Raw genomic sequence first — 45,251 nt, 5'->3', positions numbered from 1 at the left:
TAAAAAAATTATAGTAGAATATTCACGTCTCCTTTTTAAGGACTCAAAGGAGTAAACCTGTTTTGTTTCGTTTTAACATTACAAAGGAACTTTTATCTCCTTTTTTTAAGCCACAACGACTGCATTGCCATTGCAATGGGATTGCAACGGATGTTTAATAACTTGATTATTAACACGTTATATCTGTAATGAATTTTTTATATATTTGATTGAGAAAAAAATTCAATCATGAGCATACAAGTACTGAGAGATAATGTTTATAAGAAATCCGAAGCGATATTAGTGGGCTATGATCAGATTGAGGATGCAGATTTTTCATCAATTCACAATAAAATTGTGGAAGCGTTTGGAACTGAACTCAAAACAGTATTTAATTCGTTCTTGTTAGAAATTGCAAATGAAACTCTTACTGATACTGAGAAGAGGAATATAATTAAGCGTTACAAGGACGGTTTTTCTTCAAGTTATTTTAAAAAAATATTTAAAGATGATCCTCAATTTCTCTACTCGGATAATTATAAAAAAGAGAGCATAAACAAATGCATGGTTAAAGATTTTCGTACTACCAGAAGTTTTTTGTTTGAAAGTAACAATGACCTGACTCCCAAATCATTTGATTTTTATTGTGTGTTTTTAGGTAAGCCGGGTTGGAATAGTTGGTTGGAGGACTTTAGCAGAGCCCCTTACAAACTCATAGTCAAGCCTAATCCTGAAGATAATAATTCTACGGTAATAATACATGAGGTAACAAACCCTAACAAAGAACTCAATGCCATACCTAAAATTGAAATTGAGAAATATGTTTTAAGAATAGGAATTATAGAAGAAATTTTTGATTTGATTCATAAGCAGGGAAAGAGAAAATTTTCAGTTACAGGAATATCTGGAGAGGGAAAAACTTTTTTAGTTAAACATTTTGTACAGCATTATTATGATTCATACAATCATATCATTTGGCTTGACTGTTCAAAAGGATTGCTTCATGCTTTTACTCATAGGAAAGGAATCGGACTTTTAAATAATTTGGGATTGGCAGATAAGCACCGATCTTTTGAAAAAGAAGAAATACAGGCCGAAGACCTCTTGCATTATATCACGAGTCGGTTACGAAATATAAACGGAACTAATTTGTTGGTGTTAGACAACGCCGATGAATCGGTCTATGATTATGAAGATGAAATCCACCTCAATGAAAATTGGAATATTATTGTTACTTCACAGGAAGTTCTGGATGAGTTTTATGATTTCCGTGTACCTGCTTTTTACAAGGAAGCTACGGAACTATTTTATAAGCATTATCATGGAAAAGAAGATACTGATATGCTTCTGCCATTACTATCAGCTATTGAATATCATACGTTAACAATAGAACTGCTGGCAAAAACAGCCCAGCAAATGAATTTAAGCATTATTGGGCTTGTCAGACGGTTTAGAGAAAAAGGAATTAATATAGTAGAAAAAACAAAGGTTAATACCAAACACAATAAAGAAAGAGGATTATCTATAGACAATGTTGAGAAGTATTTGGAAATTGTTTTTGAAACCTCGGAATTAAGCGATGAAGAATGTAAAATACTTCTGAATATTGCTTTATTACAAGAAGAATCAATTCCTATAGATTTGTTTCAGGAAGTTTACCTTAATAATTCGTATGAAGAAAAAACAATAGATATTTTTATTCATCATATTAACATCCTTACTGACAAAGGTTGGATTCAGAAAGATGATGGAGGAATACGGCTGCATGGTCTAGTAAAAAGTATTATTCTCAAAAGATATGTGAATAGACATGATTTTTTTTATTCAACAATTCAATATTTAGAAGGGCAGACAAAAAATGATTTAAAGAAGTTAGATTACCTTGTGTTATCTGAATCTATTCTGGAAAATATTACTGGAGACGATATAGATGTAACCAACTTAGAAAAAGCTATTTCCTCAAGATATATTAGTCTTGGATTATATGAAAAAGCGAAAAAAAACGAAATCAGCTATTTAAACAAATTAGAAAAATTAGAAAAAACACCAGAGATTAGTATTGAAATAATGACAACATTATATAATTTACTGACAATTTCTAAAGCCAAGAAAAACTCTGGAGATGTTATGTCCTATAGTATTAGCCTTTATTCAGCTTCAGTTCGTAATAGCTCTGAGCGGCTTTTTTCAATGACGGATTTTCTTGATTCTTTCTTTAGGGAAAATAAAATTGAAAATATATTGGAATTTGAAAATAAAACGGATGTAATAATTTATCTCATTGCAAACGATATGTTATTGTTTTCACGTTCAAATATTATTGCAATGCGTGGAACAGCAGGCGGACATCTAAATAAAAAAATTGGAGAGTTAGAAGAAATAATTAGAAGCAGACAAGAAATATTAGATATTTTAGAAGAAAACATTCCTGAAAGGATGATTCTTTCGTTAAGAGTTTATAGAAATTTATTATTGAATAATGCAATACTTTTTAGTGAAATTGCATCCTATTATATTACCTTGAAAGAATATGATAAAGCTAAAGAGTTTATTGGAAAAGAGTTGGAAATTAAGAATAGAATATTTAAAGAAGACGACCCCTCTTTCTCATTTGCCTATCATCAGCTTACCTTAATCTATCTTAAGAGTGAAGATCTAGAAAAAGCAAATTTTTATTTAGAAAAGAACAGAGAGATTTGCATCACATTACCAACAAACCATCCTAGTATTAGTTTATTCAAAAATGATTCTTCTGCACTTAACAAAATAGAATACAAAAAAGGGCTATCAGAAAAATTAGAAACAATTATACAATCTAAATTCGATATTCTGTATAAGAAAAATAAAAACGCCACACTGCTGACGAAATATTATAGTACTTTATATTCCATATATTTTGAATACAAAATATATGGAAAAGCAAATGAATATGTTATCAAAGGACTAAATATTCTATCAAATTCAAAAAAGATTGATTATTATCAATTGGTTGATTTAAATATAAAATCGGGATTGTGTTATTTCTACTTGAAAGGTTTTAATAGGGCTTTGAAATCATATGATAAAGCCAAGGCTTTATACATCGAAAATAATTTAAATAATGATGATCTAAATAAAAAATTAGACGATTTTAAAGAGCTCCTTACAAAATTTGCTGTTCGTTCAAACCACATTCCCATAATTGAGAATTTAATAAAAGCAGAATTACATACACTGGAAAATAAATATATTCTCGCTTATTCAGATTTATCTTCAAAAAATAATTTTTCAGAAATAATAAATAAAATCCTGTTGGTTTTATATGAATACAATCGCCAATTTTTGAAAAATTTTATTAAAGAAAATGAAAGTAATAGTAAAGAAGATTTTTTCTTTTTCAAAGTATATCATGAATACTCCAACAGTATAATTAAAAATAACACCAGTAATAATAGTGTTATTACGTATATGGCTGAAATACGATATAAAGTATTAGAAGATTTTTATCAAGCAATTGTCCATCTATTTTTAAAGTATGAAAAATGGAGATTTGTTATTGAATATTGCAATAGAAAATTATTTCTGAATCAAAAATATTTTGAAGAATCAAAAACCTCAAAATCTATTTTTCATACAATAGGTTATTGTTACTATAAGCTAAAAGATTATGATTTAGCTTTGGAAGCAATTCATAAGGCGGTTAATATCTACAGCAATCTTGCAGAAGATATTAACAATAATAATGAAACAATGGAACAAATAAAAATATACCTAAAAGATGCATTAAATTTGGAAAAAGATATAAAAGAGGAATTGAAAAATTATAGAAAATAACATTGTTCCTATAAAGTTTTTTCAGTAGCTAAAATACTATTGACTTTTACTAATAAATAATTAAAGTGGGATATTTCGTTAAAAACGAAGTGGTTACACTGACCGCCTCAGCGTCAGGAAAACAAAATCCCACTAAAAATGAAAATTAAAGTAAAAAGCGTTGAAGTTGCCAAAGCAATTCAAACGATTACCCAATTGGGAGCGATAGCAATGCTTCCTAAAAGAGAATCTGAAACCGAGGAGCTAACTCCTGAGGAAATGAAAAGCATTGAGATCATCGTGCCTTTGGTCAATGAAGACAATAAGCACGAAGATGGATTTACCAACATTATTTTGGGTGAGATTGACACTCAAGAATCTCACGGATCTTGGCTATTCTGCGATGGAAAGAATCTTCCGGTTATCGTAGAACCTGAATTGTTCAAGAGTATTATGGTGTTGCGTCTGTTTGCAGAAAATATGGACATCATTACTTCTGAAGAAGAATAGTAAAACTGAATTGGTGTGTTTTGACACATCAATTTTTGAAAACAAAAAATCTCCAACAAAAATTTTAAAACCCCTTGCAATTTTTAAAATTTCAGATATACACACCCATAAAAACGATTAAGATTTTCATTAACTTTGTACAAATCAATCACATGAACGAAAAAAAAGCACTTGAAAAATTACAGTCAATGGCGGAGGATTCCAAAGATAGCCTCAAAAGATTTTTGGCGAAGGAAATCCTGACCTATGACGAACCATTGGATTTCTTTGCTTTGGCGAATAAATTTGGAATGGATACCATTTACCATTACGATTACGAGGATTTAAGCGAGCAGGAAATAGAAGAATTTTACAACACCTACTCTAAAGAAATCCTTCAAATACAGCAGGAAAGTAAAGTTGAACTTCAAACCGACAGAGACCGCTCTTTGTTTGCCCTTGAAAAAACCGCCGAAAAAATCAGTAAAGATTTGGACTTGGAGCTGTAAAATTTTCGGGATCAACCAATAAAAGAATCTTGTGTTTTGGATTTTTTTAATCAAATAGCAGTAAAAGAAAGGAGAGCTTTAACGGCTCTCCTTTCTTTTAAAACAGGTTTACACTTCCCCCATCAAACAATTCCCATCTATCAAAAACATTCTCTCTAACTTCCCCGATGGTTTTGAAGAGAAAATGAAGTCTGGCTTCTTTAAAACGTCCGTCCTCATTCAGTCTTTTCATCACATTGAGCTTGCTGTTTTCTGTTTCAAACACGCAAAGAATACGAGAGCCGTGATTCAGCCCGAACATTTTACTCGGTTGTCCTACGGATAAAGCTTTCAGATGATGCAGAAGAGATTTGTGAACTCTGTGGGTGTCATTTCCGTTAAAAACTTCTACAGCATACAGTTCCTTTCTTTTGGGAGTTTGAATCATGCACAAGGCATCGGCAATCAGATGCTCATTCCTTGAAATGGTAATCGTCGATTCTGCTTTATAGCCTCTTTTCTTTGCCGAAGTACCTTTATCAAAATAGGCTAAAAAAATGAGCAACTCCCAATGATGATCGGAAGACTGCTCTTGTAGGGCGATATGGACATCGACAGTAGTTATTCTATGCACATAATCTTGTTGAAATAAAACGCCTTTTCCTTTTGGAAATCTTACATGATCATCAAAATGAAGGCGCTCTTTAATCAAACTTGCTCAGTAGCTTGTCAAATGATGGACGCTCTCCAGTCTTCAAAATCTAGGACTTGTGCCAAACGTAACGGAGCCAATCAATGATTTGTTCCAACTCCTGAGTTCCGAAATCTGTTTGTTGAGATTTGCCCTATCCGTCATTATTCCCAGACGAAGCATTTGTCATGAGGTTAAAAATTTATATCTCGCCAATTGGGTAAGAATTTTCTCTTGGGTTGGAGAAATGGTTCTGAAAAATAGTCTTTTGGTAATCATAGTTTCTTTGGGTAAAAAAAAATAAAGAGACGAAAATCCGTCTTGTATTTTTATAACAAGAACCAATTATAATTTAAACTCGGGTTTGCAATTCGTGGTGGACTCTCACTGGTTTTGGGACGAACTTGGTTTTTTGCTTACATGAAGCGTATCAGAAACAGAATCTTTTGTCGAGAAATCATCACTTACATTTTCCTTATCGTTAGTTTGCTTCGTTTGGTATGAATCAGAAGATATTGTTCTATAGAGTGTTGAATCATCCAATAGTATCTTTTTGATTTCCTTATAGCTCATCAAATATTTTTCCTTGCCCTGAGCTTGTCGAAGGGTTGATTTTTTAATCAGAAAATCCGGACTTCTCATCCTTTTGGCGGGATAATGATCGTATTTGAGATAAAACCAAAACGGGAAAAGACTTTGCAGTTGCTGTATGGGAACGCCCAAATCTCCAGCCTGTGCCTTGAGTGCTGAGATTCCATTGATTCACACCAGTTTTACGGCAGTATTATTGAGGACAGTTTCTTTTAACGATACTGGAAGTTGGTTCACGCTTTGGGTTCACACAATGAAATGAAGTTTAAATTTTCTCATTTCCGAAAACACCGTTTCCATACTTTCAGAAGCAAAATTGTGGAACTCATCCACAAATACATAGGTAGGTTTTCTGGTATATTGGGGTTCATACGTTCTTTGCAGGGCAATACTCACGAGTGTTGCCGAGATAAATCTTCCGAGCACCTTACTCGTATCGTTTCCTAATTTTCCTTTGCTGAGATTAAAAATAATCACTTTTCATTGTTTCATTAAACTTTTCAGATTGAATTGGCTTTTGCCGTTCATCATATGGTAAAAACTGTAATTGTTCTGCAGATGCTGTAATCTGGTATAGATTGCCAGTTTGGTGGGTGCATACTTTTTCTTGAGGAATGCGGTTTCAAAAAACTGGCGATACACCGAGAACGAAGATTTTTTCCCAAGTTCCACCCAATGCTCATTTTGGGTATCATCCATAAAGACTTGTAAATCCTGCAATCCACATTCTCCTTGTTCCAGTAATACCGAAAGACAGGGTTTTAAAATGGTTTCCATTTGGAGCGACAATCCTGCTTCTGCAATCAATTCCGAAAAGGTTTTGGCAAATTGTTGGGAAAGTAAGTCAATCATTGTCGGATCAGAAACCTTCTGTCGGAATGGGTTGATACAAGGGATTTTTCCTTTCTCCCGATGTGGATCGATGTAGACAATGCGTTCAGGTTTTAATTTATTCAAACGAAATTTTAGAATCTCTTCTGCTAAATCTCCGTGAGGATCTAGTAGGATTAAGCTGTACTGCTGTTTTCGATGCGACTGGTATTGCAGTGTATAAAACAATGATTTGAGGTACACTGATTTTCATGAACCTGTCCTACCTGTGATAAGAAGGTGTCTTCTTAACGATTCCACTGGAATTGGCAGAACAGGTTTGGGACTAAAAAATAAAATTTCAGGGACATTTTTAAATGATGGTACATTTTTTTGAGTTTCATTTTTCAATTTTTTATGGAATAAAGCGGAGGTGGTACATATCTTTTATTTTAAAAATTGCAAGTCCTTTTCAAAAACAGTCTAAAAATGTCAATATACTGACCCGTACCGTTATAACTACCTTTATGACTACCTTTTTGGCTACCTCTAAAGAAGGTGCGAAAAGCCCCATTATTGCAAGGAAATACGCTCGTTTTCGTTTGCAATAATACCCTCATTTCTCCTATTTCTATACTGTATTTTCTTTATCTCTAAAATAAAAAAGTGTAAAGTCAATATTGACCACATTCCCTTGCATCCGGAACAAAAATCCATAGAAGCACCATCGCCGGCAAGACCTACCAGAACATCAAAAATAAAAATGTAAAGAATTAAGAAGTGTAACAATGTATCAGTTTAACAATTTAACAATCAATCGAAAAGAAACTAAAAACCATCAACCAACAACAATCAACAGACAACCAATTATTAATCCTTTAAAATCTTAAAACAAAATGGAAAACAAAAACGAAATCAACAAAACCGTCAGCTTGGATTTGACGACTATCGACTCTAACATCTTCGCTATTATGGGAGCTTTCTCCAGACAGGCAAGACGTGAGAAGTGGACGCAACAGGAAATTGATGCCGTCCTCGAAGAAGCCAAAAGCGGAGACTACGATCATGCGATTGCTACCATCTGCGATTATTGTGACCCTGAAGACGACTTTAACTCTGAAAATGAAGAAGACTAATGGGAACAAGAAACTTAACCGTGGTGGTACACAACCAAGAAGTGAAAGTCGCCCAGTATGGGCAGTATGACGGATTTCCCGATTCATTGGGAATTAAGCTGTTAAAATTCTTTAGCAATCCTAAGAACACCGAAAACCTGAAAGAAATTCTACCCAAAGTTCGCCTTTGGAACGAAAAAGACCAAAAGCTACAGGACGAATTTCTGGAATCGATCGGTTGTACCAACGGAATACTTAACGACAAGCAGAAGGAAGAATTTAAAAAGAAGTATCCTTTCCGCTATCGTGAACGCTACGGAAAATTAACCGAAGGGCAAATCTTGGAAGTATTATTAGAGTTTCATCATCTTGATGAAATCGCAACCACCGATGCGTATGATTTTGCTTCCGACAGTTTGTTCTGTGAATGGGCGTATGTAATTGACTATGATAAAAATGCTTTTGAAGTCTACAAAGGTCTTAACACCTCGGGAATTTCAGAAGAAGACCGTTTCTTTCCTCTCTATGATGGAGAAAACGATTATTATCCTGTCAAAATCTTGGCTTCATTTCCTTTGGATCAACTTCCCGATGAAAACGAATTTTTGCTTCAATGCTCAAAGTAGTAAGCAGTAAGCAATATGCAGTAGGCTTTAAGCCCTAACTTCTAATGTCTAATCTCTAAAATCTTTAAAAAAAAATGAACAAAAACAAAAACCGCCTTTTGGTGCAGTGCTTTATGAAAATGCTTCAGCAAAGAATCGAAAGAGACAAAGTGGAAACTCTAAGTCCTGTATTCGGTAACATTCTAAGTAAGGAAGAACTTCAACACATTTTGAAGTGGCTGTACTTGGATAAAGTGCCTGAACACTACGATTTGAAAACGATGAGCAGACAAGATATATTGGAAGCCATCGGAGACGATATTCATATTCTGTCGTATTCCATCGAAAAATGGAAGAAAGAACTGAAAGAGAAAATCACGCCACAGAAAGTCTATGACGTTCTTTGTCAGCTCCAACTCGAAACCCATTATCTGATGACCAAAATATTGGCGGATTGGGATGAGTATGACCACAGCAATTTCAAGGCACTTTGCCGAAAGGCGGGAACTCCCGAACCGCTTTATGCCGTATTTGAATCTTCTGTGCTAGAAGAGGACAAATATATTTCTGTTCCTCTTTCCAAATATTATGCTACCGAGTGGGAAGCTGCATCTAAAAAATCGCTTCTCATTTCGGAAGAACAGTTTGAAGAACATCAGCTCCAGATCCTAAGCCTGTAATCTTTTATCCAATTATTTTATAAAACAAAAATGAAACAATCATATTTAGAATTTTACGACAATCTGGATAAAGCCAGAGACAGGGCTTTATGGCTGGAGTTTGAGTACAGAAATATTCCCAAACACTTTATGGTGTTTGACGGACCAGAAAATAATTTCGCTGTTGCCGATTTACAGACGGCAGAAGAAATGGACATCCACAGTCATCATTATTCCCTTCCCGAAACCTACGAACACCTTTCGTATGAGGAACTGAAGGAAATATCCCGTGATTCACAAATGCTCTCACATTGGGAAGATTTGCTCGGCAAGTTTTCTGTAATGGAAGGAGAATTATTGCGTTTTGTCCTGCAATATAAAGTTCCGCTCGAAAAAATCATCCGTCACGAGTTGGCAAACCGTGGTTTTGACCAAAATGGACAATGGATTGGCTTTAATGAAGCGGAAAAGTATTGGACGAAATAAATCAATGTAACAGTTTAGCAATGAGCCAATTTACCAATGCTGAATTTGTTGTATTGTACAATTCATCAAACATCATCAATCAATTATCATTTATTATGGAAATCGACCCTAAAAAAGTTCCAGTAATGAAGAACTATTGCAAAACCTGTCCATTTAAACCCAATTCAAAAGGAAAACGGCAGGATGAAAAACTAGCCAATGAAGTGGTTGCAAGAACGCTTTTTCAAGCCCACCAAATCTGCCATGGAACGGAAGGCGAAAACAGAGAGCCAACCCACCGCTGCAAAGGTGCTTTTGATCATAACCTCGAAATCTACAAAAGATTAGGTTGGGATGATTTGGTGGAATAATGAATTAAAATTCAAAAACGTAAAACAAAATGGAAAATAAAAAATTCGTAAAGCAAATCATGATTCTTGATGCCGAGATGCACCAAAATTATCTTGAAACTTTTGTGGAAGAACCTTTGAATTTTCAGGACTTTGTCAATTTTGAACTCGGAAATCTCTTTGATGAAGATCGGAAGATCGAGCAGATTATTCCGAATGAAAACGCAACCCAATTTGTCATCATTTATTCTATAAAGCTATGATGATAAAAGGAAACTATGTGTTTATCTATGTTCACTTTGTTATTCTCCAAAAGGCTCCGAAATTGGGAATGGATTACATTGTATGTGATCCAAAACCTTTTTATAAGACCTACAGAATGGCAAGAAACACCAGAAGAGCACTTATCGAAAACGGAAGTCTTTCCGAAGAAAACTCCAAAGTTGGCGGATTTCAAATCCTTGCGATTAACCTTAATTAAATTGCGTTAAGCATTAAGCAGTAGGCTTTAAGCTCTATTGTCTAATATCTAACCTCTAATATCTAAATTTATGAACGAAAACAAAACGGCATTGTTGAAAATATTTTCAACGGTGCTCAAAGACAGAGTTAAATCTGAACCTCAGTATCAATCCATCAGTACGGAAATGGTCAAACATTTTTCCCGAAAAGAATTGATCGAAATTATTACCCACAACTTCGAGGGCGAAGTTCCATCGGAATTCAACCTCGTAGAAATGGAAAATAATGAGCTCCTGCAGCTTATTGGAGATGATTTTAAAATTATTTCTTATGTGATGAGCAGGTGGAGCAAAGAAGTATCACAACTTCCAACGCTTCAAGAATGGATGCATTCTAAAGTCCATTCGTCTCCTGAAAAGGAAACGGAAGAAAATTCTGAATTAAAATCAGAAAACAAAGAAACAGAAACATTGGAGCATACTCCAATATCGGAAAAGGTTTCGGAACATCCAGATTCTATCTCTACAAAAGGAACTGACAAAAAAGTTTCGGAATCTCCGAAGCATTCGGATGTATCATCTGAAGACAAGAAACTGGAAGAAAAACCATCTTCCAAAAAATCTGAAAAGGCAAAGAATACTTAGCCTTTAACTATTAATATCTAACAATTAACCATTATCAATGGCTTGTTTTGACAGGCCATTTTCATTCGAAAAGTGAGATTCTTACATATTTTTATTTTGTAATTGCCTTAAAACAAAATGACAAAAGCAAACGAAGCCAGCCAAAACAAGCCTAAAGTACTGCTTAAAACTCCAATTAGTTATTATGGTGGTAAGCAGAATATGCTCAAACACATTATCCCATTAGTTCCTGAACATAAAATTTACATAGAACCGTTTTTCGGTGGCGGTTCACTATTTCGGGCGAAAGAACCCGCCAAATGTGAAGTGATTAACGATGTAAATATGAATCTGGTTAACTTTTATCAGGTATTGAAAAATAAAGGAAAACAACTCGAAACCAAAATAAAAGATACGCTCCACAGCAGGGAAACCTACAAAAAAGCCATGCTGATTTACGATTGTCCTCGATTATTTGCCGATGATCCTGTAATTAGAGCATGGGCAATGTACGTAGTAACCAATCAAGGCTTCCTGCATCGTGTCTGATCGTGGGGCTTCGACAAAGAAAAAAGATCCTCCCAAGTATTTAAAAATAAGGTGGATTTATTTGGAGCTAATCTAATTGATAGAATCCGCTATACGCAGATCGAGCAAAATGAAGCCTACAAAGTCATCCAGAGCAGAGACTCCGAAAATGCGTTTATCTATTGTGACCCTCCCTACATTAACACCAACTGTGCTCATTATTCCAAAATGTATTCTGAAGATGATTTTAAACGTGATTTAGAAGTTCTCGCAAACATCAAATGAAAATTTTTACTCTCCAATTATCCTTGAGAAATTCTCAATGCCTACATCAAAAAATACAACCGATATGTAAAAACATTTGACAAACCTTTGTCAGCCAGTCACAACAATAATGCGGGAAAATCAAGAAGGAAAACAGAGGTATTGGTGGCGAATTATCCGATTTAATAATGCAGCAATGTATCAATTTACCAATGTAGCAATGAATTGTACGGATGCAAAACTTCCAGCATCCAACTTCCAACTTCCCGCTTATGACCATTTAATTCCCTAAAACAAAAATGAAATGAACACTTCAAAACCCAAATATAATCATCCAAGAAAAAATACCACATTCCGTAAAATCAAACCAAGAATGAAACAGAGAGTCTTTAAAAATGAAGAAATACCCATTCATAAAATCAGAAAAGATTACGAAAAATTTAAAGTACAACCGAAAGCTCCAAGATTATCCACCTCCCCATAATCTGAAAGTCTTTTGAACTTTTGTTGGCGGCGGTGGCTCAACGATGGGATACAAACTCGCAGGATTCCATCATTTGTGAGGAGTAGAAATTGATCCCAAAATGGCGAAAATTTATCAAAACAATCACAAACCTACATATTTTTACCTCGAAGACATCAGAGATTTTAATCTTCGTACCAATCTTCCCGAAGAATTATACAACTTGGATATTCTGGACGGTTCTCCGCCTTGCAGTGCATTTTCAATGTCCGGTAAACGTGAAGAAACCCGATGAAAACAAAAAATGTTCAAAGAAGGGCAGAAAAAACAAGTCTTGGACGAATTGGTTCTAGTATTCTGCGATACTGTAGAAAAATTAAAACCAAAAGTGGTTATTATGGAAAATGTTCCGTGACTGATTGCGGGTAGAGCCAAGAAGTATGCAATTGAAGTATTTGAAAGGTTGGAAAATTTGTGATACGAAGTTCAGATTTTCAGACTCAATTCAGCAACGATGGGAGTTCCACAAGCCCGTGAACGCATCTTCTTTATTGCGAGGAGAAAGGATTTGGAACTTCCTGACTTGCAATTGGATTTTAGCGAACCTCCTGTGTATTTCGGAGAAATTGCCGATAAAAATTCAACAACACATCCTCATCTCCGACCTTCTATCGTAAAAAGGCGACCTTTTGTAGAATACGGCGACCAGAACATCAAGTTTGCGGATGCGAAATACAGAAATATCAATACTTTTAATGCATTCTTCAGTACGTATATTTTGTATGATAACATTGTTGCACCCACTTTGACTTCAAGCGGTGCGAATGTCTATTACAACGAAGTCCGCAATCTCAATGACACCGAATACATCCGCATCAGCAGTTTCCCCACCGATTTTGATTTCTGCAACACCTCCGTCCGTTTTGTTTGCGGAATGAGTGTTCCGCCATTAATGACAGCAAGGATTGCGGAGGAAATCAGAAAACAATGGTTTTGATAATGTACCAATATAACAATGTATCAATTTACCAATAGAGCAATATATCAATGAATTATATTGATGTACAAAGTAAAATGTAACAATTTCTAAATCTCTTAATTCTTAAATTTTTTAATTGATTAAAACAAAAAATAAAATGGATATGGAAAAAGAAATAATAAAAGTCAGAAAGATTCTCTGAAAAGAATTTGATGAGATTATTCCGGACGAAACCGTCAAACTGATGGTGTATTCCTTTAAAATGATGGCAAAAATCATCATCAGAAATCTTGAAAACGGTCATCATCCCATAAAATAAACGAAGAGTGGCTAAATCACTCTTTTTTCGTATTGATTATTACATGAAAATCATTATCATTTTACCGAACCAAAGATTTATATTATGTTTTATCATATTTTCTTATACCATGAGCAAAACAAAAAAGTTAAAAAAAACAGCTTCAACTTCCTGATTTTTTGTTACCCCAAAAACCGACGAAGAAAGATTTTGAACCAACAAACTCAAGGCAGTGATTTATGTAAGAGTATCCAGCGAAGGACAGGTCACCCAATGACACGGACTGGAATCACAGGAAACCATATGCAGAGAACGATGCCAAAGGCAACAGTGACTGGAAATTGAGGTTGTAAAAGTTTTCAGGGAAGAAGGAGTAAGCGGAAAGCTCATGGATCGTAAAGCGATGAATGAAGTCATTAAATTTTTAGAAATAGAAAATAAAAAGTATACCAAGATCCATTACTTCGTAGTGACCGATGCTGACCGTATCGCAAGACCCGATGATATTGCCGAAGCCTTTACAATGGAACAGAATATTGAAAGTTTAGGGGTCAAAATTGTAACAGTCAACAATAAAAGAGATACCGAAACCGATGAAGGAAAATTTCTTCATACTATTCAATATGCCATTGCAGGACTGGAACGCAGAAAAATACTAAGAAGAACCATGAATGGAAGACTCAGCAGTATGAAGAATGGATCACGACCTTTTCCAAAACCACCTTTGGGATACTTGAGAGAAAAACAATCTGGCAACAAATGATATTATGATGTTATTGATGAAATCAACTGACCTATTATTAGGGAAGGACTCGAATTGTACGCTTACAATCCTTTGTTCGGGCAAGCCCAATTGCATAGGTATTTAGCAGAAAAAGGTATTCAAGGTATCAAATCAAAAAAAATGCAGCATTTTTCGGTCATCGAACAAATGTTCAAAGAACACAGGTTGTATTTTTATGCAGGGTATATCTATTATCCCGACCGGGGAATCGATGAGCCTTTGAAAGGGAAACATGAAGGACTTATTTCACTCGATGTAGTAGAAAAAATACTGGAAAAAGAAGCCACCAAAATAAAAAGAGCAAGAGGATCCAGTATTAATCTTCATCAGGAAACCCATTTGCTTCATGGCATGGTTACCTGTAGCGGATGTGGAAAAAAACTGGGGTGTTATGCCAGCAGGGGAAACGGAGGAATATATTGCTACTATACGTGTAACAACAAATATTGCGAGGAAAGAATGAGCGTACCTAAAGAATTGATGGAAAAGCAGTTTGAAGAATATATCGACACCATGAAGTTACCAAAGCAGGTCTTCGATACCTTCAAATCTTACATTATAGAAGAGCGAAACGAAAATAAGAAATCGAAAATCACTGGTCTTCCCCAAATGCAGGGGCAACTTTTGTCCATAAAATCCAAGATGGAAAAGATAGAGGAAAAAATTCTTTCCATTGCCAACGAATGACTGACCAAAAAAATGGAAGCCGAATGGTCGTTACTGGAAACCTTACAGGAAGACCTTATTAGAAAGATTAATCATCAGAAAGAAGATGAAGACAGTATCGGAGAAACCTTATCCCAGATTGAATGTATTATCACGGATCCTGTCGGAATGCGAAAAAATAGCAATTATGAGATAAGACAGTTACTCTTTATGGTTCGGTTTGGTGGTGTTTTATATTATAAAAAAAATTCGAGTTACCGAACCAACGAAACCACAGGTCTGCATTACCTTTTCCAACTAAAATCAGGGGGTAATTCTACAATGGCAACACAAGGAGGTACAAAATGAAACCCGATAATCTTCTCAGAAGATGAGTTTGAGACGATCATTTCCGTGCTGTTGGCTCAAAGTAAATACATCCAGGCAATACATAATGTCTGCAAAATACGCGGATGGAAACTTTCACAATTTAAGCAATCTTAAAAATTGGAGAACTTTATTTTTATTATATGGTTTTGATTAGTTGTAAGCAAGAGATTTTAAAGAGTATAGGAATGAAACAAAAAGGAGAGCCATTAAAGCTCTCCATATTTTGATCTGTATTTCTGATTTTCCTTTTCGGATTTGTCGAGTAATTTTTCCATCAAAGCAATTTTATCTTCGTACAACTTTTTAATAAGATCAATTTCCTCAGTACTTGCTTCAATTATTATACTATTACTATTTCCACTTTTATCTCCTTCAATATTTCCAACACTATTAAAATACTTCTGACTATCGAAAGCGAGAATATCTTCGGGTTTCACTTCCAAAGCCTCAGCAATTTGAGCCAATTTTTCATCCGAAATTTTAGTTTCCCGTTCTATTTTACTGTATGCAGATTGGGAAATATCCAATTTTTCTGCCACAAATTCCTGTGTTAGATTTTTCAGCTCTCTGATGTTTTTTATTTTGTGTCCGAGTATCATAGTAATAAATTAGAACTGTTTTGGAATAAATTAGAAGTAAACAAAGGTAATAAAATCAGTGAGATGTATCGACTTTTGTACATAAAAATTTTGTGTGAACAAAGCAAAAATTCAAATTTATGATACAGAATAATTTTTTACGTTGCACCAAGCAAGCATTACTTATTGGTTTCCTCTTTATGTTCGGAAACTTTTTATTTTCTCAAAATCAAGCAGATCTGGACACCTCTTATCACAACGGCTTTCTCTCTGGAGATTGTTCCGTAGTTACTTCGGCAGTACAAACCGATGGTAAACTATTGGTAGGCGGAAACTTTACCAATTACAACGGAGCTATAGCCAATGGAATAGCCAGACTGAATGCTGATGGAACATTGGATGCTACATTTGTTCCCAACAACAATTCTGGTTGGAATTATGGAGCAGTATATACTATTGCTGTACAAGCCAATGGTAAAATTTTAATTGGTGTAAAAGGAGGAATTTGGAGAATGAATATCGATGGAACACCCGACACCACATTCGGAAGCAACGGATCTGGATTTGCTTCTTTTGCTACATCTACTACAAGCTATGTTTCCAGTATAGGAATCCAATCTGATGGAAAAATTGTTTTTGGTACGGCTTCAGGATATTTTGCTGATGCCGCTACCGTAAAAAGACTCAACAGCAATGGAACAATGGACACTTCTTTCCCTACTATTGACACCAGTTCGTGGGTACAATCCATCGTCATACAACCCAATGATAAAATTATTGTTGGGGGAACATTTAATTCATTTACCTATTCTCCAACACCTCCTAACTATACATATAATCATAACGGAATTATCCGCCTTAACGCAGACGGAACTCCCGACAACTCAAATATACTGCCCGATGTGGGAAGCGTTAATTCTATTTCTTTGCAAACAGATGGAAAAATAATAGTGGCAGGAAATGTAGGAACAACAACTCCCACTCAAAATATACTGAGAATCAATACCAATGGAAGTGTTGATACTTCTTTTACGATCGGAACAGGATTCAATAATGAAGTAAAATCAACCCAATTACTAGCTAGTGGCAAAATCTTAGCAGGCGGTTCTTTTACTTCTTATAACGGAGTTACGGTCAATCGAATTGCTTTGCTGAATGCAGACGGAACATTAGACACTTCCTTTTCCACAGGAGCAGGATTTAATAACAATGTATGGAATGTAAATCTACAGCCAGACGGAAAATTATTGGCTTTTGGCGGATACACTCAATTCAATAATCAGCAATCTACCAGAATTACCCGTTTACAGATGAATGGAAATTTAGATACTTCTTTTGTAACAGGATCGGGAATGATCAACAGAGGAACGGTGACTTGCTCTTATAAACAGGCGGATGGTAAAATGCTTATTGGAGGAGAATTTTATTATTTTGATAACGCTTCACATTCCAAACTAATACGACTCAATGTGGACGGAACTCTCGACACCTCCTTTATTTCGCCCTTAAATTCGGAATCTATTCCTTATACCATCAACCAACAAGCCGATGGAAAACTTTTGGTAGGAGGAAGTTTTTATATTAACAATCAGGACTATACACTCATCCGTCTCAATACAGACGGTACTTTAGATGCTACATTCACTTCAGCGTATGATAATTTAGTCAATGCCATTCTTGTATTAGCTGATGGTAAAATAATCGTAGGCGGAAATTCTGAAGATGGTTTCTCCGCAGTTTCGAGAGGAATAATGAAGTTAAACACCAATGGTTCAGAAGATACTTCTTTTGTTTGGGGAAGCGGATTTAACCTGTATTCGCAGGTTCGTGCTTTAAAGCTGACCTCTGATAACAAAATATTAGCAGGAGGAAGTTTTTCTTCTTACAATGGTCAAAACGCTGGAGGAATCATTCGGCTTAACATGGACGGAACACAAGACAACACCTTTAATAGCGGAAATATAGGATTGACGGGAACAGGACGGATTTACGATTTAGACATTCAATCCGATGGAAAAATTATAGCCGTAGGAAAATTCCGAACTTATAATGGAGCAACTGCAAATGGGATTGTTCGTTTACTTTCCAATGGAACGATTGATACCTCTTTTGTTACAGGGACAGGATTTCGTCCGCAACCCACCTCCCAATGGAGCAATGCTGTTTATGAAAATATTTACAGCGTGAAAATACAACCAGACCAGAAAATAATTGTTGGCGGAGATTTCATCCAATATAAAGGCATCAATCAATATGGACTCATCCGCTTAAACGCTGATGGTTCTAAGGACAGTAACTTTAATTCAGACACCCGTTTTCCTTTTGGAAGCATACTTAGAGCCGTAAATATCGACAGCACCAATAAAATTATTGCGGGAGGCGATTTTTCTTCCTACAATAATGTGGCAAGAACATCACTTATTCGATTACAAAGTTCAGGAGTGTTAGCAACTGGAGAATTTAAAAATGATATAACTTCCATTATTGTTTATCCCAACCCAACCTCTGAACTTGTAAACCTCGAATCCAAAAAAGGAACTATCAAAATTGCTCAGGTATTTGATATGAATGGGAAGTTAGTAAAAACTATAAGACCTCATTCAGATAAAGCTCAGTTTTCTGTTGAGGAACTTCCGAGTGGAATTTATCTTGTGAATATTCAGACGGATAAAGGAATTATAACATCAAAAATAATAAAAAAGTAATGAATTTTATTCCAGTCGTATCCCTCTAAGCAGTTCACATAATGAAATCTCAAGTACATAGCATATAGAGGCAACTGTAAAAATGGAAGGAGTTACTTTTCCTTTTTCGATTTTGTACATATATTGGCGGTCTTTACCAAGCAAAAGGGCAAGTTCGGTCTGCGAAAGTTTGTTTTTCTTTCGTGCCTTACGGATACGTTCTCCTACAACAATAGGGATTTTTTCCTTAAGTTCGAGGCTTTTATGTTCCTCCAGTTCTTGCATTACTGCAAAATGAAACATAAAGCACTACATTTTTGTAACCTTAAAATACTTCTTTTAAAAAAATTTGTTAGATTAGAAAAAAATTATATATTTGCAATGCAAGGGGAAGTTAAACAATTTGATTTAATACTTATACAGTACCAAAATACCGGCCTGAAACCCGATCTTCCCCTTTTTTACTTTAAACTATTGGCCTATGATGACGCGTAAAAGATTTCTTTTGCTTGGGTCTTTTGGAGTTATATCCACCCTAATCCCCAAAATACTATTTTCAAAAACACTTTTAACACCTAACGGAAATAATAATGATACTAAAGTATTATTAAAAAAGGCAAAAAAATATAGAAAGCAAAAAAAATACAATTTAGCAAAGAGTACTTATGAAGAAGTTCTCACAATAGACCCAGCAGAAGTTAGGGCCTATAATGGTATTAGAAAAATATTGCTTGATAAAAAAAATAAAGAATATGAAGTTATTCTTTTGTATCAACAAGCTTTAACTCATCTACCGAATAATTTTAGAATAAAGCATCGCCTATATAACGAATATTTTAAAGCATCGCTTGGGAATAAAAAGATTCTTCAAAAATTAAACATTTCGGGACGTGTACTTACTTATGTAAAAACAAAATATGAAGAATTACTAGCAGGGCATCCAGAAAAAAAGAATATACAAAATCAGCTTGATAAAATAAACAAATATGTCACGCTAAATGTAGATACGGGAAATCCTCGCAATAATAAATTATTAAAAGCATATCGTAAAGAGCAAAAAAAGAACTTTAAAAATAGATTCAACGGATTGAATTCACAGCAGGTCTCAAGCAAGTTATCTGTTTTAGAAGCTAAACCATTTTCTGAAGACAGAAAGCGGCATATTCGGGAAATGCAAAAAGTAAATGTTAAAGCATTGAGAAAAGAGAAAAAATACGCAGATGCTTTAAATTTATCTTCTTCTATACTTGCTAATAACAATCTTGACCCGCATTTTATTAAGCAATACAGAGATTTAGCAAAACAGCTTAAGCAATATGATAAATTATTGATTTTTGAAACAAAAAATCATGCTTCAAAAAAAACTTTTTGGTCTGCTACTTCTCTATTTGATGTACATTATAAAATAGCTGAATCTCAAAACCTGTCTGCTCCATCAATAATGGATTCTCTTGTACAGTTTATGACAGAGAAAATAAGTGACCCACAACAGCAGTTTGAATTAAATACAAGAAAAATAAAATTGGAGCTGTTGAAAACCAATTTGTCTCAAGCAAAAGATTTAATTATGAATCAATGTGGAAAAATGAAAGGAAGTTCTTCTGCCCATTCAATTGATAGGATGAATGTTATTATTGCTGAATATTGTAAAAAAGCAGGAGATTTAGACACAAAAAGTTCAATCGTAAAAATTGCACTAGACCCTAAATATTTTTTGGAAAATAATGATGAGTTAAAGAGATCTATTGCTTATCTGAATATGAGACGTTCTTATGAAAATCCAATTCATATTCAGAATTTACAAAAAAAACTAACGGGCTTATGAAATTAAAATTTATTTTTTTGCTATTAATCTTTTTCATTTTTAATAAGTTTTCTTCTCAAATTGCTATTACAGAGGTTTATTATGATACTCCTTATAATGAAAAATTAAAATTTGGGAATCAGACTAACGGTTATGTAGATGCTACAAAGCATCACAGGGGAGAATTCGTTGAAATTTATAACTATAGTGATAAAGATATTAATTTGAAAAATTGGTATCTAGGGGATAATGAGGGAATTTTTTGGTTTCCTGAAAAAACAATAAAATCTGGGCAATTTATGGTAATTGCATACAGTACATTGCCAGGCAATTCTACCCCATTTTCAGAATATTTTACTACAACTGCTGGTAAAGAAGATCAGATCATACTACAGGATAAGATACTGTTGAGAAATACAAAAGAACAACTGTATTTAGGATATACTTTAAATAACTCACACCTCCTTAATAAAAGTTCAGTGGGATGGCAATATCAAGGACAAGGGGTTATGCCTACAAACTTTATCCATAATATTTGGCAGACACCTAATTTATTTTATTCAATAAATTCTTTACAACTAACTTCTAGTAATACTTATATTGAATCAACCCCAAATCCATTAAACGCTACATATAAGCCTGCGATACAGAGCTATGATGATTTAGTAAAAAATGATTATCAAAATTATTATTCTTATTTGGATTGGACGGATAATGTAAATGCTCTTGTTAACAATATTTGTTCAATTTCAATTACAAAAATCGAGCAAACGCCGAATGGAACATATGCTAGTGGTAGTAAATGTTTCAGTTACGATATTGCGGGTAACAATATAAGCTCTAATAACTGTGGTGGTTCATCAACAGGGCCATCAACTGTTGAATATACAACTGATGAATTAGAGGCTATTAAAAATAGTATTGTTGTTTATCCAAATCCTGCTACTTCAAACAATAGTTATCTTGTAAATATTTCCTGGAGTGGTCCTTCTATTAATAAAATTAATAATTTAAAAGTTTTCAATTCTGCTGGAGGATTGGTTTATGGATTTACACCTACTAACGGTATCAATTCTACAAGTTTTTCACTTCAAGGTCAACTTCCGGGAGTGTTTGTTGCAAACTTTATTTTAAACACAGGTCAAGTTGTTTCTAAGAATATTTTAAAATGGTAACTGCTATGAAACTCTATATATCTTCACTTTTCTTTTTTTTATTACTTATATCTGTACCTGCTCAGAAACAGATTACAGAGATTTCATTACAATATGACACCTCTGGATACAGTACAAATATAGGTTCGAATGTTTCTAATAAAGTGGTTGATCCGCTTGCTCCAACAGTTAATGCTGAAATGAATGCCAATGAAACTGGAGCTTTGACGTATATGGTGCCAATAGAGGGACTAAAGGGCGTTAACAATTTTCAACCAAATTTTGCATTAGCATATAATAGCCAGAGTGGCTATGGTTCTGCTGGTTGGGGTTGGAATATCATAGGAATATCTATGATTACAAGAGGAGGTAAAAGCAAAAATGTTGATGGAATTACTCAAGGTGTTCAGTTTGATGGTAATGATCCTTTCTATCTTGATGGGCAACGTCTTATAAAATTATCAGATACTAATTTTGCAACCGAAAAATTTTCGAAGATTAAAATAACAAAACAATCTACAGGAGAGTTTTCATTTATCATACAATACACCGATGGGAAAATTGCCAAGTATAAAGAGTTAGTATCGGGTCAATATTACATCTCCAAATTTATCGACTCTTATAATAATGAAATTAATTACAACTATACGATTGAAGATAATTCACCTAGAATTACTTCAGTCACATATGGTGGAAGTAATAATCCATTTAGCATTACTTTTGAATATAAACTTCGAACTACACCTACTGAGGCCTACCGAAATGGAATTAAATTCGTGAGCAAATACGTTCTAGCATCTATTACAAGCAATTCAACTTATGACGGCGTATATAGAAAGTATTCGCTTGCTCATGATTATATTTATGGAAATTCTACTGAAAGATTGATAAATATAGATGTAGAAAACAAGAATGGAGATCAACTTAAGCCATTAAAATTTGACTACAATGTTGGCGTAATAAACGGTGTGGTAGAGAAATCAATCAAGTCAAATTCAGGACTTGCTCCAAATACAAAAGAATTAGGCGATATTGTAGCAGGTGACTTTTTTGGAAAGGGAGAGTTGTCAACTTGTTATATATCCAAAGATGTTGATGGTAATTTTTCCTTAATAAATTCCGTTAATGGAAAACTTCCAATTCAGGTTGGAGCAGGATCAAAATTGATGGTTGGTAAGGCACTTAATGCTCAAAACAAACTAAGTGAAAGGGATCAACTTATCATAGCTCAAACAGGTCTGTTTGCTAAAATTGAAATAATAGATTTACTAACAAATCAGAAAAGAATCCTTGACACAAACTTCCAAAGTAGTGGAACATGGACGTGTGATTGGTTTGGTACGGGGCAGTGTACTATAGATATGTCTAAAAGCAGTGATGACTTTATTACTGGTGATTTTAACAATGATGGTTTATTAGATGCTATTCATTTTACTCCGCAAACTGCTTTCTTCTCAAACGCAAGTATAAACTTATTTGAAATAGGAAAAACCATAGGTTCACAAACTGAAACGATTCCTTTAGCAAATACTAATAATCATTCTTTAATTTTTGACCAAATTTATCCTATAGAAATGGATGGAGATGGTATACCTGAGATTTTAACAATTCGGGATACATCTTATACAATTTTCAAGGTAGATTTTTTGAACAAAACATTCAGTATATTTAATAATCTGCAAAACATTCCTTTAAATGATTTTTATAATGAACTGCTTGCTAGTCCAAAAAGAAAAACACCATTAGTATTTGGTGATTTTAATGGAGATGGTCTAACTGATTTTATGACCCCAAAAAAGGTTTATTACATTGACGCAGATAATAACACTTCCTCTGTAGTAAAAAGAATGGAATCTGAACAACTTTTATGGTGGGAGTATATAGGCACAGGGAAAGGATTTAACATCACTGAAAAGAACTACACGGCACAAAAATTAGCCTATTTAATGCCATCACAAAGACATTATGCTAAGGCTTCTGGTTCTTTTTGGCAAAAACTGTGGTCTGGCCCAAACTATGTTTATGATTATACCGAATATGGTGCAACTTCAATTATACCAACCGATTTCAATAATGATGGTAAAACGGATTTAATGACTTTTAGTAAATTCGGAAGGGTTAAGTATAGTGATACACAAAAATTGAATCTTGCAACAATTGAAAATAAAGACATAATTATATTTGATGGAATCACTCCAAAGCCTAGCTTATATACAAATAAAATTTATTTTCATCAAAATAAAAGCAATTCACAAGGTGGTACTAATTTTAATCCTTTGCCCACAGTTGTTCCTTTAAATGCTGATTTAATTTCACCTCTTTCTATACCTCTTCAATCCACTGATTTTAATAGGCTTAACACTTATAAATCAAGCCTTATTATTTCAGATCCTTTAACAAGAAAAGATTTTTCTTTTACAGTTAATAACGATAAGTTCACAGAAGGATTAATTAAAAAAGTGGACAACGGATCTACAGTTCAACAACTGATAGAGTACAAACCTATGATGGTTGATGCTAATAGTAATACAGAGCTTTGTTATACTAAAAATTCGAATGCAGATGGATATAGTTACCCATACTACGTACATAAAAATAATGGTTCAACATTTCTGGTAAATAAAATTCACACTACTTTTTCAGGGAAAATCCTTACAAAAGAATACAGATATGAAAATGCAATTCAGCAATTAGATGGAAAAGGATTTTTAGGATTTCAAAAAACGTTCTCTAGTGATGCTTATGAATCCGTTTTTCAAAATGGAGTATACAAGATAAAATATCCTACCAAAGCTGTTTTCTGGACTATTCAAACCAAAGATCCGTTGAATGAAAATTCAATTATCAGTTCTACTTATGGAGGTCTTAAAAAATTTATTACAGAAACCAAAACTGTAAATAAAAGATTTGATAGAGGAAATAATCAATATTTAATTCTTTCTACCGAAGAAGAAACTAAAGATTTTTTAAGAAAAATTACAATTTCTAAGAAATATGATTACGATGAGAATGATGATCTGAAGCTCAAAACTTCTTATACAGATTATAATGGTATTGGTTCATCAGTTTCAAAATTATCTTATAAGCCTACAAGTAATAATGGTGATCATTATTACTATGGCGCAATTGAAAGTATAGAAGATACCACTTATAAAGACGGGTTATCTTTTACATCAAGAAAGACTTCTAATTATAATTCTAATGGTGCTGTCTCAGAAAGTTACCAGTATAGTAATGACGCAAATGCACCTCCCATTGTTACTTCGTATACGTATGATAATTTTGGAAATGTATTATCACAAACAGTTGCTACGCAAGGAATTACTGCACAGACAAGTACTTTTGAATATGATGCTACTAAACGTTTTGTTACCAAAACAATAACTCCTGATGGACTATTTTCAACAGCTGTAGTTAATCCATTAGGAAGGGTGTCAGAAGAAACATCATCTTTAGGATTAAAAACGTATTACGCTTACGATAATTGGGGAAACATTACACAAATAACTGATTACCTTGGAAAGAAAACAACAATTTCTAAATCTGTTGCTGCTGGAATTACAGATGGTATTTATAATCTCTCTAAAAAAAGAGAGGGTGGAGTTGAAAGCATTGTAACTTTTGACCAATTCGACCGAGAAATTCAAAGTAAGACCCAATCAATTAATGGTAAATGGTTAGTCACAAAAATAGAATATGATATCTTTGGAAGGAAAGTAAAATATTCTGAGCCATACTTTGAAGGCAATTCTATAAAATGGAATGAAATAAAATATGACGAACAGAGTCGTCCTGTAGAAAATATTACTTACACAGGAGTAACTGTTAAAACTTGTTACGAAGGATTAAAAGTGACCGTTGATGATGGTCAAAAAAAGACATCAAAAACACTTGATGCTATGGGACATACCATTAGACATCAAGACCATGGTGGTGTTATAGGATATTCTTATTATCCAAATGGTGTTTTAAAAGAAACAAACTACGAGGGTATAAAAACCACCTTTGAAATTGATGGCTGGGGAAATAAGAAAAAAATTGTAGATCCATCGGCAGGTACTTTCACTTATGAATATGATAATATTGGAAGATTAACTAGAGAAGATAACCCAAAGGGATATACACTTCTTACATATGATACACTTGGCAGACCACTTACAGAAAAGACCTATGGTAGTACTGCTGCAGAAAACACAAATATTGAAAAAACATATACATATAATGCCAATACCAAACTTCCAGAAAAAATAACAGGAACAAGTAATGGTAAGTCCTTTACCTATACTACACAATATGATCAATACTATCGTATCAAAGGAAAAGTTGAGCAAACACCAGAATTTACCTATACTTCTTCCACCACTTTTGATTCCTTTGGTCGTGCAGATGAAGTTACTATTAAAACGGTAATTGCCAATCCTTCCTATACCAGTTCTTCTACTTTAAAAAATATTTATGATGCCAATGGTATTTTGATTCAACAAAATGATGTTACCAATGGCAATATGATTTGGCACGTTTCAGATATTGATGCTAAAGGTAGAACAACATTGATGGAATATGGAAATGGTTACCAGCTTAGCAACACTTATAATACCAATACATATGGATTAGAAAAAATAAGCCATAATAGGAATGGTGTAAATATATTAGATATTGGTTATGACTTTGACATGAATAAAGGTGTGCTGAATAAGAGACATAACTTCACATTCAACAAAGAAGAAAAATTCACTTATGATGCATTAAATAGACTTCTTTCAGAGACAGTAAACAATGTTCTTACAAACGAATACACCTATGATAAAAGGGGCAGAATAACCTCTAACACAGAGCTAGGGAAATATAATTATAATAATACAGACTATAAACTTCAAAGCATAGACTTTAATGCAAATGGGCAAAATGTAAATACACAAAGAGGATTTGCTCAAATAACTTATAATGCATTCAAAAGTCCTTTGCAAATAATACTGGCGGGAAAAGAGAATCTGTCTTATGACTACAATATTCTTAAAACAAGATATTCTTCGGTATCATCTGTGTCGGGAGAAGCAAAATATTATTCATCGGATTTTGCTGTTGAGATTAAGAAGAAAGGTACAGTAACAGAGATTGTTACTTATCTCACAGGTGACCCTTATTCTGCAAATTATATAAAAAAGGAAATTCTTCAAAACAGTACGTTATCTTCAAAAAACAATTACTACCTTCATCGAGATAATATAGGAAGCATAGTTGCAATTACCAAAACCGATGGTTCTGTAGTTGAAAAACGTTTTTTTGACGCTTGGGGTAATCTGAAAGCATTGGTAAATGCTTCAGGACAAATGATTACTGATGCACAGCAGGTTATCAATTATAATTTCTTAGTTGATAGAGGTTACACCGGACATGAGCACCTTTGGAAAGTAGGACTTATCCACATGAATGCCAGGATTTATGATCCGATACTTAGAAAGTTTCTGAGTGCAGACAATCTGGTTCCTGATCCTTTCAATACACAATCATACGACAGGTATTCCTATGTACTAAATAATCCGCTTTTATTTTTGGACATTGATGGAAATGAGCCAATTACTATTACGGCTGTTGTAACAGCCATTGCAATCGCTGTGGGGATTGGGGTAGCAACTCATATTGTAATGAATGCCATTGCGGGAGTGCCTGTTTGGTACGGGCTTGGGAAAGCAGCTACTACTAGTGCTATAATGGGTGCTATTAGTTTAGGAATTGGTTCGGCAGCTGCTTCAGCTTTTGGCTCTGGATTTAGTTGGGGAAGTGCGGCTTTTCAAGCTGGAATGCATGCTATTACAGGTGGAATTATGTCTGCTCTCGAAACTGGAAATTTTGGCTCTGGTTTTTTAACAGGAGCAATATCTTCAATGATTGCAAGTGGGGTAAAAGGTTTAGGAACTTTAGGAGGTGCAGTAAGTGAAGCTGGTAAATACACAAACTTTGCGACTAGAAACCCAACAATAATTAAAGCAATTATGATTGTTGCAGGTGGGCTAAGTGGAGGGATTTCTTCGAGTATTGCTGGTGGAAATTTTTGGAGAGGAGTAAGGCAGGGAATTATAGTTAGTGGATTAAACCACGCACTACATGATTTTATAGAAGGATCTAAAAAATCTGATACAGCAACTAAAGAAGATAGAGATAGATATAAAGATACTAAAAAAGCCTTCAATAAATTTGTTAGAGAAGGTAAGCATTGTGATGCTGTTGATTTAGTTATTAGGACATTTAACTTGGATTCGGGAGTTGAAGGTCACTATTCTATTGATGTTGTAAATAAAGCAAGTGAAAATGGAGAGTTTGAGGCTTGGATGACTACCGACGGAGGAGCGTTTGAGAATCAAGTTATAGAAATTAACAAACCTGTTTTTAGTGCTAATTGGGGATTTGGAGGGATTGTTAGAAGTATATATCATGAATTTGTTCACGTTTTTCAAAAAAGTATGCTAGGGCTATATAGTGATAATAATGACCAGTTAAAATACTTAAGAGAATATTGGGCATATCAGGCTACAATAAACGCAAATCATTTGCCATCTGCAAGTAATGATATGATTTCATCTTGGAAGAATAGTGTTGATAAGTATTACAATCGAATGAATGATATGTATAAATTGCAAACTAAATTGCCTTTTTTAATTATTAGACCTTAAAAAATGAAAATAATTTTGTTTTTCTCAATATTCTTTGTGAATTTTTTTTACTGTCAAAGGTGCCAATTAGACTACTATTTCAAATCTACTAATGATAATGTAGAACTAGTTGTTAAAAATAAGGACTGTAAAAAAGTAAAGATTCCCAAAAAAATATCACCTATCTTTTTTCAATTGATAGAATTAAAAAAATATGATGCTATAACAGAATCATTTGTAGATAAGAAAAAATCTTTTAAAGATATAAATTGTCCTAAATGTAATAAAGAATTGATTATTTTAAAAAATGGCAATCTTTTCGTTTATAGTATTACAATGGATGATTTATTTAAATTTAATAATATAAATGAAAAAGGCAAGTATCGTGCCCGGATTTATCTTGATATAATAGAATTTCCAGAAGGGTGTGGAAGTTTTAAATCAGAGTGGATTAATTTTGAATTAAATTAAAGATAATTAATATGTTTACTCCTCACCGAATATTTAACCTCTTCAGTTTTAGTTCGAAAATACGATAAAAGGTATAAAATTTAACCACGCCCATTAGGCGTGGTTAAATTATTAACTTCTCTAAAAATCAATCACGGCATCCAAAGCATCATCAATATCTTTGCTAATGAAGTTGGCTTGGTAATTCACGGTGGTGGTTATAGAAGAGTGACGGTAGAGTTTCTGAAGCATTTGGACAGAAATTTTGTCTCCCGAGATATTCCCAAACGTATGCCTTGAGATGTGCATCGTGATATTCTTGTTTATTTTCGCCAGTTTGGCAATCCTTTTCAAATACTTATTCAAAGTTTTGTTCGCATTTCTAATTGCAGCTAACACCGCTTTAGAATCTTTCTCGTCAACGCCTTTTAGTTCTGGGAAAACATAACCGCCGTTCAAGGCTTTATAAGGTTCATAATACGCAAGAATGGTTAAAACCTTGTCAGGGATTTTCAAGGAAACTACTTTTTGGTTTTTGTTCATTCGGTATCGTAATCTTCCATCTTGAATATCCTCCCATTTAGTTTCCAATACATCGGCAACCCTGATTCCTGCCAAATAGAAGCTCAAGAGCCAAACATTTCGGGTGTGCCATTCTTTAGAACCGACTTTTAATTCCAATTGTTCAATAGCCAAAACTTCTTCTTGGGTTAAGCCAATCTTAATAGATTCTGGAAACTTGATTTGTATTTTATCTTTTCCAAACGGATAATTCTTGTTGTCAATAATTCCTTCTTTGATTGCTGAATTGTAGATAGTACGTATTACAATCAAGTGGTTTACAATCGTTCGGTCAGAAATTTCTCTTTCCGCTTTTAGATAAGATTGATACGCTTTCAATAATGGAACATCAATCTGCTCAATCGGAAATTTTTTGCATTTCAAAAATTCTCTAAAATGAGTCACTCTTGGCTTCTCTGCCGAGAGTTGGTTGTATTTTTTCAATTTTTCCAGATTTGAAAGATATTCTTCGGCAATAGCAAAGAAGTCGTTTCCCTTGTTGATGATTCTTTTTCGGATGGCTTTTACCGAAACATTCTTATCCGAAGCGTCCATTTCAATAAGTTTTCCTCCAGCCTCGGTAATTCTTTTGGTAATAAGGTTGTTAAGACGTACAGCATTAGGATGAGATTTTCTTACTTTTTTGTGTTTCTCGTCCCAGTCTTCCATCTTAATGTAATATCCCAAAGCAACAAAAGTAGATTTTCTCTCTTTAGTTATCCGAATATAGATAGGATATTCTCCTTTTGCATTCGGTTTTTTTCGTAAAATTGCGGTAATTGATGACATAAATTTTTAATTTTTTGAACAAAATAGCTTTCAAAATTCAGTAAAAACTCTACCTTTACAAAAGCGATTCTGTAGTATTATTACCGCTAAATTAGCTATAAAAAGAGGGACAGGCAAGTTAACCCTAGGGAGATTTAAGCTAAAGTTTTCAGACTATTCTCCAAAATATGGGTACAACATGGGTACAACAAATGGCGGTTTACGCTGGTTTATCTTGGTTTATTATGGAAGGCTAAAACGCCTGAATTAGCCCATTTTAGGGGATAGTAGCCCAAGATAAACCAAAGTTCATAGGACTTAAAATCCTGTGTCCGCAAGGACGTACGGGTTCAAGTCCCGTCTGGGGTACTAGCTGATTATCAGCGATTTAGCTCTCTTTTTAAGAGGGCTTTTTTTATGCCCAAAAATCTCGGGTACAACATAGGTACAACAAATCTCGGTTTACGTTGTATCATAAAATTTCATCTTGGTTTCAAAGAGCAACTTCTCGTTTTTCCTTTATTGGTAGTATTTTGCAATAATTTAAGGCTTCCAAAAAAGCTTATTCAAATATACTAAATTGTGTGTTTTGAATAATTGCTAAAAACTAAAAAAGTACAACATTTTGGTTTTTTGAAAGAAAAAATCCTTTATTCAAAATCCTTTGAAAGAAAAAATTGGGTTCAACAAAATAAAAAAGATCCTGTGACTTTTTAAAATTTGTTTTTGTCTAGTTAAAAATTTTACACTTTTTTTTCTAAATCTCTTTCAAATCATGACTACCATCGATAATCTTGTCATTTTATAATTCCTTTGTAATGTCAATAATTACTTCCCATTTATAGTTAGATAATATATTTATTATATCAAATAAACAGAATGTTTTTAATAAAGAACAATGTTTTGATGTTAAAAATATTTATTGAATATATTATAATATCTTTGTTATTATTTAATTAAGTTTTCTAATTTATAGAAACCTAAGATGCACAAAAATATTATATATTTAGAGAATAATGCTACTACTGTAGTTGATCAGCGTGTGATAGAAGCAATTAAACCATACTTTGATCAGTATTTTGGAAATGCATCTGGCTTATATCAATTTGGCAAGACTGCAAAATCAATTTTAGATTCAACAAGAACAGAAATAAGTCAGCTCATTGGGTGTAACAACAAAGACATTTACTTTACTTCTGGTGCAACTGAAAGCCTAAATTTGGCATTAAAAGGCTTAGCATTACATCCCAATAATAAAAAAAGACATTTTATTACTTGTCTTACAGAGCATAAAGCAGTTTTAGAAACTTGCCATTATCTAGAAAGTATTGGATATGAAATTGATTACCTCCCTGTAAATAATGATGGTATAGTAGACTTGGAATTGTTAAAGTCTCTAATAAAATCAGATACTTTGTTAGTATGTTTGATGTGGGTAAACAATGAAACAGGCGTTATTCATCCGATTAAGGAAATAGGTAAAATAACAAAAGAAGCTGACGTATATTTCGTGTGTGATGGTACACAGGGAGTAGGAAAAATACCTATAGACGTCATAACATCCAATATTGACATACTGTGCTTTTCTGGTCATAAGATGTATGCTCCTAAAGGCATTGGAGGATTATATATCAACCACTCAATTACAAAACAAAATAAAATACAACCATTAATTCATGGCGGAGGTCAAGAAAATGGATTAAGAAGCGGAACGCATAATGTACCATTGATAGCTGGATTAGGAAAGGCATTCGAAATTGCTGAAAAGGAAATGGAAATCAATCGTGTTCATATTGAAAACCTTCGAGATATTTTGGAAAAAGCATTATTAGAAATTGATGGGTCTTTTATAAATGGTAAAAATGCTTCAAGAATTTATAATACTATAAATATTTGTATTCCTAATTTCGATACTGAAGTTTTTATTGGTATGAATAAAGATATTGCTGTAAGTAACGGTTCTGCTTGTAATTCTGCTTTGGTTCAACCATCGCATGTTCTTTTAGCAATGAGACTTTCTAATGATAATGCTATGAGCAGTATCCGTATTTCTCTTGGAAAGGAGAATACAAAGGAAGATATCGAAATATTTCTAGAAAGAATTCATAACTTTATAGCAATCCGATAATTAAGTATTTCTTATGCCTAAAACTTTATTCGAATTACTATATCTCTGTAAAACTGAAGCCGACGTCGATGCACTTATCTCTGGGAATGCATACTTAAAAAATGCATTAAACTGGTTTCCAATTGGAGAAAATGAATCTAATTTCAGTATCATTGAAAATCAGCAATCTAATCCAATTGCAGCATTAGTTGAAAAAGTTACTAACTCTATTGATGCTACGTTGATGAAAAAATGCCTTGAATTAGGATTAGATCCTAAAAGTAAAGATGCACCGAAATCGATGGATGAAGCAATAGAAGTATTTTTCCCAAATAACAAAAATTGGGATTTGAATACATTTAGAAGAAAACAGGCTGAAGATATACAAATCATAGCAGATGGTCCAACTAAGCAAAGTTCTGTGATTATTTATGATAATGGAGAAGGACAGCATCCTAAAGATTTTGAGAAAACTTTTCTTTCTTTAATGCGAGGAAATAAAAATGAGATTCATTTTGTTCAAGGAAAATACAACATGGGTGGTAGTGGTGCAATTGTATTTTGTGGAACCAAAGGCTATCAATTAATTGGTTCTAAAAGATTTGATAATTCCGGTAATTTTGGTTTTACATTAGTGAGAGAACATCCTTTATCGAAAGATGAATTAGAAACTAAAAAAAATACATGGTATGAGTATTTAAAAATTGACGGAGAAATTCCTTCTTTTGATATTTCGGAATTGGATTTAAAGCTCCTTAACAGAAAATTTAAAACAGGCTCTATTATTAAAATGTATTCCTATCAGATGAAAGGAATTTCCGGATTCGCTCAAGATTTAAACCAAAGTTTGAATGAATTTCTCTTTAAACCTGTTTTACCAATATTCACTATTGATACCAAGGAACGTTATCCAAACAATAAGGTTTTAGAAACTACTGCCTATGGTCTTCAACGGCGTTTGGAGGAGGAAAAGGATTATGTTGAAGATTGGTTTTCTGAAGAATATGAAGATACTCTTTTCGGCAAAATGAAAGTTACGTGTTATGTTTTTAAGGCAAAGCAAGAAGGAAAAACAGTTAAAGAGACTAAAGCGGATATACAGCGTAGGTATTTTAAAAATAATATGTCCGTATTATTTTCAATGAACGGACAAGTTCATGGTCATTATACTTCCGAATTTATTACAAGAAGTTTAAAATATAATTTACTCAAAGATTATTTGCTCATCAATGTGGATTGTACAAAGATGAAGTATGAATTTAGAAAAGACCTTTTTATGGCTTCTCGAGATCGTTTGAAGAATGGAGCAAAAGCAGAAGAATTAAGGGATTATTTACGAAAAAAATTAACAAAATCTAAACTTGATGATATTAATAAGCGAAGAAGAGATTCTATCGGATTAGAAAGTGAAGATACTTCTGAACTGATAAAGAGCTTTGCGAAAAATTTATCCAAGGATAGCGAACTATTCAAGTTATTACAAAATACTCTTAAGCTCGAAGAAAAATCAAAAGAAAAACCGGAGAAAAAAGAGCATACAGGCAACAGACCACAAGAAAAACAACAAAAACCTTTTAAACCAGAACGTTTTCCTAGCTTTTTTAAATTACAACATAAAGCTAACAGTCCTATTCCTGTACCAATCGGAGGAGAAAAGACATTGCGGTTTGAGACTGATGTTGAAGATCATTATTTTGATCGTACTGATGAACCCGGCGACTTACAAGTGAGCATTTTAAGAGTAAAACGGACTGATAATAAAGGAGGGGACAAACAAGGGCGTGAAAAAGAGCCAGGAGAGTTATTAAACATTATTAAATCAAGTCCGGATAAAGGAACAATTAAAATTACGTTCAATCCAGACATAGAACTCAGACAAGGCGATGAAATAGAAATTGAAGCATCGTTGAAAGGTGCTGGTAACGATTTTTTCCAAGAGATTGTATTCCTCAAAATTGTCGATCCCGAAGAAAAAAAGCAACTTGCACCTAAAGAGGAAGAAGATTACAGCAGTATTGGATTACCTGAATTGGTAAGAGTTTCGAAAGAACAATGGGATGACTTGGAATCTCAAGGTATTTCTATGAACTATGACACTGTTATAAATCCTGTAGCTTCGGGAGATGTATTAGAAAAAATTTATGTCAATTTGGATAGTAATGTATTCTTGAATTACCGCAAGAAGCTAAAAAATGAGGAACAAATAATTGTAGCTCAAAAGAGATATATCGCTTCAGTTTATTTCCATTCTCTATTTCTATATATGATCACCAAAAAGAAAAATTACCGACTTTCTTTAGTGGCTGAAAATAATGATGAAGAAATAACTATCGATGATTACATTCGAGATGTTTTCGATAGTTATTACTCTGATTTCCTATTGAATTTTGGTATGGAACAACTGATGGGAAGTTTGGATGATTAAGCAGAGCACAAGTCTAATAGTTTATAGACTTTATCCGAATCAATCTGAGTAATAATTCTTTTAATTTTCTCTAGTAAATTTTCATTTTTAATACCATTATCCAAATCAAAAACAGATGAAAACTGATCTAAGATTTCATTTATATTTTTGTGTTTTGCTCTTTTGTTTTCGAAAAATGTTTTGATTTCACTGATTCCTTGAAATTTGAATTGCCGAAGTTTATATACTAGTAAACTTATTTTTTCAGTTACCTCTCTGTAGCTTTTTCTATATTGTGCATCTACAACGTTCTGTTGAAAATTTTCTAAAGTTTTTAACAATAACGTAACATCAGTTGCATATTGAGAATGTAAATCACTCAACATTTTTTTAATTTGCTGTTCTGTAAATTTTTCATCTAACCAATAAAGAAGTATAAGCAAGTCTACTGAGTCTTTAATATGTCCAATCTGTTGATAATCAAAAAATGGTGCAAAAAAATCTTTTGCAGGAATATCATCAGTGTAGAAAAAAATCTTTTTTTCATCGCATCTGCTTATATATAGTGCATGAGCAGTTGAACATAATTCTCCGTTTGGTCTTTTAGTATAATTAGTAAAACCTTTTACTCTCTCAAAAAAATCTGTTCCTAATTCTTTTAAAAGAGTATTATTATCATTTTTCTTGCCTCTAAAAAATGTTAATTTTTTCTCTATTCCTTTTTTTGTTTTTGCTATATCTTCTTTATTTGAATACTTCAAAGCTTCTCTAATATAAAGTCTTGCATATACATTACCTTTAATTTCATCGAAAACTACATCATTTATATAACAATCTAATCTTTCCAATTTTTTTAAAATAAAATCGTTTTCATCATCAATATGAATTAGATTTATTGCAGTACAGGCATCCAGTAAACAACAGATATTACCCATATATTAATCTTTATGCCAAATAATTTCAGGTTCGTATTCTTGATAAACCTCCATATTTATAGGGCATTTTTCATCCATATCTGAAAGCTCAAGTAATAAAGATAATGATTCATTAAACTGCCTAAGAGATACGCTACCTTGTTCCTGTATCAGTTTATCTATTACATTTTCCTCAAATGGAAAATATGGATTAGAATCAGCATCTACTCTAAATTCTTCTAAAAGCTCTATTAAATATTCTTTAAATGTATCAGGATTAGGAAGATCAAAAGAAATTCTTTCTTTAATTCTTGATCGTACACTTTCATACACATATTGTCCTAAATCTTCAGCAGATATAAGAGCTGATTGAGTTAAATTAAGAAATAATAAGAGATTATTGGGTGCATTATCTAGTATTTCCCTGAGAAAACTATTAGTTTTATCAATATTGGTATTATTTAATACAGCAATATCTTCGAATTCATCAATCCATATAATTACACAGGAATATTTTAATTTGTTGTAGGTTAAACAAGAAATCAATCCAGAAATTATTGCAGTATAGTCTGTGTCATCTTTCAAAGAACGAAGAATATTTAAGCTATTAAAGGATTTTAATTCTGTAGCCGATACATTTCCATATAAATATTTTTTTATTTCCGAATGTGAAATTTCAGGATTGAAAACAGCTTTTAACACATTCTGTATATGAATATTGGATCCTATAGATTCAATATAGCTTTGAATCTCTGTAACAATATCAGAAAAGATTGTTCTTAACTCTTCAATATTAAGCTTGTCGATTATTGATATGTAAATACTATAAATAGGTTCTCTGCCTTTGGGTAAGGAAATAACCATTGAGTAAGGAATTGACTTTCCCGCTTTAGTAGCAAGTTCTTCTAAAACATTTTTTTTATTGAAATATCTTGCAGCATGTGTTTTACCACTGCCATATTCTCCCCAATTTAATACCAAAGTTGAATTAGGGATTCTGATGCTTCGCTCAACTCGCTTTTCAAATTTCGCTTTAACATCTTTGAAACCAGCCCATACTAATTCTTCAGGATTAGTTGCAGGGGTTAAACGAAATGGATTTGTTTTTAATTTGTATGTTTCTTGAAAATCTGCCATTTTAATTTTTTTTTTGAATATAACCGTCTTGATATTGCTCTTGATATTTAAAGATAAACTTATCTTGCTCTTTTTCAGATAATCTTCCCAAAACAAACTGATATTCTACCTTTATTTTATCATTCAAATATAACTTATATTTAGTATAATTTGCTGCTTGAGATGCTGTTACTCTATTTGGCGCAAGAGTTTTAAATAAGTCAAAACTTTCATTTATATGTTGATATAACTTTTCTAAAATTATATCTATATCGGAGGGATTTGTAATATCTTCATTATTGTAACAATCATCATACAAATGAATCATAAACCTATCAAGAAATGCATCTGCTGATATTATTTTATTAGTGTTAATATCATTCCAAATGCTTAAATGCTTAAAAACTCTCAATCCAATATCAGTGATAGAAAATTGGTTGTTTGTTCCAGAAATAATACCTAAGTCTAACATCCAATTTAAACGAGGCATTAATATATGCTCTAAATAAACATCAGCTTTTTCCCATTTTTTTATCCTTGTCAATATTGTATCTATATTGCTTAACGCTTTCCTATCATCAAATACATTTAAATTCTTATAATCTTCTAAACATCCAATTAATTGTGTTTGGAAAGTTTTGACTAGATTAGAATAAGTTGTTTTTTCATCTATAAATATTAATTCTAAAAGATTACTAAAATAAAAAAAGTCGTTTCGTAAAATACACTCTAAAAAGTATAATCTATCAAAATTACTTAATTCAAATATATTTGTAGTATCCCCAAATTCTGTTTGCAAGTTTTGATATACCTTAAATAATTTACCTGTATAATATATATTATTAATTTTATTTAGAAAGCCTAAATCATTTGCGATATCTATATAGGGTTTTGCAGAAATGCCAGATTTTGTTTCGCTAATTAAACCTTTTTTAAATTGATTGTCTTTCAATAATTCTTGGTATTGTAAACAAAAATTTTCAAATTTTTTGTTTAGAGCAACTACAGGCACTTTTTTGTTTTCCTGAAGAAAGAAGGATAAAATTTTAAAATACCCTAAACGTCTAACTTTTGTATTAGTAGATAAAATAGGGACAATTTTATTATCTTTTATTGGCGTATTTTTATTAAAGAAAACTGTGTAAAAATTGGGGATACTTTCAGCGAAAGAACTGAATAATTTATTTATGTATATAGCTAATTCTTTATTCCAAAAAAAATCTTCAGTAATTTCTATCTTAAAACAATAATTAGATTCTGTACCACATAGCCCCCAATCGTCTCCTCCATCATCAAAGTAAATATCACTTTCTATGAGACATTTCGGATTAAATCTCTTAAGTTTTTTACTGAAATAATACATTTCATTTGTAATAGAACGCCTTTTTTCGTCATCTTCTCTCCAACCTAAATATTCTGATCCTACAATCCTATATGAGGTAAATGAGATATTCATTTTTAATAGCTCATCAATATCTTCATCTTTAATAATGGGGATATCAAATAGATCGTCATCGTCGAGATCATCATCATCTTCCCCCAAAACAGATGGTTCATTTTGAATAGAGTACTCGATATGAAAATCTCCAAAATCAAACGATAGTTTTTTTTGGTAAATAATAGCTCCTCGACTACAATTGTTCAAATAATATTGTAAAACCTCTCTCATTTATATAAAACAACTTGCACAACCTTCTCCTTCAGCATCTTCAAGAATATCTAAAAGATAAGGAGATTGTACTTTTGATTTTTTGCGTTCTTTACTTTTAATGTATTCTTCTTTTATTTTTTCTATACGTTCTGGCTGGACTAGCTCCGCTAAAGATTCATCTTGTATCCAAGTGTAACCCTCTTTCTCATATTCCATTGCTTTCAGGAACAAATCTGGATGTTGCTCATACAACCATATCCATTCAATTTTTTGTTGATAAAAGCAAAAAAAGCAACCAGAGCGGCTTCGGGCATAAGTAGACTTTTTACCATTTATTTCAAATTCTATCGCTTTGTAATATTCTGGAACACCTACACCAGATTCTTCTAAAATTTTAAATATATCATCCCTAACCAATATATCTTCATTATTAATCAGAGGAAATTCATCTTCTTTTGATATTGGATAATCTGTTATTTGTAAAAATTGGAATACAGCATTATTGTATTCTTTAATTCCTAAATCTAACAGACTATTCAATTTTTGTGTTTGACTGAAGTTAATTGAAACTTCTTCATTTATAACCTCAAAAATTCGCTCTCTCTTTTCTCCTAAATCTAATGTTTCATAATACTTTAAAACATTATGAATATTATTGTTTGAAAGAAATTTGGCACTAACATCTTCACTAAAAATGTTTTTTCTGAACGGAAATATAGACTGAATATTTGATTTTTTAGATATGTATCCCTCTCTGTTCTCATCCCCACGAATACCAACATAAGATATTACCAAATCATCACCCACGAATTTTTCAAAAGGTTCTAGTTTCAGTTTTTTAGTACACCATCTAGACATTGAGCTTGGTAAGAATCCCCTATACATTTTGATATAATGATCAAATGGATTTAATGAATCGTCAGACAAAACAGGTAGTTTTATAATCTCCTTACCAAGATAATTTTCAAGATTTTCAATCAAATTGTAAGTGTCATCAAGTTCTTTTCCTGTATCCGATGTATAATATTCAATATCTAGTTCAGGATAATTTTGCTTCATATATATAGCCAAAGCAGCACTATCCTTGCCTCCTGATATTCCTAATACGTGCCTAACTTTACTCATTATAATAAATCTTTTAAAACTGTTGTTATCGCTGCTAAATCAACACTTTTGTCCTTTGATAATATCTCTTTTATTTTTGCTTCGAGATTTTCGACATCTTTGCTTTTGCCTTTCGGCAGTCGAATTACTTTGTTTGTCATCCCTCCTTCAAAAGAGTTAATTTGAACATCTAAAGCTACTTCTTTTTTCTCATCAAATTTACTCTTTGAAATTCTATTCAAGCTATCCAAATCCAAAATCATATCAGTGAACTTATCATAAAGTAAAAGTTCGTCTTCATCTTTAAATTTTTCCAATGATTTACCTGTTAAAGATTGAGCTAATGAACTCAGCCAAGCTTTTTTATCTTCGATTTGAGAATCTATTCGTTGTACAAATGATTTTTGAGAATTCAGCAACAAATGACGATGTAGGCTCGTATATCTTTTTTGAAATTTGATTTTATATTCTTCAAATACTATTGGTTTATCAAAATAATTATCTTGTAGAAAAGATTCAAAACGGTTTACCAATTCATCGAAACAATTACGAATTTCTTTAATAGAATCTTGTAATTGAACAATAAAATGTTGTAATTCGGTTCTATCTCGTTGTATTTTTGCAACAGAGTAACCTAAAGCAGTAGGGAAATCTTCAAAGAAAGACTGTTCAGGATCTTTAGAATTCGCAATTGCATTTCGAATGGAGATACTTTTTTTCGATAAACGATTGGTTTGTTTTGAATATTCAGGCAAACCTCTATAAAAAACTAAAAATGGTTTTATTGTTTCAATAAAAGTTTGAACGTTTCCATTTTTGTTCAAATCAATATTCAAAAATTTACGATAACTATTAAAAATATCAAGTTTAACACCTTCTAACGCAAAAGCCTTCACTTCAAAATCTTCAGGTAGTTTTGATATTCTTTCTAAAATATCTTCATTTATTACAGGAGTATAAATACCCTCATTAAATAAGGCGTATTCATCCCTTTTAATAAATAAAAAAGTAGGAATCCAAAAATCTATAAAGCCTTGTTTTAGTTTAAAAGGCTTGTTACTCAGTATCTCAACAAATTCTAAAACACTTCTTTTTGAAATTTTAGCACTGTTTAAAAACTCAACGGAAGCCTCCCATAAATTATAAAATCTATTTTCATTATGTGGTTCAATCAAATTGGACGAATTATCGTCACATAATTTGATACCATTGTTCTCCAATAAAGATAGATATATTGTTTTCTCGGGCGGAAACTTATCTGTATCAAAACCAAGCTGAGGCATATCCCAATCATTAGCCAAAGCATTGAAATATTTTCTTTTTGCTGTATGTATAGATGTCGATATTTTATGTTTATTTACAAGTTCATTATTAAAATAAGGAGTTTTGTAATAAACCGTTTTACAAATCTCAGACAAAAAAGAGTTAAATTCCTTTTGTGACTTTAATTCTTTTTCTACACCATTGAAAATCCATATTACAGACGTTTTATTACCGAAAAAACTGTTGAGTATTTTATGGTTTAATAAGTTACGTTGGTGTACAATAATATTTTTAAGCTCTGAGACAGCAACTTTATCATCAATGTTTTCTTCAATTACCTTTCTTGTTTTTTCAATTTCAAAGAGTAAATCTTTAATCTCTTTAGAATTTAAATAATAGCAATACAGGATAGCTTCCTCATTTTTTGCAGAGATTTTTTTAATATCTTCAAGAATATTTTTTTCATTAAAAATTAAATTAATGAATCCATCAACATCTCCTTCAGGCTTTATAGAAATAGGTTGAGACGATATTTTATACTCAAATAAACGAGGGGTTCCTGTTTCAAACATTGCTCTTTTAGCAAGAACAGGGGGTAATGAATAATTTTTATTAAGTAAGGTTACTACATCTGTAATATCATCAATCTTGTTCCCCGCCTCATATAACGCTGTCGGAATGTCTAAGTCGGTTCCTTCAAAAAGAATATATCTGTTATTGTATTTTCGGTAAAAAATAATTTTTTTTGTTTCTAAATCATCAATTAACTTATCCGCATTCTTTATTCCTAAACTTTTTTCAGCATATTTCGTCAGAAAATCACGATTTATGTAGGAACCAGCCTGCGCATTAATTGATAAGAGACCGATTGTTTTGACCAATTTTTCATATTCTGGAAGATGTTTATCAAACAAAACTTCCACTTTTTCTAAAGAAGTTTTTATTGTTTTCCATGCATTGAAATCTTGATTATATCTTGAGTTAAGATCAGAAAAATAATTATATACCAAAAAATCATATACTTCAGCTATTGAATAAAAACCATCCCGTAATATACTGTGTTGGTATAAACCCGTGTGATCTGTTGATTCTAAGAAAGAAAATAATGATCGCTCATTTTGACCATATTTTTGTAAGGATAAAGTTAATACGTAAGAAGATATTGCATCTAATGGATATAGTTTTTTAGCTATTTCATTAATATAGTCCTCGTTTGCATTAAAAACCTGTGAAACTGTTAGTAATTCAACTAATTCATTAATTATTTTTTCTTTCTTGTTGGTCGATTGTTTTTCTTCTAGATGTTCAGCTGCGAGGAATAATAATTGCTCAATTGGTTCATTAAAGGTAATTTCCTTAAATCTCCCCTTTACTTTTGTCCATTCTTGTCTTTGTGAGAATTCTAAATGGATGGCATAGGCATCAAAATTTTGATGTACAGTTGTCAATAAAACAATATTATTATCCGAATTATTTACAAATTCAGCCAATTGCTGAATAAAATATAACTCTTTCTCGGGCTCATTTTGGGAAGCATACTCCAAAAACTTTCCAAACTCGTCTATTACAATAAAAAGAAGTGGATTCTTCTTGTCCAAATCATAGTAACGATTATATATTTCAGAGAAGATATTTTCTGTAATGTTTTTATCATCATTTATTCCAAGTAAATCAGCAAATGATTCCTTCAATGATTTATACTCACCTACTATTTTAATAAAATCTATTTTTGGCTTAGAAAGTAAATTCAATCCAAAATATGATTTATTTGATTTCAGTGTTTGTTCTACAGCCCATAAGAATGAACTTTTACCCGTTCCGTAAGATCCAATTATATTAAATGATCTTATGCCTTGTTTAAAATCATTACTGATCTGATTACTTATACGAATGGCATTAGGAGTAGGTATATACTTCAATTCCCTATCCGTATCACGAATAATATTAGTAGATGTAGTGAATTTATTTGCCATAATAATGATTTAAAACATCAAACTTGGTGGGTTTAGATGTGATTTGTAACTCTTTTATACCAGCGTGGTCACTTAATGTTATACCATACTTCTGGTATTTTGAGTTATTTGAAATAGATTCCAGTTTTTCCATTAATAAATTTTTGGTAATAGCAAAAACAGAACCCGCCTGATTCCTATCTTGAAACAAGATATTTAAACTTATTGAATTTTGAAAATCCTGTTTATCCAAAATAGTATATAAGATAATTTCCTCAGGTAGATTATTACGATTCTCATTAGTGATCGAATATAAACTGCTACTTTTCCTTTCTTCTTGTATAAGATTTAAGTCTGTCAATAATCCAGAAAAAGTATCTTCCTTATCTTTAACCTGCTCAGTAGTCCTGATATACATTCTTGTTAATACATCGAAATCTGTTCCGGCTGTCTTCTTGTTAAATTGAGTAAAACCAATTTCATTTGCTTTTCTTTCTGCAAATGCTAAGAAATTATCTTTTGTAAATTCTATTTTTTCCTTTCGTAAATCATTAAAAATTAAATCATATATTGATGCAAGCCCATGAGTCACTAAATGATAATGGAGTAGCCACAATGTAGCCTCATCCTCTAAATAAGGATCTTTACCTTCTACAGAAAAAATATAGTCAGCTAAATCTGTAGTATTTCCATCTTTATCTATCAATCTAAATGCCTTCATCCAAAAGTAGATTGCAGAAACCATATTTTTACCCACACCCAATAAAACAACCGCTTCACTATCCGTGAATTTATTCCCCTTTTTTACAAAATCATACCCTTTCTTTAGCCATAATTGTCTACAATGAAAAGTATCATGACCCGAGAAAGTAAGTTTATTTGATGTAATAGTCAATGTTTCAGACATTTTTATAATTTGTTCTAATTGTTAATACAAAGTAACAAAAATAAGATTATATTCTATTCAAATTAATATTTAACGAGTAGTTTTAACTTCTCAATATAACTTAACTGGAACTCAGAAAAAATATCTTGATACATTTTAAAGGAGGAGTTTTTAAGAGCTCTTTTTTCAAAATACGAAAAAGAGGCAGATAAAAAACCTGCCTCTTTCCTCATCTCAGAAACGAGATTGTGTTACACTATTTGGGATCAATACCCCCAGTAGTATTTAAAAACTTTTTTATCACAATCCGAAAACCCAACCCATGCTTGATCAGGATTAGAGTACGGACACATAACTGATGAAGTATCTATTTGCCACCATTTTGCACAATCAATACTGCTATCAACGTTAGTTCCATCCCATCCATTTGTATGAAGAAATCCAACTACGTGTCCTAACTCATGAGCAATAGCATATGCTCTTCCTGATGGAGTTAATTTAGCTCTATTAGGATCATTGTTATTATAATCCTTATTAATGATTAATAATTCTCCAAAGTATCCAGGAACTGTAGGACTACTTCCTCCAGCATAAGTAGTAGATGTAAAAGAGTTATCCGTTCCCATGTAGACATTCACGTAACCTCCAACAATATTAGTGTTAGTAGCGTCAACAGTTTTGAACTTCACTTTTAAACCGAGACCATTCCAATAAGAAACAGCAGATTGTAAGGCTGCTCGCCATTCATTAGGAACAGCTCCCGCTCCGCTAGTAAATATTCGGCAAGTAATTGTCCCTCCTGCTGACCCAAACATATTTTCATATCGTCTGTGTCGTGCTGATGTAGAATTATCAGATTGAGTTTGTTTCATCATGTTTTGGATAGCAACTCTATCCATAAGTTGAAAATCGGAAGAACCTTTCTCACTCATTACGTACATTTCCTGCAATGAAGTTTTATTGGTTTTTTCATCAATCAACTTATCTGTCGTATAAAATAAATCTTCTTTTGATCTATTTTGCCATTTTTGATATGTATCATTGGTAATAATACATTTCTCTTTCATAAACTCAATCTCTTTCTTTACCTGCGGGTCAGAGATCGCAAGACCTGAAGAAGATACGGTTTCTTGGTTAGACACTACATCATCATTGTTTGCACAAGACGATAAAAATAACACACTACATAATAATAGGGCGATTGCCCATAAAGAATTTCTTTTCATTTTAGAAAATTTAATTTAATAATTTAACTTTTGCCTATCACGATCGAAGGATATGGCGACTCCGTTTTGTTTCTTACTGTACTTCAGAAACAAAAATTTTTAGTTTTTTAAGGACTCATTTTTAATTTGGATTTTTGTTTTTTAATTTGTTGCAACCTTCCTACTATAAGAAACCCAAGTATAAAGTCAAGAGAAAACAAAGAGTTTTAGTTATTTTTACGATTGCTGAACTCATCAATCGTAAAAAAATCGGAGTAAGTTATAGAGAGTAGTCCATTTAAAAATGTGGTTTTCCCACGTTTTTTATTTTATTTTTACTCCATAAGCTGTTGAAAATTTCTAATCATCCAGCGACTGTTTATTCTCCCGAATAAAATTTTCGATGCTAGATTTTGAGTATAAAATTTTCCGAGCGTTGATTTTGTAAAATGTGATGTAGGAAAAATCACGGTATTTTTGGAGGGTACTTTTCGATGAAATTCCGAGCAATTTCATCGCCTCTTTTTCTC

Annotated in this window: 41 protein-coding genes, 1 tRNA gene and 1 pseudogene; 29 read left to right on the top strand and 14 right to left on the bottom strand. The window is 32.6% G+C overall.

Annotated features, from left to right (window positions below; genetic code table 11):
- The first annotated feature begins 228 nt into the window (after positions 1–228).
- The 3 genes from AC2A1C_RS12350 (at position 229) to AC2A1C_RS12340 (ending at position 4,769) form a co-directional block, all read left to right on the top strand.
- The gene (locus tag AC2A1C_RS12350; RefSeq protein WP_484026039.1) at positions 229–3,792 is read left to right on the top strand and encodes a hypothetical protein; all 3,564 of its coding nucleotides are present in this window, start codon (positions 229–231) and stop codon (positions 3,790–3,792) included.
- A 195-nt stretch (positions 3,793–3,987) separates the two neighbouring features.
- The gene (locus AC2A1C_RS12345; RefSeq protein ID WP_484026038.1) at positions 3,988–4,281 is read left to right on the top strand and encodes a hypothetical protein; all 294 of its coding nucleotides are present in this window, start codon (positions 3,988–3,990) and stop codon (positions 4,279–4,281) included.
- A gap of 152 nt (positions 4,282–4,433) precedes the next feature.
- Positions 4,434–4,769 carry a hypothetical protein gene (locus AC2A1C_RS12340; protein ID WP_484026037.1) on the top strand — a complete coding sequence of 112 codons (336 nt, stop codon included), beginning with the start codon at positions 4,434–4,436 and terminating at the stop codon, positions 4,767–4,769.
- A 97-nt stretch (positions 4,770–4,866) separates the two neighbouring features.
- Here AC2A1C_RS12340 and AC2A1C_RS12335 read toward each other — a convergent pair whose 3' ends face one another.
- Complete coding sequence (locus tag AC2A1C_RS12335) at positions 4,867–5,460, bottom strand: hypothetical protein (protein ID WP_484026036.1); 594 nt, start codon at positions 5,458–5,460, stop codon at positions 4,867–4,869.
- Positions 5,461–5,518: 58 nt separating this feature from the next.
- Between AC2A1C_RS12335 and AC2A1C_RS12330 the strand changes: the two genes are divergently transcribed.
- Positions 5,519–5,743 (top strand): hypothetical protein, encoded by a 225-nt coding sequence (locus AC2A1C_RS12330; protein WP_484026034.1) that lies wholly within the window; start codon positions 5,519–5,521, stop codon positions 5,741–5,743.
- Positions 5,744–5,823: 80 nt separating this feature from the next.
- Here the strand turns inward: AC2A1C_RS12330 and AC2A1C_RS12325 are convergent, their stop codons facing one another.
- The 3 genes from AC2A1C_RS12325 to AC2A1C_RS12315 all read right to left on the bottom strand — a co-directional run bounded on the left by AC2A1C_RS12325 (position 5,824) and on the right by AC2A1C_RS12315 (position 7,089).
- Positions 5,824–6,162: a hypothetical protein gene (locus AC2A1C_RS12325; RefSeq protein ID WP_484026033.1), complete on the bottom strand. Its 339-nt coding sequence runs from the start codon at positions 6,160–6,162 to the stop codon at positions 5,824–5,826.
- Between the two features lie 114 nt (positions 6,163–6,276).
- Positions 6,277–6,507: a hypothetical protein gene (locus AC2A1C_RS12320; protein ID WP_484026031.1), complete on the bottom strand. Its 231-nt coding sequence runs from the start codon at positions 6,505–6,507 to the stop codon at positions 6,277–6,279.
- A 3-nt stretch (positions 6,508–6,510) separates the two neighbouring features.
- Complete coding sequence (locus AC2A1C_RS12315) at positions 6,511–7,089, bottom strand: type IV secretory system conjugative DNA transfer family protein (RefSeq protein ID WP_484026030.1); 579 nt, start codon at positions 7,087–7,089, stop codon at positions 6,511–6,513.
- 647 nt (positions 7,090–7,736) lie between these two features.
- On the opposite strand from AC2A1C_RS12315, the gene AC2A1C_RS12310 reads away from it, so the two are divergent.
- From AC2A1C_RS12310 to AC2A1C_RS12230, 17 genes and pseudogenes are all read left to right on the top strand, one after another.
- On the top strand, positions 7,737–7,976 hold the full coding sequence (locus AC2A1C_RS12310; RefSeq protein WP_484026029.1) for a hypothetical protein: 240 nt from the start codon (positions 7,737–7,739) through the stop codon (positions 7,974–7,976).
- Positions 7,976–8,581 (top strand): hypothetical protein, encoded by a 606-nt coding sequence (locus AC2A1C_RS12305; protein ID WP_484026027.1) that lies wholly within the window; start codon positions 7,976–7,978, stop codon positions 8,579–8,581. The genes AC2A1C_RS12310 and AC2A1C_RS12305 overlap by 1 nt, the downstream gene beginning before the upstream one ends.
- Before the next feature lie 74 nt (positions 8,582–8,655).
- Positions 8,656–9,240, top strand: coding sequence for a hypothetical protein (locus tag AC2A1C_RS12300; RefSeq protein ID WP_484026026.1), 585 nt, complete (start codon positions 8,656–8,658; stop codon positions 9,238–9,240).
- Between the two features lie 30 nt (positions 9,241–9,270).
- On the top strand, positions 9,271–9,705 hold the full coding sequence (locus AC2A1C_RS12295) for a hypothetical protein (protein WP_484026024.1): 435 nt from the start codon (positions 9,271–9,273) through the stop codon (positions 9,703–9,705).
- A gap of 20 nt (positions 9,706–9,725) precedes the next feature.
- Positions 9,726–10,055, top strand: a complete 330-nt coding sequence (locus tag AC2A1C_RS12290) for a hypothetical protein (RefSeq protein ID WP_484026023.1) — start codon at positions 9,726–9,728, stop codon at positions 10,053–10,055.
- A 29-nt stretch (positions 10,056–10,084) separates the two neighbouring features.
- The gene (locus AC2A1C_RS12285) at positions 10,085–10,297 is read left to right on the top strand and encodes a hypothetical protein (protein ID WP_484026022.1); all 213 of its coding nucleotides are present in this window, start codon (positions 10,085–10,087) and stop codon (positions 10,295–10,297) included.
- Positions 10,294–10,515 (top strand): hypothetical protein, encoded by a 222-nt coding sequence (locus tag AC2A1C_RS12280; protein WP_484026020.1) that lies wholly within the window; start codon positions 10,294–10,296, stop codon positions 10,513–10,515. The genes AC2A1C_RS12285 and AC2A1C_RS12280 overlap by 4 nt, the downstream gene beginning before the upstream one ends.
- A gap of 70 nt (positions 10,516–10,585) precedes the next feature.
- Positions 10,586–11,140, top strand: coding sequence for a hypothetical protein (locus tag AC2A1C_RS12275; RefSeq protein WP_484026019.1), 555 nt, complete (start codon positions 10,586–10,588; stop codon positions 11,138–11,140).
- 117 nt (positions 11,141–11,257) lie between these two features.
- Positions 11,258–11,668, top strand: coding sequence for a DNA adenine methylase (locus AC2A1C_RS12270; RefSeq protein WP_484026018.1), 411 nt, complete (start codon positions 11,258–11,260; stop codon positions 11,666–11,668).
- A gap of 21 nt (positions 11,669–11,689) precedes the next feature.
- Positions 11,690–11,932: pseudogene (locus tag AC2A1C_RS12265) on the top strand (DNA adenine methylase); the annotation flags it as partial.
- A gap of 109 nt (positions 11,933–12,041) precedes the next feature.
- Positions 12,042–12,203, top strand: coding sequence for a hypothetical protein (locus AC2A1C_RS12260; protein WP_484026017.1), 162 nt, complete (start codon positions 12,042–12,044; stop codon positions 12,201–12,203).
- A gap of 12 nt (positions 12,204–12,215) precedes the next feature.
- Positions 12,216–12,395 (top strand): hypothetical protein, encoded by a 180-nt coding sequence (locus AC2A1C_RS12255; RefSeq protein WP_484026016.1) that lies wholly within the window; start codon positions 12,216–12,218, stop codon positions 12,393–12,395.
- Between the two features lie 88 nt (positions 12,396–12,483).
- Positions 12,484–12,669, top strand: coding sequence for a DNA cytosine methyltransferase (locus AC2A1C_RS12250; protein WP_484026042.1), 186 nt, complete (start codon positions 12,484–12,486; stop codon positions 12,667–12,669).
- A 195-nt stretch (positions 12,670–12,864) separates the two neighbouring features.
- Positions 12,865–13,371, top strand: coding sequence for a DNA cytosine methyltransferase (locus AC2A1C_RS12245; protein WP_484026041.1), 507 nt, complete (start codon positions 12,865–12,867; stop codon positions 13,369–13,371).
- A gap of 614 nt (positions 13,372–13,985) precedes the next feature.
- On the top strand, positions 13,986–14,414 hold the full coding sequence (locus AC2A1C_RS12240; protein ID WP_484026040.1) for a recombinase family protein: 429 nt from the start codon (positions 13,986–13,988) through the stop codon (positions 14,412–14,414).
- Positions 14,415–14,555: 141 nt separating this feature from the next.
- A complete protein-coding gene (locus tag AC2A1C_RS12235) occupies positions 14,556–15,122 on the top strand; it encodes a recombinase zinc ribbon domain-containing protein (RefSeq protein ID WP_484026015.1) in 567 nt (188 codons plus the stop codon).
- A gap of 12 nt (positions 15,123–15,134) precedes the next feature.
- Positions 15,135–15,449: a hypothetical protein gene (locus AC2A1C_RS12230; protein WP_484026013.1), complete on the top strand. Its 315-nt coding sequence runs from the start codon at positions 15,135–15,137 to the stop codon at positions 15,447–15,449.
- Between the two features lie 227 nt (positions 15,450–15,676).
- Here AC2A1C_RS12230 and AC2A1C_RS12225 read toward each other — a convergent pair whose 3' ends face one another.
- Positions 15,677–16,069: a helix-turn-helix domain-containing protein gene (locus tag AC2A1C_RS12225; protein ID WP_484026012.1), complete on the bottom strand. Its 393-nt coding sequence runs from the start codon at positions 16,067–16,069 to the stop codon at positions 15,677–15,679.
- A gap of 119 nt (positions 16,070–16,188) precedes the next feature.
- Between AC2A1C_RS12225 and AC2A1C_RS12220 the strand changes: the two genes are divergently transcribed.
- On the top strand, positions 16,189–18,753 hold the full coding sequence (locus AC2A1C_RS12220; RefSeq protein WP_484026010.1) for a T9SS type A sorting domain-containing protein: 2,565 nt from the start codon (positions 16,189–16,191) through the stop codon (positions 18,751–18,753).
- Between the two features lie 6 nt (positions 18,754–18,759).
- On the opposite strand, the gene AC2A1C_RS12215 is transcribed toward AC2A1C_RS12220, so the two are convergent.
- Positions 18,760–19,017: a helix-turn-helix domain-containing protein gene (locus AC2A1C_RS12215; RefSeq protein WP_484026009.1), complete on the bottom strand. Its 258-nt coding sequence runs from the start codon at positions 19,015–19,017 to the stop codon at positions 18,760–18,762.
- Between the two features lie 196 nt (positions 19,018–19,213).
- Here AC2A1C_RS12215 and AC2A1C_RS12210 point away from each other — a divergent pair, with 196 nt between their 5' ends.
- The 4 genes from AC2A1C_RS12210 to AC2A1C_RS12195 are packed head-to-tail and all read left to right on the top strand — an operon-like array spanning position 19,214 to position 28,811.
- The gene (locus AC2A1C_RS12210; RefSeq protein ID WP_484026008.1) at positions 19,214–20,557 is read left to right on the top strand and encodes a tetratricopeptide repeat protein; all 1,344 of its coding nucleotides are present in this window, start codon (positions 19,214–19,216) and stop codon (positions 20,555–20,557) included.
- Positions 20,554–21,711, top strand: coding sequence for a lamin tail domain-containing protein (locus tag AC2A1C_RS12205; protein ID WP_484026007.1), 1,158 nt, complete (start codon positions 20,554–20,556; stop codon positions 21,709–21,711). The genes AC2A1C_RS12210 and AC2A1C_RS12205 overlap by 4 nt, the downstream gene beginning before the upstream one ends.
- Positions 21,712–21,716: 5 nt before the next feature.
- Complete coding sequence (locus AC2A1C_RS12200; protein ID WP_484026006.1) at positions 21,717–28,361, top strand: RHS repeat-associated core domain-containing protein; 6,645 nt, start codon at positions 21,717–21,719, stop codon at positions 28,359–28,361.
- Between the two features lie 3 nt (positions 28,362–28,364).
- A complete protein-coding gene (locus AC2A1C_RS12195) occupies positions 28,365–28,811 on the top strand; it encodes a hypothetical protein (protein WP_484026004.1) in 447 nt (148 codons plus the stop codon).
- A 120-nt stretch (positions 28,812–28,931) separates the two neighbouring features.
- Here AC2A1C_RS12195 and AC2A1C_RS12190 read toward each other — a convergent pair whose 3' ends face one another.
- The gene (locus tag AC2A1C_RS12190; protein WP_484026002.1) at positions 28,932–30,140 is read right to left on the bottom strand and encodes a phage integrase SAM-like domain-containing protein; all 1,209 of its coding nucleotides are present in this window, start codon (positions 30,138–30,140) and stop codon (positions 28,932–28,934) included.
- Positions 30,141–30,408: 268 nt separating this feature from the next.
- On the opposite strand from AC2A1C_RS12190, the gene AC2A1C_RS12185 reads away from it, so the two are divergent.
- The 3 genes from AC2A1C_RS12185 (at position 30,409) to AC2A1C_RS12175 (ending at position 34,651) form a co-directional block, all read left to right on the top strand.
- A tRNA-Leu gene (locus AC2A1C_RS12185) sits at positions 30,409–30,488 on the top strand.
- Between the two features lie 616 nt (positions 30,489–31,104).
- Entirely contained in the window at positions 31,105–32,247 is a 1,143-nt protein-coding gene (locus AC2A1C_RS12180; RefSeq protein WP_484026000.1) for a cysteine desulfurase family protein, read from the top strand.
- 13 nt (positions 32,248–32,260) lie between these two features.
- Positions 32,261–34,651 carry a hypothetical protein gene (locus tag AC2A1C_RS12175; protein WP_484025999.1) on the top strand — a complete coding sequence of 797 codons (2,391 nt, stop codon included), beginning with the start codon at positions 32,261–32,263 and terminating at the stop codon, positions 34,649–34,651.
- On the opposite strand, the gene AC2A1C_RS12170 is transcribed toward AC2A1C_RS12175, so the two are convergent.
- The 7 genes from AC2A1C_RS12170 to AC2A1C_RS12140 all read right to left on the bottom strand — a co-directional run bounded on the left by AC2A1C_RS12170 (position 34,648) and on the right by AC2A1C_RS12140 (position 44,658).
- Positions 34,648–35,478 carry a hypothetical protein gene (locus AC2A1C_RS12170; RefSeq protein WP_484025998.1) on the bottom strand — a complete coding sequence of 277 codons (831 nt, stop codon included), beginning with the start codon at positions 35,476–35,478 and terminating at the stop codon, positions 34,648–34,650. The two genes, AC2A1C_RS12175 and AC2A1C_RS12170, sit on opposite strands and share 4 nt — an antisense overlap.
- A 90-nt stretch (positions 35,479–35,568) precedes the next feature.
- A complete protein-coding gene (locus tag AC2A1C_RS12165) occupies positions 35,569–36,681 on the bottom strand; it encodes a hypothetical protein (RefSeq protein WP_484025997.1) in 1,113 nt (370 codons plus the stop codon).
- Position 36,682: 1 nt separating this feature from the next.
- Positions 36,683–38,329, bottom strand: a complete 1,647-nt coding sequence (locus tag AC2A1C_RS12160) for a hypothetical protein (protein WP_484025995.1) — start codon at positions 38,327–38,329, stop codon at positions 36,683–36,685.
- Complete coding sequence (locus AC2A1C_RS12155; RefSeq protein ID WP_484025994.1) at positions 38,330–39,436, bottom strand: phosphoadenosine phosphosulfate reductase domain-containing protein; 1,107 nt, start codon at positions 39,434–39,436, stop codon at positions 38,330–38,332.
- Complete coding sequence (locus AC2A1C_RS12150) at positions 39,436–42,651, bottom strand: hypothetical protein (RefSeq protein WP_484025993.1); 3,216 nt, start codon at positions 42,649–42,651, stop codon at positions 39,436–39,438. Before AC2A1C_RS12150 ends, AC2A1C_RS12155 begins: the two co-directional genes overlap by 1 nt.
- Positions 42,641–43,537, bottom strand: coding sequence for a DUF4007 family protein (locus tag AC2A1C_RS12145; protein WP_484025991.1), 897 nt, complete (start codon positions 43,535–43,537; stop codon positions 42,641–42,643). The genes AC2A1C_RS12150 and AC2A1C_RS12145 overlap by 11 nt, the downstream gene beginning before the upstream one ends.
- 245 nt (positions 43,538–43,782) lie before the next feature.
- Complete coding sequence (locus AC2A1C_RS12140; protein WP_484025990.1) at positions 43,783–44,658, bottom strand: M57 family metalloprotease; 876 nt, start codon at positions 44,656–44,658, stop codon at positions 43,783–43,785.
- Between the last annotated feature and the right edge of the window lie 593 nt (positions 44,659–45,251).

The sequence above is a fragment of the Chryseobacterium sp. HNCC26DJ241 genome (assembly GCF_057180505.1).
The sequence above is the reverse complement of the archived record's forward strand: the minus strand, read 5'-3'. Positions and strand labels throughout refer to the sequence as shown.

What these genes read in the sequence shown, in the direction of transcription:
- AC2A1C_RS12205 (WP_484026007.1), top strand. Translation starts at nt 20,554, where the DNA reads ATGAAATTAAAATTTATTTTTTTGCTATTAATCTTTTTCATTTTTAAT.
- AC2A1C_RS12150 (WP_484025993.1), bottom strand. Translation starts at nt 42,651, where the DNA reads ATGGCAAATAAATTCACTACATCTACTAATATTATTCGTGATACGGAT.
- AC2A1C_RS12200 (WP_484026006.1), top strand. Translation starts at nt 21,717, where the DNA reads ATGAAACTCTATATATCTTCACTTTTCTTTTTTTTATTACTTATATCT.
- AC2A1C_RS12165 (WP_484025997.1), bottom strand. Translation starts at nt 36,681, where the DNA reads ATGGCAGATTTTCAAGAAACATACAAATTAAAAACAAATCCATTTCGT.
- AC2A1C_RS12155 (WP_484025994.1), bottom strand. Translation starts at nt 39,436, where the DNA reads ATGAGTAAAGTTAGGCACGTATTAGGAATATCAGGAGGCAAGGATAGT.
- AC2A1C_RS12195 (WP_484026004.1), top strand. Translation starts at nt 28,365, where the DNA reads ATGAAAATAATTTTGTTTTTCTCAATATTCTTTGTGAATTTTTTTTAC.
- AC2A1C_RS12230 (WP_484026013.1), top strand. Translation starts at nt 15,135, where the DNA reads ATGGAAGCCGAATGGTCGTTACTGGAAACCTTACAGGAAGACCTTATT.
- AC2A1C_RS12280 (WP_484026020.1), top strand. Translation starts at nt 10,294, where the DNA reads ATGATGATAAAAGGAAACTATGTGTTTATCTATGTTCACTTTGTTATT.
- AC2A1C_RS12310 (WP_484026029.1), top strand. Translation starts at nt 7,737, where the DNA reads ATGGAAAACAAAAACGAAATCAACAAAACCGTCAGCTTGGATTTGACG.
- AC2A1C_RS12215 (WP_484026009.1), bottom strand. Translation starts at nt 19,017, where the DNA reads ATGCAAGAACTGGAGGAACATAAAAGCCTCGAACTTAAGGAAAAAATC.
- AC2A1C_RS12350 (WP_484026039.1), top strand. Translation starts at nt 229, where the DNA reads ATGAGCATACAAGTACTGAGAGATAATGTTTATAAGAAATCCGAAGCG.
- AC2A1C_RS12220 (WP_484026010.1), top strand. Translation starts at nt 16,189, where the DNA reads ATGATACAGAATAATTTTTTACGTTGCACCAAGCAAGCATTACTTATT.
- AC2A1C_RS12275 (WP_484026019.1), top strand. Translation starts at nt 10,586, where the DNA reads ATGAACGAAAACAAAACGGCATTGTTGAAAATATTTTCAACGGTGCTC.
- AC2A1C_RS12260 (WP_484026017.1), top strand. Translation starts at nt 12,042, where the DNA reads ATGCGGGAAAATCAAGAAGGAAAACAGAGGTATTGGTGGCGAATTATC.
- AC2A1C_RS12300 (WP_484026026.1), top strand. Translation starts at nt 8,656, where the DNA reads ATGAACAAAAACAAAAACCGCCTTTTGGTGCAGTGCTTTATGAAAATG.
- AC2A1C_RS12160 (WP_484025995.1), bottom strand. Translation starts at nt 38,329, where the DNA reads ATGAGAGAGGTTTTACAATATTATTTGAACAATTGTAGTCGAGGAGCT.
- AC2A1C_RS12295 (WP_484026024.1), top strand. Translation starts at nt 9,271, where the DNA reads ATGAAACAATCATATTTAGAATTTTACGACAATCTGGATAAAGCCAGA.
- AC2A1C_RS12210 (WP_484026008.1), top strand. Translation starts at nt 19,214, where the DNA reads ATGATGACGCGTAAAAGATTTCTTTTGCTTGGGTCTTTTGGAGTTATA.
- AC2A1C_RS12290 (WP_484026023.1), top strand. Translation starts at nt 9,726, where the DNA reads ATGAGCCAATTTACCAATGCTGAATTTGTTGTATTGTACAATTCATCA.
- AC2A1C_RS12175 (WP_484025999.1), top strand. Translation starts at nt 32,261, where the DNA reads ATGCCTAAAACTTTATTCGAATTACTATATCTCTGTAAAACTGAAGCC.
- AC2A1C_RS12305 (WP_484026027.1), top strand. Translation starts at nt 7,976, where the DNA reads ATGGGAACAAGAAACTTAACCGTGGTGGTACACAACCAAGAAGTGAAA.
- AC2A1C_RS12285 (WP_484026022.1), top strand. Translation starts at nt 10,085, where the DNA reads ATGGAAAATAAAAAATTCGTAAAGCAAATCATGATTCTTGATGCCGAG.
- AC2A1C_RS12145 (WP_484025991.1), bottom strand. Translation starts at nt 43,537, where the DNA reads ATGTCTGAAACATTGACTATTACATCAAATAAACTTACTTTCTCGGGT.
- AC2A1C_RS12235 (WP_484026015.1), top strand. Translation starts at nt 14,556, where the DNA reads ATGCAGCATTTTTCGGTCATCGAACAAATGTTCAAAGAACACAGGTTG.
- AC2A1C_RS12255 (WP_484026016.1), top strand. Translation starts at nt 12,216, where the DNA reads ATGAACACTTCAAAACCCAAATATAATCATCCAAGAAAAAATACCACA.
- AC2A1C_RS12225 (WP_484026012.1), bottom strand. Translation starts at nt 16,069, where the DNA reads ATGATACTCGGACACAAAATAAAAAACATCAGAGAGCTGAAAAATCTA.
- AC2A1C_RS12270 (WP_484026018.1), top strand. Translation starts at nt 11,258, where the DNA reads ATGACAAAAGCAAACGAAGCCAGCCAAAACAAGCCTAAAGTACTGCTT.
- AC2A1C_RS12340 (WP_484026037.1), top strand. Translation starts at nt 4,434, where the DNA reads ATGAACGAAAAAAAAGCACTTGAAAAATTACAGTCAATGGCGGAGGAT.
- AC2A1C_RS12180 (WP_484026000.1), top strand. Translation starts at nt 31,105, where the DNA reads ATGCACAAAAATATTATATATTTAGAGAATAATGCTACTACTGTAGTT.
- AC2A1C_RS12190 (WP_484026002.1), bottom strand. Translation starts at nt 30,140, where the DNA reads ATGTCATCAATTACCGCAATTTTACGAAAAAAACCGAATGCAAAAGGA.